The 55,830-nt window shown below is 67.3% G+C and carries 53 protein-coding genes, 1 tRNA gene and 1 pseudogene (1 of these 55 only partly in view); 39 read left to right on the top strand and 16 right to left on the bottom strand.

Translation table 11 applies throughout. From position 1 onward, the window contains the following. Nucleotides 1-188, top strand: partial view of a heparan-alpha-glucosaminide N-acetyltransferase gene (locus BLR99_RS02690; protein ID WP_011796030.1) — the final stretch only. Its footprint begins 607 nt before the window's first position; 188 of the gene's 795 nt are visible here — the last part of the coding sequence; the start codon falls outside the window, past its left edge; its stop codon occupies nt 186-188. Nucleotides 189-272: 84 nt separating this feature from the next. Here the strand turns inward: BLR99_RS02690 and BLR99_RS02685 are convergent, their stop codons facing one another. The 5 genes from BLR99_RS02685 to BLR99_RS02665 all read right to left on the bottom strand — a co-directional run bounded on the left by BLR99_RS02685 (nt 273) and on the right by BLR99_RS02665 (nt 3,922). Next, complete coding sequence (locus BLR99_RS02685) at nt 273-1,058, bottom strand: foldase protein PrsA (RefSeq protein ID WP_017439091.1); 786 nt, start codon at nt 1,056-1,058, stop codon at nt 273-275. 76 nt (nt 1,059-1,134) lie between these two features. Next, nucleotides 1,135-1,401, bottom strand: coding sequence for a BolA family protein (locus tag BLR99_RS02680; RefSeq protein WP_011796028.1), 267 nt, complete (start codon nt 1,399-1,401; stop codon nt 1,135-1,137). Further along, on the bottom strand, nt 1,398-1,967 hold the full coding sequence (locus BLR99_RS02675; RefSeq protein ID WP_011796027.1) for a septation protein A: 570 nt from the start codon (nt 1,965-1,967) through the stop codon (nt 1,398-1,400). The genes BLR99_RS02680 and BLR99_RS02675 overlap by 4 nt, the downstream gene beginning before the upstream one ends. A 57-nt stretch (nt 1,968-2,024) precedes the next feature. Then, entirely contained in the window at nt 2,025-2,438 is a 414-nt protein-coding gene (gene msrB, locus BLR99_RS02670) for a peptide-methionine (R)-S-oxide reductase MsrB (RefSeq protein WP_011796026.1), read from the bottom strand. Continuing rightward, nucleotides 2,435-3,922: a protein adenylyltransferase SelO gene (locus BLR99_RS02665; RefSeq protein WP_074686790.1), complete on the bottom strand. Its 1,488-nt coding sequence runs from the start codon at nt 3,920-3,922 to the stop codon at nt 2,435-2,437. Before BLR99_RS02665 ends, msrB begins: the two co-directional genes overlap by 4 nt. Nucleotides 3,923-4,114: 192 nt before the next feature. Between BLR99_RS02665 and BLR99_RS02660 the strand changes: the two genes are divergently transcribed. The 11 genes and pseudogenes from BLR99_RS02660 to BLR99_RS02610 all read left to right on the top strand — a co-directional run bounded on the left by BLR99_RS02660 (nt 4,115) and on the right by BLR99_RS02610 (nt 16,423). After that, entirely contained in the window at nt 4,115-5,755 is a 1,641-nt protein-coding gene (locus tag BLR99_RS02660) for a 3-(methylthio)propionyl-CoA ligase (RefSeq protein WP_074686788.1), read from the top strand. A 148-nt stretch (nt 5,756-5,903) separates the two neighbouring features. Continuing rightward, on the top strand, nt 5,904-7,139 hold the full coding sequence (locus BLR99_RS02655; protein ID WP_046060198.1) for a branched-chain amino acid ABC transporter substrate-binding protein: 1,236 nt from the start codon (nt 5,904-5,906) through the stop codon (nt 7,137-7,139). 112 nt (nt 7,140-7,251) lie between these two features. Then, on the top strand, nt 7,252-8,205 hold the full coding sequence (locus tag BLR99_RS02650) for a branched-chain amino acid ABC transporter permease (protein WP_011796020.1): 954 nt from the start codon (nt 7,252-7,254) through the stop codon (nt 8,203-8,205). A gap of 4 nt (nt 8,206-8,209) precedes the next feature. Further along, nucleotides 8,210-9,532: a branched-chain amino acid ABC transporter permease gene (locus BLR99_RS02645; RefSeq protein ID WP_011796019.1), complete on the top strand. Its 1,323-nt coding sequence runs from the start codon at nt 8,210-8,212 to the stop codon at nt 9,530-9,532. After that, the gene (locus tag BLR99_RS02640; RefSeq protein WP_011796018.1) at nt 9,529-10,323 is read left to right on the top strand and encodes an ABC transporter ATP-binding protein; all 795 of its coding nucleotides are present in this window, start codon (nt 9,529-9,531) and stop codon (nt 10,321-10,323) included. The genes BLR99_RS02645 and BLR99_RS02640 overlap by 4 nt, the downstream gene beginning before the upstream one ends. A gap of 1 nt (nt 10,324) precedes the next feature. Further along, complete coding sequence (locus BLR99_RS02635; RefSeq protein WP_017438179.1) at nt 10,325-11,020, top strand: ABC transporter ATP-binding protein; 696 nt, start codon at nt 10,325-10,327, stop codon at nt 11,018-11,020. A 145-nt stretch (nt 11,021-11,165) separates the two neighbouring features. Next, a pseudogene (locus BLR99_RS02630) lies at nt 11,166-12,394 on the top strand (SpoIIE family protein phosphatase). Nucleotides 12,395-12,427: 33 nt separating this feature from the next. Further along, nucleotides 12,428-13,000: a SiaB family protein kinase gene (locus tag BLR99_RS02625; protein WP_011796015.1), complete on the top strand. Its 573-nt coding sequence runs from the start codon at nt 12,428-12,430 to the stop codon at nt 12,998-13,000. Nucleotides 13,001-13,031: 31 nt separating this feature from the next. Further along, complete coding sequence (locus BLR99_RS02620; RefSeq protein WP_046060195.1) at nt 13,032-13,421, top strand: DUF1987 domain-containing protein; 390 nt, start codon at nt 13,032-13,034, stop codon at nt 13,419-13,421. Between the two features lie 3 nt (nt 13,422-13,424). Beyond that, on the top strand, nt 13,425-14,177 hold the full coding sequence (locus tag BLR99_RS02615) for a GGDEF domain-containing protein (protein WP_046060194.1): 753 nt from the start codon (nt 13,425-13,427) through the stop codon (nt 14,175-14,177). Continuing rightward, nucleotides 14,174-16,423, top strand: a complete 2,250-nt coding sequence (locus BLR99_RS02610; RefSeq protein ID WP_377792838.1) for a putative bifunctional diguanylate cyclase/phosphodiesterase — start codon at nt 14,174-14,176, stop codon at nt 16,421-16,423. The genes BLR99_RS02615 and BLR99_RS02610 overlap by 4 nt, the downstream gene beginning before the upstream one ends. On the opposite strand, the gene BLR99_RS02605 is transcribed toward BLR99_RS02610, so the two are convergent. Then, nucleotides 16,396-17,742: a glycoside hydrolase family 5 protein gene (locus tag BLR99_RS02605; protein WP_048857740.1), complete on the bottom strand. Its 1,347-nt coding sequence runs from the start codon at nt 17,740-17,742 to the stop codon at nt 16,396-16,398. The two genes, BLR99_RS02610 and BLR99_RS02605, sit on opposite strands and share 28 nt — an antisense overlap. Before the next feature lie 340 nt (nt 17,743-18,082). Here BLR99_RS02605 and BLR99_RS02600 point away from each other — a divergent pair, with 340 nt between their 5' ends. From BLR99_RS02600 to BLR99_RS02585, 4 genes are all read left to right on the top strand, one after another. Beyond that, complete coding sequence (locus BLR99_RS02600) at nt 18,083-20,182, top strand: 3-hydroxyacyl-CoA dehydrogenase NAD-binding domain-containing protein (RefSeq protein WP_046060192.1); 2,100 nt, start codon at nt 18,083-18,085, stop codon at nt 20,180-20,182. A gap of 43 nt (nt 20,183-20,225) precedes the next feature. Next, nucleotides 20,226-21,401 carry an acetyl-CoA C-acyltransferase gene (locus tag BLR99_RS02595; protein ID WP_011795966.1) on the top strand — a complete coding sequence of 392 codons (1,176 nt, stop codon included), beginning with the start codon at nt 20,226-20,228 and terminating at the stop codon, nt 21,399-21,401. A 7-nt stretch (nt 21,402-21,408) separates the two neighbouring features. Further along, nucleotides 21,409-21,885, top strand: a complete 477-nt coding sequence (locus tag BLR99_RS02590; protein WP_046060191.1) for a PaaI family thioesterase — start codon at nt 21,409-21,411, stop codon at nt 21,883-21,885. 104 nt (nt 21,886-21,989) lie between these two features. Continuing rightward, the gene (locus BLR99_RS02585) at nt 21,990-23,885 is read left to right on the top strand and encodes an acyl-CoA dehydrogenase (RefSeq protein WP_046060190.1); all 1,896 of its coding nucleotides are present in this window, start codon (nt 21,990-21,992) and stop codon (nt 23,883-23,885) included. Between the two features lie 75 nt (nt 23,886-23,960). Here BLR99_RS02585 and xopG read toward each other — a convergent pair whose 3' ends face one another. Next, entirely contained in the window at nt 23,961-24,611 is a 651-nt protein-coding gene (gene xopG / locus BLR99_RS02580; protein WP_074686786.1) for a XopG/HopH/AvrPtoH family type III secretion system effector, read from the bottom strand. Between the two features lie 307 nt (nt 24,612-24,918). On the opposite strand from xopG, the gene BLR99_RS02575 reads away from it, so the two are divergent. The 6 genes from BLR99_RS02575 (at nt 24,919) to BLR99_RS02550 (ending at nt 29,647) form a co-directional block, all read left to right on the top strand. Then, nucleotides 24,919-25,710 (top strand): SDR family oxidoreductase, encoded by a 792-nt coding sequence (locus tag BLR99_RS02575; RefSeq protein WP_017438536.1) that lies wholly within the window; start codon nt 24,919-24,921, stop codon nt 25,708-25,710. Between the two features lie 100 nt (nt 25,711-25,810). Next, a complete protein-coding gene (locus BLR99_RS02570) occupies nt 25,811-26,227 on the top strand; it encodes a PaaI family thioesterase (protein ID WP_017438537.1) in 417 nt (138 codons plus the stop codon). 46 nt (nt 26,228-26,273) lie between these two features. Next, on the top strand, nt 26,274-27,290 hold the full coding sequence (locus tag BLR99_RS02565) for an NADP-dependent oxidoreductase (protein ID WP_017438538.1): 1,017 nt from the start codon (nt 26,274-26,276) through the stop codon (nt 27,288-27,290). After that, nucleotides 27,290-27,760 carry a GNAT family N-acetyltransferase gene (locus BLR99_RS02560; RefSeq protein ID WP_017438539.1) on the top strand — a complete coding sequence of 157 codons (471 nt, stop codon included), beginning with the start codon at nt 27,290-27,292 and terminating at the stop codon, nt 27,758-27,760. The genes BLR99_RS02565 and BLR99_RS02560 overlap by 1 nt, the downstream gene beginning before the upstream one ends. A gap of 34 nt (nt 27,761-27,794) precedes the next feature. Next, nucleotides 27,795-28,751, top strand: coding sequence for a glutathione S-transferase family protein (locus tag BLR99_RS02555; protein ID WP_017438540.1), 957 nt, complete (start codon nt 27,795-27,797; stop codon nt 28,749-28,751). Then, complete coding sequence (locus BLR99_RS02550) at nt 28,748-29,647, top strand: SDR family oxidoreductase (RefSeq protein ID WP_074686784.1); 900 nt, start codon at nt 28,748-28,750, stop codon at nt 29,645-29,647. Before BLR99_RS02555 ends, BLR99_RS02550 begins: the two co-directional genes overlap by 4 nt. A gap of 93 nt (nt 29,648-29,740) precedes the next feature. On the opposite strand, the gene BLR99_RS02545 is transcribed toward BLR99_RS02550, so the two are convergent. The 4 genes from BLR99_RS02545 to yedA all read right to left on the bottom strand — a co-directional run bounded on the left by BLR99_RS02545 (nt 29,741) and on the right by yedA (nt 33,417). After that, nucleotides 29,741-30,499: a 3-hydroxyacyl-CoA dehydrogenase gene (locus BLR99_RS02545; RefSeq protein WP_011795956.1), complete on the bottom strand. Its 759-nt coding sequence runs from the start codon at nt 30,497-30,499 to the stop codon at nt 29,741-29,743. 139 nt (nt 30,500-30,638) lie between these two features. Beyond that, nucleotides 30,639-31,694, bottom strand: a complete 1,056-nt coding sequence (locus BLR99_RS02540; RefSeq protein WP_017439036.1) for a Fe(3+) ABC transporter substrate-binding protein — start codon at nt 31,692-31,694, stop codon at nt 30,639-30,641. 260 nt (nt 31,695-31,954) lie between these two features. Next, nucleotides 31,955-32,260 carry an SWIB/MDM2 domain-containing protein gene (locus tag BLR99_RS02535; RefSeq protein WP_011795954.1) on the bottom strand — a complete coding sequence of 102 codons (306 nt, stop codon included), beginning with the start codon at nt 32,258-32,260 and terminating at the stop codon, nt 31,955-31,957. A 176-nt stretch (nt 32,261-32,436) separates the two neighbouring features. Beyond that, on the bottom strand, nt 32,437-33,417 hold the full coding sequence (yedA, locus tag BLR99_RS02530) for a drug/metabolite exporter YedA (RefSeq protein WP_046060189.1): 981 nt from the start codon (nt 33,415-33,417) through the stop codon (nt 32,437-32,439). Between the two features lie 93 nt (nt 33,418-33,510). On the opposite strand from yedA, the gene BLR99_RS02525 reads away from it, so the two are divergent. After that, nucleotides 33,511-34,002, top strand: a complete 492-nt coding sequence (locus BLR99_RS02525; protein ID WP_017439037.1) for an Lrp/AsnC family transcriptional regulator — start codon at nt 33,511-33,513, stop codon at nt 34,000-34,002. Between the two features lie 21 nt (nt 34,003-34,023). Here BLR99_RS02525 and BLR99_RS02520 read toward each other — a convergent pair whose 3' ends face one another. Beyond that, nucleotides 34,024-34,980, bottom strand: a complete 957-nt coding sequence (locus tag BLR99_RS02520) for a DMT family transporter (protein WP_011795951.1) — start codon at nt 34,978-34,980, stop codon at nt 34,024-34,026. 63 nt (nt 34,981-35,043) lie between these two features. On the opposite strand from BLR99_RS02520, the gene BLR99_RS02515 reads away from it, so the two are divergent. The 11 genes from BLR99_RS02515 to BLR99_RS02465 all read left to right on the top strand — a co-directional run bounded on the left by BLR99_RS02515 (nt 35,044) and on the right by BLR99_RS02465 (nt 45,338). Then, nucleotides 35,044-35,472 carry a gamma-glutamylcyclotransferase family protein gene (locus BLR99_RS02515; RefSeq protein WP_017438095.1) on the top strand — a complete coding sequence of 143 codons (429 nt, stop codon included), beginning with the start codon at nt 35,044-35,046 and terminating at the stop codon, nt 35,470-35,472. A 250-nt stretch (nt 35,473-35,722) separates the two neighbouring features. Next, nucleotides 35,723-37,042, top strand: a complete 1,320-nt coding sequence (gene aceA, locus BLR99_RS02510) for an isocitrate lyase (protein ID WP_011795949.1) — start codon at nt 35,723-35,725, stop codon at nt 37,040-37,042. Between the two features lie 277 nt (nt 37,043-37,319). Continuing rightward, nucleotides 37,320-39,239 carry a threonine--tRNA ligase gene (gene thrS / locus BLR99_RS02505; protein WP_017438093.1) on the top strand — a complete coding sequence of 640 codons (1,920 nt, stop codon included), beginning with the start codon at nt 37,320-37,322 and terminating at the stop codon, nt 39,237-39,239. 87 nt (nt 39,240-39,326) lie between these two features. Then, nucleotides 39,327-39,914 (top strand): translation initiation factor IF-3, encoded by a 588-nt coding sequence (gene infC, locus BLR99_RS02500; protein WP_074686782.1) that lies wholly within the window; start codon nt 39,327-39,329, stop codon nt 39,912-39,914. A gap of 170 nt (nt 39,915-40,084) precedes the next feature. Then, on the top strand, nt 40,085-40,288 hold the full coding sequence (gene rpmI, locus BLR99_RS02495) for a 50S ribosomal protein L35 (RefSeq protein WP_011795946.1): 204 nt from the start codon (nt 40,085-40,087) through the stop codon (nt 40,286-40,288). Nucleotides 40,289-40,312: 24 nt separating this feature from the next. After that, nucleotides 40,313-40,675 (top strand): 50S ribosomal protein L20, encoded by a 363-nt coding sequence (gene rplT, locus BLR99_RS02490; RefSeq protein WP_011795945.1) that lies wholly within the window; start codon nt 40,313-40,315, stop codon nt 40,673-40,675. 115 nt (nt 40,676-40,790) lie between these two features. Then, nucleotides 40,791-41,846, top strand: coding sequence for a phenylalanine--tRNA ligase subunit alpha (pheS, locus tag BLR99_RS02485; RefSeq protein WP_074686780.1), 1,056 nt, complete (start codon nt 40,791-40,793; stop codon nt 41,844-41,846). Between the two features lie 73 nt (nt 41,847-41,919). Continuing rightward, entirely contained in the window at nt 41,920-44,358 is a 2,439-nt protein-coding gene (gene pheT, locus BLR99_RS02480) for a phenylalanine--tRNA ligase subunit beta (RefSeq protein WP_017438092.1), read from the top strand. Then, nucleotides 44,358-44,723 carry an integration host factor subunit alpha gene (locus BLR99_RS02475; RefSeq protein WP_017438091.1) on the top strand — a complete coding sequence of 122 codons (366 nt, stop codon included), beginning with the start codon at nt 44,358-44,360 and terminating at the stop codon, nt 44,721-44,723. Before pheT ends, BLR99_RS02475 begins: the two co-directional genes overlap by 1 nt. Before the next feature lie 117 nt (nt 44,724-44,840). Further along, entirely contained in the window at nt 44,841-45,233 is a 393-nt protein-coding gene (locus BLR99_RS02470) for a MerR family transcriptional regulator (protein ID WP_017438090.1), read from the top strand. A 28-nt stretch (nt 45,234-45,261) separates the two neighbouring features. After that, nucleotides 45,262-45,338, top strand: a tRNA-Pro gene (locus BLR99_RS02465). A 253-nt stretch (nt 45,339-45,591) separates the two neighbouring features. Here BLR99_RS02465 and BLR99_RS02460 read toward each other — a convergent pair. Beyond that, complete coding sequence (locus BLR99_RS02460; protein ID WP_011795940.1) at nt 45,592-45,750, bottom strand: DUF3309 family protein; 159 nt, start codon at nt 45,748-45,750, stop codon at nt 45,592-45,594. Nucleotides 45,751-45,975: 225 nt separating this feature from the next. Here BLR99_RS02460 and BLR99_RS23335 point away from each other — a divergent pair, with 225 nt between their 5' ends. Both BLR99_RS23335 and BLR99_RS02450 read left to right on the top strand, forming a co-directional pair. Beyond that, nucleotides 45,976-46,764, top strand: a complete 789-nt coding sequence (locus tag BLR99_RS23335; protein ID WP_228193803.1) for a hypothetical protein — start codon at nt 45,976-45,978, stop codon at nt 46,762-46,764. Nucleotides 46,765-46,863: 99 nt separating this feature from the next. Next, nucleotides 46,864-47,427, top strand: coding sequence for a sugar O-acetyltransferase (locus tag BLR99_RS02450; protein WP_011795938.1), 564 nt, complete (start codon nt 46,864-46,866; stop codon nt 47,425-47,427). Nucleotides 47,428-47,477: 50 nt separating this feature from the next. Here BLR99_RS02450 and BLR99_RS02445 read toward each other — a convergent pair whose 3' ends face one another. Beyond that, on the bottom strand, nt 47,478-49,313 hold the full coding sequence (locus BLR99_RS02445; protein ID WP_046060279.1) for an ABC transporter ATP-binding protein: 1,836 nt from the start codon (nt 49,311-49,313) through the stop codon (nt 47,478-47,480). A 245-nt stretch (nt 49,314-49,558) separates the two neighbouring features. On the opposite strand from BLR99_RS02445, the gene BLR99_RS02440 reads away from it, so the two are divergent. The 3 genes from BLR99_RS02440 (at nt 49,559) to BLR99_RS02430 (ending at nt 54,516) form a co-directional block, all read left to right on the top strand. Further along, nucleotides 49,559-50,833 (top strand): SLC13 family permease, encoded by a 1,275-nt coding sequence (locus BLR99_RS02440; RefSeq protein ID WP_011795936.1) that lies wholly within the window; start codon nt 49,559-49,561, stop codon nt 50,831-50,833. 203 nt (nt 50,834-51,036) lie between these two features. Then, nucleotides 51,037-54,168 carry a bifunctional diguanylate cyclase/phosphodiesterase gene (locus tag BLR99_RS02435; protein WP_046060188.1) on the top strand — a complete coding sequence of 1,044 codons (3,132 nt, stop codon included), beginning with the start codon at nt 51,037-51,039 and terminating at the stop codon, nt 54,166-54,168. A 12-nt stretch (nt 54,169-54,180) separates the two neighbouring features. Next, a complete protein-coding gene (locus BLR99_RS02430) occupies nt 54,181-54,516 on the top strand; it encodes a YnfA family protein (protein ID WP_011795934.1) in 336 nt (111 codons plus the stop codon). Nucleotides 54,517-54,566: 50 nt separating this feature from the next. On the opposite strand, the gene xopAP is transcribed toward BLR99_RS02430, so the two are convergent. Both xopAP and BLR99_RS02420 read right to left on the bottom strand, forming a co-directional pair. Next, nucleotides 54,567-55,484, bottom strand: coding sequence for a XopAP family type III secretion system effector (gene xopAP, locus BLR99_RS02425; RefSeq protein ID WP_233423770.1), 918 nt, complete (start codon nt 55,482-55,484; stop codon nt 54,567-54,569). A 32-nt stretch (nt 55,485-55,516) separates the two neighbouring features. After that, the coding region (locus BLR99_RS02420; protein ID WP_139160126.1) for an integrase core domain-containing protein at nt 55,517-55,830 on the bottom strand (314 nt) is incomplete at its 5' end.

Below are 55,830 nucleotides of genomic sequence, written 5' to 3'. Positions count from 1 at the left end.
TGATGTGGTGGGGGCTGGCCGCAGGGCAGTGGGTACTGCGCCACCACCCGGGCTGGCTGGCGCTGCCGCTTCACCGGCGCGTTCGCCCCCTGGCGGTGCTGGGGCGCTGGAGCCTGAGCTACTACATGCTGCACCAGCCGGTGCTCATCGGCGCCTTGCTGGCCGCGGGGTGGATGCTGGGCCGCTGACGGGGCCGGAGGGCTGCGCATGAAAAAACGCGGCCTTGGCCGCGTTTTTCGATGGAACCGACGAGCACTGCAGCCCGTCGCCGATCACTCGACCTTGGCCTTGGCGCGCAGGTCTTCCTGGAACTTGGCCAGCTTCTGCTGCTGCAGCTGCTGGGCGATCTGCGCCTTGACTTCGTCCAGCTTGGGCAGCTTGGCTTCGCGCACGTCGTCCAGGCGGATGACGTGCCAGCCGAACTGCGTCTTGACCGGGGTCTGCGTCATCTTGCCCTTGTCGAGCTTCACGAGGGCCTCGGTGAACTCGGACACGTAGCTGCTCGGGGTGGCCCAGTCGAGATCACCGCCGCGTGCGCCGGATCCGGGATCCTTGGACTGCTTCTTGGCGATGTCCTCGAACTTCGCGCCCTTCTTGATGGACGCGATGATGGACTTGGCCTGGTCTTCGGTTTCCACCAGGATGTGGCTGGCCTTGTATTCCTTGCCGGTGTTCGCGGCGACGAACTTGTCGTACTCGGCCTGGATATCGGCGTCGGTGACGGGGTTGGCCTTCTGGTAGTCGGCGAACAGCTCGCGGATCAGGATGGTCTGGCGGGCCAGTTCCATCTGGTCCTTCACGTTCTGCGAGCCTTCCAGTCCGCGCTTCTGCGCTTCCTGCAGGAAGATTTCGCGGGCGATCACTTCTTCCTTGATCTGGCCTTCGATTTCGGGGGTGATCGGCCGGCCGGAGCGTTCGACCTGCTGCTTCAGGACTTCGACACGTTCCTTGGGCACGGCCTTGCCGTTCACGACGGCGATGTTCTGCGCGATGGCGGGCAGGGCGGACGTGCCCAGCACGGCAGCGGCCACGAGGCCGGACAAGAGCTTTTTCTTCATTGGGAAATCCACAAAAAGGAAAAGGGCCGGCTGCACGGTGTGCGCCACGGTGGCCCTGGACGTGGGAATCAGACGATCAGAGAACTTCAATCGCGATGGCGTGCGCACCCTGGTCTATGAACTCCTGCAGCGCATCATACACAAGGCGGTGGCGTGCAACGCGGCTGCGCGCCGTAAACAAAGGTGACGAGATGCGTACCCGGAAATGCGTTCCGGCGCCCGTGCCGTTGGCCCCGGCATGGCCCGCGTGGGCCGCGCTCTCGTCGAGCACCTCGAGCAGGCTGGGGGCGAGGGTTTCGCGCAGCTTGCGCTCCATGGCCTGCGCCGTGATGCCGGCGCTCATGGCTTCGCATCCTCCGGCGCCGTGCGCGCGTCGTCCTGCGGTTCCTTCATGTAGCGGCTCAGGTAGAGCGCCTGGCCGATCACGAAGACGGCCATCAGCCCGATGCCGCCGAAGAGCTTGAAGTTCACCCAGGTGTCGGTGCTGAACGCGTGCGCCACCCACAGGTTGATGGCGCCCATCGCCGCGAAGAATGCCGTCCAGCTCCAGTTCATGGCGCGCCAGGCGGCGTCGGGCAGTTCCATCTGGCCGCCCATGAGCGTGCGGATGAGGTTCTTGCGGAAGAACAGCTGGCCGACCAGCAGCGCGCCACCCATGAGCCAGTAGAGGACGGTGGGCTTCCACTTGATGAAGGTTTCGCTGTGGGAGAGCAGCGTGGCGCCGCCGAACACCACGATCACGCCGAGGCTGACCCACTGCATCGGTTCGATCCGGCCGTGCCGTATGCGCAGGTAGGCGATCTGGGCCACGGTGGCGGCGATCGCCACGGCCGTGGCCGTGTAGATGCCCCAGACCTTGAAGGCCACGAAGAACAGGATGATGGGGAAGAAGTCGATCAGCAGTTTCATAGATGGGGCAGGGCGGTTTCCGGTCTCGTCATGCGTGGGCCGCGCGCCGTCGCTGCGTCAGGCGCCGCCCGGCTCGAAGTCCAGCGAGGCGGAGTTCATGCAGTAGCGCAGCCCGGTGGGCGCGGGCCCGTCCTCGAACACATGGCCGAGATGGGCCCCGCATTGTGCACACACCGTCTCGGTGCGGACCATGCCGTGGCTGCGGTCCACGATTTCGCGGATGGCGCCGGGCACCGCCAGGGAGAAGCTGGGCCAGCCGCAGCCGGCGTCGAACTTGGTGTCCGAATCGAACAGCTTCGCGCCGCAGCAGACGCAATGGTAGCTGCCGTCGGCCCAGTGGGCTTCGTACTTTCCGGTGAAGGGCCGCTCGGTGGCGGCGTGCCGCGTCACCTGCCAGGCGGCGGGTTCGGCGCCCTTGTCCTGCAGCAGTGCCTGCCACTCGGCATCGGTCTTCTGGATGGGGTAGGTCATGATGAACAGCTGATTTCGATGGAAGAGGCCCAGTCGGGCGGGAAGCCCGCCCACTCGGCATGCGCGGGATGTTCGTCGAAAGGCCGGGCCAGCACGGCCTGCAGCGCGTGCAGGGGCGCGAAATCCCCCGACTTCGCCGCCCGGATGGTCTGCTCTCCCAGGTGGTTGCGCAGCACGAAGCGGGGATTGGTGCGCTCCATGAGACCCGCGGCCTGATCGCTCCCGCTCCCGAGGCGCTGCCGGTAGCGCGCGGACCAGGCTTCCCATCCGGCCCGGTCGATGAACAGGTCGCGCACCGGCGTGAAATCGCCGCTGGCCACCGCCTGCGAGAGCCGGTGCCAGAAGATGGTGTAGTCCACGCCGTCAGCCGCCAGCAGTCCGAGCAGGTCATCCACCAGCGCGGCGTCTCCTTCGGCGGCCGACACCAGTCCGAGCTTGGCGCGCATGCGGGCCATGTACTCCGCGGGAAAGGCCGTGCGGTAGGGTTCGAGCGCGGTCTGGGCGAGTTCCGTGTCGCCGATCAGCGGCATCAGTGCCTGGCCCAGGCAGAACAGGTTCCAGTAGGCGACCTGGGGCTGGCGGTTGAAGGCGTAGCGGCCCTGGCTGTCGCTGTGGTTGCAGATGTGCCCCGGCACGAAGGCATCGAGGAACTGGAAGGGGCCGTAGTCGATGGTGAGCCCGAGGATGCTCATGTTGTCGGTGTTCATCACCCCGTGGCAGAAACCCACGGCCTGCCACTGCGCCAGCAGGGCAGCGGTCCGGGCGCCCACGGCCTGCAGCAGCGCGGCGTAGGGGTTGGCGCCGGGAGCGCCGCCGGCATCGCGGCAGCCGGGGTAGTAGCGGTCGATCACGTAGTCCGCCAGGGCGCGCAGCTCGCGCACCTGGTCGCGCGCCGCGAAGTGCTCGAAGTGGCCGAACCGCACGAAGCTGGGCGCCACGCGCGTCACGACGGCAGCCGTCTCGATCTCCTCGCGCACCACGGGCGCGGGCGAGGCCGTCAGGGCCAGCGCGCGCGTGGTGGGGATGCCGAGCGCGTGCATGGCCTCGCTGCAGAGGAACTCGCGGATGGAGGAACGCAGCACGGCGCGGCCGTCGCCCATGCGCGAATAGGGGGTGCGGCCGCTGCCTTTGAGCTGGACTTCGTAGCCGGTGTCGGTCTCGCCGAGCAGGATGGCGCGGCCGTCGCCCAGTTGCCCGGCCCAGACGCCGAACTGGTGGCCGCTGTACACGCTGGCCAGCGGGCGCATGCCGCGCAGCAGTGCATTGCCTGACAGCACCTGCACGGCCGCATCGCTGCCCAGCCAGTCCGGCTCCAGCCCGATGAGCCGGGCGGTGGCCTCGCTGCCCGCCACCCACCGGGGACCAGGCAGCGGCGTAGGTACCAGTTCGGTGAAGAAATCGGGCCCGAGGGCGGCGAAACCATCCCGCCAGGTCAGGCCCGAGCGGGCCTCGGCCGTCGGGGCGGAGGGGGCGGAGGTCGTCATTCCCGCCATTGTCTCCCACCCTCTTTGCCTGGGCGGGCCACAGGGGCTTGCGTGCAACAACCGGCACCTTCCCGTCGCCTGTCAACCTGGCGACAAGGGCCGCCGGACGCGGGGTTGCCCTGGGGGCGCGGCACCGTACAGCAGGGTTAGGATCCGGTGATCACCACATCCACGGGATTGAAGGAGACAAACATGCTGGGCCTGATGCAGAGCCAACCCCTGTTGATTTCGACGCTCGTCGAGTTCGCGGAACGCCACCATGGTGATGCGCAGATCGTCTCGCGGCGCGTGGAGGGCGACATCCACCGCTACACATACCGGGACATGGCAGCCCGTGCGCGCCACCTCGCCAACACGCTGGATGCGGAGGGCCTCGCCGCCAGCGCCCGCGTCGCCAGCCTGGCATGGAACGGCTACCGCCACCTGGAGATGTATTACGGGGTGAGCGGTTCGGGCCGCGTGCTGCACACGATCAATCCGCGGCTGCATCCCGACCAGGTCGCCTGGATCGTGAACCATGCGGAAGACGAAGTGCTGTGCTTCGACCTCACGTTCCTGCCCATCGTGCAGGCGGTGCACGCGAAATGCCCCTCGGTCCGGCGCTGGGTGGCGCTTTGCGATGCCGACCGGTTGCCGGAGGGCACGGGTATTCCGCAGCTCACGAGCTACGAGAGCTGGATCGGCGCGGCCTCCAGCGACTACGCCTGGCCGGAGTTCGACGAGAACTCCGCGTCCAGCCTCTGCTACACCAGCGGCACCACGGGCCACCCCAAGGGCGTGCTCTACAGCCACCGCTCCTCGGTCCTGCATGCCTACGCCGCGGCACTGCCGGACGTGATGGGCCTTTCGGCCAGCGATTCGGTGCTCCCCGTGGTGCCCATGTTCCACGTCAACGCCTGGGGCATCCCGTATTCGGCGCCGCTCACCGGGTGCAAGCTGGTCTTCCCCGGCCCCGCGCTGGATGGGAAGTCCGTCTATGACCTCATGGACGCCGAAGGCGTGACCTTCGCGGCCGGCGTACCGACGGTCTGGCAGATGCTGCTGCAGCACGTCAGATCCATCGGCGCGCGTTTCGGCAAGCTCCGGCGCACGGTGATCGGCGGCTCCGCGTGCCCGCCCGCGATGATCGAGGCCTTCCAGAACGAGTACGGCGTGCGCGTGCTGCATGCCTGGGGCATGACCGAGATGAGCCCCCTGGGCACGCTCTGCTCGCTCAAGAACAAGCACCTGGACCTGCCGGAGCAGGAGCGCATGAAGATCCTGCTCAAGCAGGGCCGCGCCATCTACGGCGTCGACATGAAAATCGTCGATGGCGAAGGGCGCGAGCTGCCCTGGGACGGCAAGACCTACGGCGACCTGCTGGTCAAGGGGCCCTGGATCGTGGACCGCTACTACCGCTCCGACGAGAGCCCCCTGGTGCCCGACGCGCAGGGCCGCGGCTGGTTCCCGACGGGCGACGTGGCGACCATCGACCCCGACGGCTACATGCAGATCACGGACCGCAGCAAGGACGTGATCAAGTCCGGTGGCGAATGGATCAGCTCCATCGACATCGAGAACATCGCCATGGCGCATCCAGCCGTGGCCATGGCGGCCTGCGTGGGCATGCCGCATCCGAAGTGGGACGAGCGACCCATCGTGGCCGTCGTGCGGCGCCAGGGCGCGGAACTCACGCGCGAGGAACTGTTGGCCTTCTACGAGGGGAAGACCGCGAAATGGCAGATTCCGGACGATGTCGTGTTCCTCGATGCGATCCCCATCGGCGCGACCGGGAAGATGCTCAAGGCGAAGCTGCGCGACCAGTTGCAGGGCTACCGCCTGCCCGGGCTCTGAGCGCGGCAGGTGCGGCGCGCGGCGCGGGCGGCGCGCCGCCGCGAGTCGCATCCGGGATAGACGCTAGGGTGAATCCCTGAACACCGCCGCGGAGCTCGCCTGTACGCTGCGGCGTGTTCGGTGACCCCAATACGCAAGGAGACAGGCGATGAGATTTGCTATCAAACTGGTGGCTGTATCTGCAATGTTGGCGACCGCAGGCGGTGCCTTTGCCCAGAAGGGCGAAACCGTCAAGATCGCCTGGCTCGATCCACTTTCGGGCCTGATGGCCGCGGTGGGCACCAACCAACTCAAGAGCTTCCAGTTCCTCGCAGAGGAATTCAGCAAGAAGAACGCCTCGGGCGTGAAGTTCGAGGTCATCGGCATCGACAACAAGCTCAGCCCCCAGGAAACCACCAGCGCGCTGCGCTCCGCGATGGACCAGGGCGCGCGCTACGTGGTGCAGGGCAACGGCTCCGGACCCGCGCTCGCCATCATCGACGCGCTGGAAAAGCACAATGCGCGCAATCCCGGCAAGGAGGTGCTCTACCTCAACTACGCCGCGGTCGATCCGGACCTCACCAACAGCAAGTGCAGCTACTGGCACTTCCGCCTCGACGCCGACACGTCGATGAAGATGGAGGCCATGACCACCTTCATGAAGGACCAGCCCGCCATCAAGAAGGTCTATCTCATCAACCAGAACTACGCGCACGGCCAGCAGGTCTCCAAGTACGCCAAGGAGAACCTGGCCCGCAAGCGGCCCGACGTGCAGATCGTGGGCGACGACCTGCACCCCCTGGCCCAGGTGCGCGATTTCGCGCCCTACATCGCCAAGATCAAGCAGTCGGGCGCCGACACGGTGATCACCGGCAACTGGGGCTCCGACCTCGCGCTGCTGATCAAGGCGGCGAACGACGCGGGCCTGAACAATGTCAACTTCTACACCTACTACGGCGGCGTGACCGGCTCGCCCACCGCCATGGGCGCGGCCGCGGCAGGGCGCGTGTACATGGTCTCGTACAACCACCTGAACCTGCCCGGCGACATCGGCCGCGTGGTGGCCGACTACAAGAAGAAGTTCAACGACGACATGTACACGGGGGCCGTCTACCACGCCTTCGCGATGCTGGACGCGGGCTTCGTGAAGGCCAAGAGCACCGACCCCGTGAAGGTGGCCAGCGTGCTGGAGGGCATGAAGTTCAACAGCTTCAACGGCGAGGTGGAAATGCGCAAGTCCGACCACCAGCTTCAGCAGGGCCTCTTCGTCTCCAAGTGGGAGAAGGCGGGCGGCAAGTACCCCTACGATGCGGAAAATACGGGCTACACCTTCGTGCCCGTGAAGTACTACGAGCCCTACGTGGCGAGCACGCCCACTTCGTGCCAGATGAAGCGGCCTTCCTGACCGCCCTGGCGGGCCCCCACACCGGCCGGACCCGGGGCGCACGCCGCCCCGGGTGCTTCCCCACGGTCCTCCCGTCCAGCCCCTCCCGCAAGCGCCTCGCGGCCTGATCCCGATGAACCTCGAGTTTTTCGTCATCTCCCTGCTCAATGGATTGAGCTACGGGCTCCTGCTGTTCATGCTGAGTTCCGGGCTGACGCTGATCTTCAGCATGATGGGTGTGCTCAATTTCGCCCACACCAGCTTCTACATGCTCGGCGCCTATTTCGCCTACTCCATTTCGGGCGTGGTGGGCTTCTGGCCCGCGCTCGTCATCGCGCCGCTGGCCGTGGGGGCACTGGGCGCGGCGTTCGAGCGCTACGCGCTGCGGCGGGTTCACAAGTTCGGGCACGTGCCCGAATTGCTCGTCACCTTCGGCCTGTCGTACCTCATTCTGGAGGTCGTGCAGCTCGTCTGGGGACGCTCCACCGTGCCCTACGGCCTGCCGTCCCAGCTGCAGGGGCCGCTTTTCACGCTCTACGGCACGCAGTTTCCCAAGTCGCGCTCCTTCGTGATGCTGGTGGCGCTGCTGATGCTGCTGTCCGTCTGGCTGGTCCTGACCCGCACGCGCATCGGCCTCGTCATCCAGGCGGCGCTCAAGCAACCCGAGATGGTGGAAGCGCTCGGCCACAACGTGCCCCGGGTCTTCATGCTGGTGTTCGGCGGCGGCTGCGCCCTGGCCGGGCTGGCGGGCGTCATCGGCGGCAACACCTACGTCACCGAGCCAGCGATGGCCGCCTCGGTGGGCTCCATCATCTTCGTGGTCGTCGTGGTGGGGGGCATGGGCTCGCTCGCGGGGGCCTTCCTGGCTTCGCTCATCATCGGCCTGGTGCAGACCTTCGCCGTCGCCCTGGACTACTCCCTGGCGGACGCGCTGCGCACGGCGGGCATGGCCGTCACGGAGCAGACCTTCGGCTACCCCTTGCTCAAGCTCACCATCTCGCAGGTCGCGCCGATCCTGCCGTACCTTTTCCTCGTGCTGATCCTGATCTTCCGTCCCAAGGGACTGCTCGGAACGCGGGAGGACTGACACCATGGCCATGCATCCAACTTCCGGGGTCTATCGTTTCCGGCCGCTCGACATCGGCCGCGCCGTGGTCTGGGGCCTGTTCGCGCTGGCGCTGATCGTGGCGCCGATGCTGTTCACCAGCAGCCTGGCGCTCACCATGCTCTCGCAGATCGGCTACCTCATCATCATCTGCCTGTCCTACAACATCCTGCTGGGGCAGGGCGGCATGCTGAGTTTCGGGCATGCCGTCTATACCGGCCTGGGCTCCTTCATGGCCGTGCACGCCATGAACTGGGCCGGCAAGGGCGCGCTGCCCGTGCCGCTGGTCCTCATCCCGCTGGTAGGCGGCCTGGCCGGCATGTTCTTCGCGGTGCTGCTGGGCTTCGTCACCACGAAGAAGTCCGGTACCACGTTCGCGATGATCACGCTGGGCATCGGCGAGCTCGTGGCCTCCATGGCGCTGATGTTCCCCGAGGTGTTCGGGGGCGAGGGCGGCATCACGACCGACCGCGTCTACGGCAAGGGGTTCTTCGGCATCACCTTCGGCCCGGCCATCCAGGTGTACTACCTGATCGCCGCCTACTGCTTCGTCTGCACGGCGCTCATGTTCGCCTTCACCGGCACGCCGCTCGGCCGCATGCTGAACGCGGTGCGCGACAACCCGGAGCGCGTGGAGTTCATCGGCTACAACACCCAGCGCGTGCGCTATTACGCCTTCATCATCTCCGGCTTCTTCGCCGGCATCGGCGGCGCGCTGGCGGCGATCAATTTCGAGATCGTCACCGCGGCCGACAGCGTGAGCGTGATGCGCTCGGGCTCCTACCTGCTGTTCACCTTCCTCGGCGGCGCCACCTTCTTCTTCGGGCCCATCATCGGCGCGGTGCTGCTGGTCTTCGCCTCCGTGCTGCTGTCGGAACTCTCCAAGGCCTGGCTGCTGTACCTGGGCCTGGTGTTCCTGTTCATGGTCATGTACGCCCCCGGTGGCATCGCCAGCCTGATCATGATGAACCTGCGCGTTGCGCGCCATGGGCGGCTCAAGCCGTTGTTGCCGGGCTACCTCGCGCTCGCCTGCTCCGCGCTCATCGCGGTCGCGGGCGCCGCCGCGATGATCGAGATGACCTACCACCTGCAGCTCAACGCGGCGCTCGGGCCGCAGATCGGATTCCTGGGCATGACCCTCGATGCGCGCAGTACCGCGACCTGGATCGGCGCCGGCATCGTGTTCGCCGTGGGGCTGGGCCTGTTCGAGGTGTGCCGCAGGCGCTTCGCCCTGGCCTGGGGAGCCACCCAGGAGGGCATCGAACGAGACCTGCGGTCGGGCCTTTCCGGCCGGGGAGACCGCGCATGACGGCCGTGAACCACCATCCTGCAGCCCCTGCGCTGGAACTGCGCGACCTGCGCAAGCGCTTCGGCAAGACGGAGATCATCCGCGGCGCCAACCTGTCGGTGCGGGCCGGCGAGCGCGTGGCCATCATCGGCCCGAACGGTGCGGGCAAATCCACCTTGTTCAACCTGATCAGCGGGCGCTTCGGTCCCACCAGCGGCGAGGTGCTGCTCAACGGCCAGCGCATCGACGGCAGGGCGCCGTACGAGATCAACCGCATGGGCCTGTCGCGCAGCTTCCAGATCACCAACATCTTCCCGAAGCTGAGCGTGTTCGAGAACCTGCGCTGTGGCGTGCTCTGGAGCCTGGGCTACCGCTACAGCTTCTGGCGCTTCCTTTCCCGGCTCCACGACGCGAACGCCCGGGCGGAGGAACTGCTGGGGCAGATCCACCTGGAATCCAAGCGCGACACCCTGGCCATGAACCTGACCTATGCGGAGCAGCGCGCGCTGGAGATCGGCATCACCATCGCCGGCGGTGCCAGCGTCATCCTGCTGGACGAGCCCACGGCGGGCATGAGCAAGAGCGAGACCACGCGCTTCATCCAGCTGATCCGCGAAGTCACCCAGGGGCGCACGCTGCTGACGGTGGAGCACGACATGGGCGTGGTCTTCGGCCTGGCCGACCGCATCGCGGTGGTGGTGTACGGGGAGGTGATCGCCTTCGACACTCCGGAGGCCGTGCGCGCCAATCCGCGCGTGCAGGAGGCCTATCTGGGATCGGTGATCGCCGCAGAGCAGGCGGAGGGCCACTGACATGCTGCACATCGACAATCTGCACGCCTATTACGGCAAGAGCCACGTGCTGCACGGAGTGGGTTTCGACGTGGCCCCCGGCGAGATCGTGGCCCTGCTGGGGCGCAACGGCTCGGGCCGCTCCACCACGGCCAAGGCCATCATGGGCCTGGTGCACTGGGAGGGCACGCTCGAGTGGAAGGGGCAGGGGCTCACGGGCCGCAAGCCCTACGAGATCGCGCACCTGGGCCTGGGCTACGTGCCCGAGAGCCGCGACGTGTTTCCCAACCTGACCGTGCACCAGAACCTGCTGCTGGGCCAGAAGGGCCGGGGCAAAGGCAGCCGCTGGGGCTTCGACGACATGTACGCGATGTTCCCGCGCCTCAAGGAGCGGCAGCACACCGAGGCCGGGGTGATGTCCGGCGGCGAGCAGCAGATGCTCACGCTCTGCCGCACGCTCATGGGCGATCCGGACCTCATCATCATCGACGAGCCCACCGAGGGGCTGGCCCCGAAGATCGTCGAGCTGGTGGGCGAATACCTCACGAAGATCCGCGAGCGCGGCGTGTCGGTACTGCTCATCGAGCAAAAACTCACCATCGCGATGCGGATCTCCGACCGGGCACTCGTCATGGGCCACGGCAGCATCGTCTTCGACGGCACGCCCGAAGGCTTGCGCGCGGATACGGCAGTGCGGCGGGAGTGGCTGGAGGTGTGAGCCCCTGATCCGCCCGGTAGCGCCACGGGTCGGGAACGGGCGTGTCATGTCCGAAAGCCAATTGTCATCGGCCAGGCGATAGTTGTCATCAAACGGAAATGTTGTGTCATTAACATTTACTGACATCATTTCCGGCGCCGCAGGCATGTCCGAATCCCGTGCGTATCTGACCCAATTCCGCCCCCGTTTCCGCCCTCCCAGCGCCGCGGACCTGTGCACGCCCGTGCCGTGCATGACCGCCGGCCAGACGAACGAGGACGTCATGGAGGCGTTCAGCCGCCACCGGGATCTCGCCGCGCTGCCCGTGGTGGAAGACGGGCGGCCCATCGGCCTCATCAACCGCAACATCTTTCGCAGATGAGCAAGCAGTTCCGCATGGAACTGTACGGCCGCAAGAGCTGCATCGCCTTCATGGACAAGGAACCCCTCGTCGTGGACGTGGCGATGGACATCGACACGCTCACCCGCCGGGCGGTGGAGTATGGCGAGAAGGCGCTGTCCGACGGCTTCATCATCACCCGCGAGGGCGCGTTCGCCGGCGTGGGCAACGGGCTGCAGCTGATGCGCGTGGTGGCGGACATGCAGGCGTCCCGCAACCGGCAGATCATGCACAGCATCGAGTACGCCAGCGTGATACAGCAGTCCACGCTGCGCACTTCGCGGGAGACGCTGGCGCGCGCCTGTCCGCAGGCCGCCCTGGTGTGGGAGCCGCGCGACGTGGTCGGGGGCGATTTCTACCAGTTCAGCCTCGCGGACGACGGATGGTTCGGGGCCGTGGCGGACTGCACCGGCCATGGCGTGCCCGGCGCGTTCATGACGCTCATCGCGTCCACCAGCCTGGGCCAGGCGATCGAGCGGCACGGACCGCGCGATCCTGCGTGCCTGCTGGCCAGCGTGAACCAGAGCATCAAGCAGGTCCTGGGCCAGGTGGACGGCAAGGACGAGACGCCGGGTTCCGACGACGGCATGGACGCCGCCTTTTTCTGGTACGAGCCCGCCGCCGAGCGGCTGGTGTTCTCCGGCGCCCGGCTCTCGCTCCATGTGCTGCGGCCCGGCGCCGACGCGGTGGAAACCGCCGAAGGCCAGCGCAAGGGCGTGGGCTACGTGGACAGCGGGATGGATTACGCATGGCAGAACCAGACGCTGCACCTGCCGGCAGGCAGCCTCGTATTCGTCACCACGGACGGGCTGATCGATCAGGTGGGCGGCCCGCGCGCCATCGCACTGGGCAAGCGCCGGATTCGCGATCTGTTGCTGGGCCACCGGGACGGCCGGCCGGAGGACATCAACCGTGCCATGCGGGACGCCCTGAACCAATGGCAGGGAGAACACGAACGGCGCGACGACGTGACGTTCCTGTGCTTCCGAGCCTGAAGCCGCCCCCTTCATCCACGACGTCCCGCAGCAATGCCTTTCCCCATGATTTCCAGCAAGTACGGCCCCTTCTTCAGCGTCGCCCGGGAACACCAGGTGATCTTCTATTACGTCGGCTACTTCTCCCAGCACATCGTGGCGGCCATGGCGGACGCCGTGAAGCTGCAGCTGGAGGTGGCCGGCATCGCCGGGCCCACGCGGCGCAAGCTGTTCTCGTCCTTCATCGAGATGGCGCAGAACATCATTCACTACTCCTCCGACACCCTGACGCCGCCCAGCCAGACGGAAGGGGAGCTGCGCCACGGTTCGGTCTGCATCCGCCGGGAAACCGACGGCCGATTCCTGCTGCTGTGCGCGAATCCCATCGAGGCGGCCGCGGCCGACGAGCTGCGCGCCAAGCTCGAACACCTGTGCAGCATGACGCTCGACGAGATCAAGCAGGCCTACCGCCAGACCCTGCGCGAGGAAACGCCCTCGGGCAGCAAGGGCGCCGGCATGGGATTCCTGACGGTGGCCCGCGATGCCAGCGCGCCACTCGAATTCGACTTCGAAGCCGCGCAGGGCGCGGCAGGCACGCCGGTCTTCTACCTGAAGGCTGCGATCTGAGCCGCGGCGCCAGCCCCAAGCAGAGAACACCATGGACAATCTTTACATCGCACCGACCCCCAGTTCCCCCGAGGTGGACTTCCAGTTCGACAGGCACACCCTCCACCTGCGCGGCGAGTCCTATCCCGAGAACGCCGCGGCGTTCTATGGCGACGTCATCGCGCGCCTGCGTGAATACCTGTCGCAGCAGCGGGAACAGCGCATTGAAGTGCACATTGCGCTGGCCTACTTCAACAGCTCCAGCACGAAGATGCTGTTCAATCTCATCGACGCGCTGAACGACGCGGCGGAAGAGGGCAACACCGTCGCGCTCCACTGGTACTACGATGAGGAGGACGACACCATCCTCGAATTCGGCCAGGAATTGAGCGACGATTTTCCCGAGCTCGAATTCACCTGCCACCCGGTAATGCCGTCCTGACCGATGGACGCCATGGCCACGCCACCCGATCTCTTCGAATCCGAGAATCGCGCACTGCTGTCCGCCCGCGCCGCTTATGAGGCATGCCATACGCCCGGGCACGGCGAGGGATGCCGGCAGGCGCTGGGGGATCTGCTCGCCGCCTATGAGCGGCTCCTGCGCGAAACACGGCGCCTCGTGCGCCGCAGCGACCGGGCCGAACTGGAGATGAACCAGCTCAACCAGCAGCTGACGGAGCTGGCGGAGCAATTGCACTACCGCGCCACCCACGATCCGCTGACCGGCGTGCTCAACCGGGCGGCCATCATCGAGCAGGTCAACGGCCGGTTCGAGACCGGCAGCGTCGCGCTCATCGTGCTGGACATCGACCATTTCAAGAAGGTGAACGACAGCTTCGGCCATCCCGTCGGCGACAGCGTCATCCGCGGCGTGGTGGATCGGCTCAAGTCCGTGGTGCCCGGTTCGGCGCAGATCGGCCGGGTCGGCGGGGAGGAGTTCACGGTGCTGCTGCCCGAGGAGGACGCGATGGCCTGCGAACGCGTGGCCGAGGCCGCCCGCCGGGCCATCGAGCGCTTCGATTTCGGCCTGCCCGACGGCAGCCGCGTGACCGCCAGCTTCGGAGTGAGCTGGCTGCCGGGCGGCTGTGTGTTCGACGATGCCTACGGGCTGGCCGACGAGGCGCTCTACGGTGCCAAGCGCGCGGGTCGCAATCGCGTGTTGCGCGCGGCCCCGGCGGCGCACGCGCCGAATCCATGAGCATCCAGGTCGGGATGGACGGCCCCGTCGCCGAGCCCGAATGCCAGCCCGCCGCCGCGCCGTGCGCGGACCCGGCGTGGCAGGTACTGGTGGTGGACGGCGATCCTGGCGTGCACGGCGTGGTGCAGGACACGCTGGAAGGCGTGGAACTGCTGGGCCGCCCCCTGGGCTGCCTCCATGCGTACACCCGTTCGCAGGCGCGTGCCATGCTGCTGGGCGCATCCGGCATCGCGGTGGTGCTGCTCGGCGCTACTGAGGACGGAGACGCCGGCGATGCCGAAATGCTGGATTTCATCCGCCACACCGCCGGCCTGGGCAATACCCGCATCGTGCTGTGTACCGCGCAGGCGGGCCATGCGCCGGACGAGGACACGCTGCTGCGCTACGACATCAACGATTTCCGCGCGAAATCCGAATGGGCGCAGGGGCGGCTGTTGCCCGTGGTCCTCTCCGCCATCCGCTCCTACGAACAGCGCTGCTCCATCGACGCCAGCCGCCGCAGCCTCGAACTCATCGTGCGTTCCAGCGCGGCGCTGCTGGAAGAGCCCGATCTGCAGGCTTTCGCAACCGGCGTACTGACCCAGCTCGGCGCCTTGCTGGACGGCGGGGCGCGGGGCATGGCATGTATGCTGCACGGTGCCGCAGCCGACAGCTGCCGGGTGGTGGCGGCGACGGGCCGGTTCGCCGGATGCATCGGCCGGGATATCGATGCGCTGCCCGACGTCCGCTGCCGGCAATTGCTGGCCCGGGCGCTCAAGTTCAGCCACAACGTCCATGGGGAAGAGGGCGGCATCGCGCTGTACTTCGGCAACCGGAGCGAGCGCGGCATGGCCGTCTTCGTGGACACGCCGCATCCCCACAACGCACTGGATCGCCAACTGCTGGATGTCTTTTCCATCAACATGCGGACCCTGCTGCTCAACCGGGACCTGCTGGACCGGCTGCGCCGCTTCGCCTACTACGACCCGCTGGTCCGCCTGCCCAACCGCGCGCATTTCGTCGAGAAGGTGGACGACTGCGTGCGGCGCGGCGGCGCGCAGGACCATGTCCTGGCGCTGATCGACATCGACGACTTCAGCGCGGCGAACGACGTGATGGGCCATGCCTTCGGCTACCGGCTGCTGGAGGCCGTGGCCCGCCGCCTGGCCGACGCGCTGCCCTCCGGCGTGCTGCTGGCGCGCGTGGGCTCGGACACCTTCGGCGTGCTCGGCGAAGCCCGCCAGGTGGCGTTGCCGCAATTGCTGCAGTGCGTGCGGCCGCCGCCGGTCGTGGACGGCGTGCCGCAGAAAGTGTCGCTCACCTGCGGCTACGTCCACTTGCCCTCGGATGCCCAGAAGGGCGCGGACCTCGTCAAGGATGCGACCATCGCCCTCAAGCGGGCCAAACGGGACCACCGCGGCCAGCACCTGCAGTACCTCGAACACATGGGCCGGGAGGCCCGCGACCGCGCGATGCTGCTGTCCGACCTGCGCGCGGCGATCGACGATGCCCGGCTGTTCCTGGTCTATCAGCCGCAACTGCATCTGGGCACCGGCGCCCTCGTGGGCATGGAGGCCCTGCTGCGCTGGCGCCTGCCCGACGGGCGGTTCGTCTCTCCGGATGACTTCATTCCGATCGCGGAGCACTCGGGCCTCATCGCGCCGCTCGGACAATGGGTGCTCTCCACGGCCTGCCAGACCCTGTGTGCCCTGGCCCGCGAAGGCCTGACGCCGCCGCGCATTTCCGTGAACGTGTCGGTGGTCCAGTTGCAGGACCCCGCGTTCCCGGATGCGGTGCGGGCGGCGCTGGCGGCCAGCGGCCTGCGCGGCAGCCAGCTGGAGCTGGAAATCACGGAGTCCGTCGCTGTGGTGCCCACCCAGTTGCTGCAGTCCACGCTGGCCTCGCTGCGCGCCGACGGCGTCAGCATCGCCATCGACGACTTCGGCACCGGCTACTCGTCCCTGAGCTACCTGGAGCGCCTGCCCCTGGACCGCATCAAGATCGACCGCAGCTTCGTGCGCCGCCCCACCGGAGCGCAGGGCGCGCGCATCGCCGAGATGATCCTGAGGCTCGGGCACCAGTTGGGCCTGCGCGTGATGGCCGAGGGCATCGAGGACGCCGCCACGTGGGACGCGCTGCTGCGCATGGGATGCGACGAAGGGCAGGGCTACCATATCGCCGTACCCATGGACCTGCAGCAACTGCGGGCCTGGCTGGCGGCACGGCCCGCCGCGCAGCGTCAGTTCGGTCGCAGCGGCGGCAGGTAGGTCGCCAGGCGTTCCTTGAAGAAGGGCTGCACCGCCGCGATGTTGCCCTTGACCGCGATGGTGTCCGCGCCGGTGTCCCGGCTCATGCCCAGCGGGTCTCCGTCAGGCCAGCCGGGGCCGAAGCACCACTGCGTGCTGGGCACGTTGTTTCTTTGCAGGAGCTGCAGCATGCGCCGCGTCGCCACCTCGGCGCTCGCATTGTTTTCCGGATAGCCGTGCTCGCCCAGGAAGCCGCGCTTGCCGTTGTCCTGCAGCCATTGCAGGAAATTCGCCACCATCTTCTCGCCGGTGTCCGGCGCCACGGTCTCCTGCGGGTTCTTCCAGGCACCGCCGCCTTGCCCGTTGTTGTCCAGGTAGTTGTGGGCCTCGTACACGATGAGCCCGTACGGGTCGGGGATGGTCGCCAGGGCGTCCGAGTATTTCTTCCACTCGCTGGCGGTCGCGAATTCGTTGCCGCAGATGAAGACGAAGTGCTTGCGGTCGTGGTCGAAGATGCGCGCGGCCGTGCGCGTCGCGGTCCGCTGCCAGAGCGCCCGCATGTCCAGCGCGCTGCCATTGGCGTTCTTTTCCTTGCCGGTGTAGGGCTCGTTCATCAATCCCCAGCCGAAGATCGCCGGATGCTCGCGGAACCGCTGCACGAGGCGCAGCCACAGGTCCGGCAGGCCGTCCTCGGTGTAGAGCTTGCAGCCCTGCGTGCCGATCACGCGGTATTCGTAGAGCTTGAGCAACTGGTCGCGGCCGTCGAAATATCCCACGTAGTTGAAGGCCCCCTGCGTGTAGGTACCGCTCCACACCGCGGGGTCGGCCGGGTCGGCCACCGCGCGGCCATCCGGCCCCACGAGCTGGCCCGACTGGATGCGGAAACCCTGGCGCGCCGCCACCCGCGTGGGCAGGCGCATGTAGTCGTGCAGTTCCAGGATCGCGCGCTTGCCCTGCGCCGCCAGGCGATCCAGCACCGTGCCCACCTGCTTCGTGTACGTCTCGTCCAGGGGCATGCCCTGGCCTGTGCTGAAGCGCTGCGCCGTGGTCGGCAGGCGAAACAGCGGGCAGTCGCCTGCCGCGGCGATGTGCTTGTCGGAAATGTCGCGGTAGTGCGTGCCGATCTGCGCGTTCTCCACGAAACTGTTCGAGCCGAGGCCCGACAGGTTCATGCCCGCCAGGGGCAGCGATGCGGTGGCGGCGTGTCCCGCCGACCAGCCGGCCGTGGCGGCCCAGGCGGCGGCACCCAGTCCGCCCTGGAGCACGGAGCGGCGGGGGATGGCCGCCGCGGACGATGCGGTTGGAGCCTGCCGGGATGCCTGGTGTGGTGGAATGGGCATGGAAAAACCTTTCAATGGAGGATGATGGGGGAGGGAACAGCGGATCCAGGGCGTCTGTGCTGCGTTGGCAGGACGCGCCCGGCGCGCCCCTGGAACACGGCGCGGATCGGCGTCCGGCAGGGGGCCTTCCCGCGCGAACGCCACCTTAGCGGCGGACCCGTGACACGGCTGTAACCGGCTGTTGGCCGTGGCCTCTGCGCCACCCCTGCATGCGGCGCGCCGTCCCTCCCCGGCCATGCCTTCTGTCCCAGCCGGGACAACCCTGGCTGGCATCCTCGCCCGGACTCTCTAGAATCAAAAAGCACGACCGTTCTTTTCCATACCAACCAAGGGACAAGCAATGACCGCTGAATACCAAGTCCACGGCGATGTAGCCGTGATCACCCTGGCCAACCCGCCCGTGAACGGGCTGGGCCATGCCACGCGCAAGGGCATCACCGACGGGCTGGCCCGCGCGAATGCCGATGCGGCCGTGAAGGCCATCGTCGTCACGGGGGCCGGCGGCGCGTTCTCCGGCGGGGCGGACATCAAGGAATTCGGCACGGACAAGGCGATGCAGGAGCCCAACCTGCACTCGGTGATCCGCGCGGTGGAAGGTTCGGCCAAGCCGGTCGTGGCCGCCATCCACACCGTGTGCATGGGCGGCGGCCTGGAGCTGGCCCTGGGCTGCCACTACCGCGTCGCCGCCCCTGGCTGCAGCATGGCGCTGCCCGAAGTGAAGCTGGGCCTGCTGCCCGGCGCGGGCGGCACCCAGCGCCTGCCGCGCGTCGTCGGCGTGGAAGCCGCGCTCAACATGATCGTGAGCGGCGAGCCCGTGAAGAGCGAGCTGATCGGCGGCATGCCCGGCCAGAAGCTGTTCGACAGGATGGCCGCCTCGGCCGAATCGCTCGCCGAAGAGGCCCTGGCCTTCGCGCGCAGCGTGGCCGACACCCGCCCGTTGCCGCTGGTGCGCAACCTGCCGGCCAAGCACCCGCAGGGCGATGCCTACTTCCAGTTCGCCCGCAACATGGTCAAGGGCATGGCGAAGAACTTCCCCGCGCCGCTCAAGTGCGTGGACGCCGTGGAGGCCGCCACCAAGCGCAAGTTCGAGGACGGCCTGGCCTACGAGCGCGAGCTGTTCGTCAACCTCATGTGGACGCCCGAATCGCGCGCGCTGCGCCACCTGTTCCTGGCCGAGCGCGCCGCGAGCAAGATCCCCGACGTGCCCTCGGACACCCCGAAGCGGGAGATCAGCAAGGTGGGCGTGATCGGCGCCGGCACCATGGGCGGCGGCATCAGCATGAACTTCCTGAACGCCGGCATTCCCGTCACCATCCTGGAAACCAAGCAGGAAGCGCTGGACCGGGGCCTGGCCACCATCCGCAAGAACTACGAGGCCCAGGTCGCCAAGGGCAAGCTCAAGCAGGACAAGTACGAGCAACGCATGGCCCTGCTCACGCCCACGCTGAACTATGACGATCTGAAGGACGTGGACCTCGTCATCGAGGCCGTGTTCGAAGAGATGGGCGTCAAGGAAACCGTGTTCAGGAAGCTCGACGAGGTCGCCAAGCCCGGCGCCATCCTCGCGTCCAACACCTCCACGCTCGACGTGGACCGGATCGCCGCCTTCACGAAGCGCCCGCAGGACGTGGTCGGCATGCACTTCTTCAGTCCCGCCAACGTGATGAAGCTGCTGGAGGTGGTGCGCGGCAAGCAGACCGCCAAGGACGTGCTCGCCACCGTGATGGCGCTCGCCAAGAAGATCAAGAAGACGGCCGTGGTCTCCGGCGTGTGCGACGGCTTCATCGGCAACCGGATGATCGAGCGCTACAGCCAGCAGGCCGGCTTCCTGCTCGACGAAGGCGCCACGCCCCAGCAGGTGGACAAGGCCATCGAGAAGTTCGGCTTCGCCATGGGGCCGTTCCGCATGGGCGACCTCGCCGGCAACGACATCGGCTGGGCGATCCGCAAGCGCCGCGCCGTCGAGCGCCCGGACATGAAGTACAGCCGCACGGCCGACAAGCTCTGCGAACTGGGCCGCTACGGTCAGAAAACGGGCGCCGGCTGGTACGACTACAAGCCGGGCAAGCGCGATGCCATCCCGAGCGAGCTGGTGAACAAGATGATCGAGGACCACCGCAAGGAACTCGGCATTACGCCGCGCAAGATCAGCGACGAGGAGATCGTGCAGCGCCTGGTCTATGCCCTGGTCAATGAAGGCGCGAAGATCCTGGAAGAGGGCATCGCGAGCAAGTCCGGCGACATCGACATGGTGTACCTCACGGGCTATGGCTTTCCCATCCACCGCGGCGGCCCGATGCACTACGCGAGCGAAGTGGGCCTCTTCAACGTCGCGCAGTCGATGCAGCGCTTCGCGCAGAACCCGCTGGACGATGCCGCCGCATGGGAGCCCGCGCCGCTGCTCTCCCGCCTCGCAGCCGAGGGCAAGGCCTTCGCCTGACCCGCGCCGTCCGCATGTTTGCAAAGAACCAGGGAATCCGCACATGACCTCCGCAGTGATCGTTTCCACCGCCCGCACGCCGCTCGCCAAGAGCTGGAAGGGCTCCTTCAACATGACCCACGGCGCCACGCTCGGTGGCCATGCGGTGCAGCACGCCGTGCAGCGCGCCGGCATCGACGGCGCTGAAGTCGACGACGTCATCATGGGCTGCGCCAACCCCGAAGGCGCGACCGGCGCGAACATCGCGCGCCAGATCGCCCTGCGCGCCGGCCTGCCCGTCACCACCTCGGGCATGACCGTCAACCGCTTCTGCTCCTCGGGCCTGCAGACCATCGCGCTGGCTGCGCAGCGCATCATCGCGGGCGAGGCCGACGTGTTCGTCGCCGGCGGCGTCGAGAGCATCTCCTGCGTGCAGCAGGAGATGAACCTGCACATGCTGCGCGACCTCGAACTGGCCAAGGCCAAGCCCGAGATCTACTGGAGCATGCTGGAAACCGCCGAACAGGTCGCCAAGCGCTACCACATCAGCCGCGACGCCATGGACGAATACGGCGCCGCCAGCCAGCAGAAGGCCTGCGCCGCACAGGCCGCCGGCAAGTTCGACGACGAGATCGCGCCCATCACCGTCACGGCCGGCGTGGCCGACAAGACCCTCGGCCTGATCACCAAGCAGGTCACGGTGAGCAAGGATGAAGGCACGCGCGAAGGCACGACCAAGGAAGGCATCAGCGGCATCAAGCCCGCGCTGCCCGGCGGTGTGATTTCCGCCGGCAACGCGAGCCAATTCTCCGATGGCGCGGGTGCCTGCGTCATCACGAGCGAAGACTATGCGAGCCGCAAGGGCCTTAAGCCCCTGGGCCGCTTCCTCGGCTTCGCCGTCGCAGGCTGCGAGCCGGACGAGATGGGCATCGGCCCCGTCTTCGCCGTGCCCAAGGTGCTCAAGAAGCTGGGCCTGACGGTGCAGGACATCGACCTCTGGGAGTTGAACGAAGCCTTTGCCGTGCAGGTGCTGTACTGCCGCGACAAGCTCGGCATTCCGGCCGACCGCCTGAACGTGAACGGCGGCGCCATCGCCCTCGGCCATCCCTACGGCGTGAGCGGCCAGCGCCTCACGGGCCATGCGCTCATCGAAGGCCGCCGCCGCGGCGCCAAGCGCGTCTGCGTCACGATGTGCATCGGCGGCGGCATGGGTGCCGCCGGCGTGTTCGAAGTGTTCTGAGCGCGCCATGTCCCGCAGCCTGGAAGAGGGCGCGGCAACGCCCCGCAGCGAGTCCGAATGGCTGGCCTATGGCCGCGACGTGCTGGCCCGGCAGCCCTTCAGCCAGCTGCTGGGGGCCGAGCTGGCCGCCTTCTCTCCGTCGCGCTGCGAACTGCGCCTGCCCGTCACGCCGCAGCTGCTCCAGCAGCACGGCTTCGTGCATGGCGGCGTGGTGAGCTACCTGGCCGACAACGCGCTCACCTATGCGGGTGGCGCGGCGCTGCAGGTCCCGGTGGTCACCTCCGAGCTCAAGATCAACTACCTGCGGCCGGCCCGCGGCGAATGGCTGGTCGCACGGGCGGAGACGCTGCACTCCGGGCGCACCCAGGCCGTGTGCCGGTGCGAGGTCTATGCGGTCGCGGACGGCCTCGAGAAGCTCTGCGCCGCGGCCCAGGGCACCATCGCGGCGCTGCCCGCCGCGCCCGGCGGGCCGTCCGCCGGCTGACACGGTCCTGCCGGTCCCGGCTGGCGGGTGATGACATCTTTTTGTTCCAGGCTGCGCGCCCGGCGGGCGCGGGGGCGCAGCCATCCAACTGCGGAAATGCATCCATGCCACTGCGCTCCACCCTCGACTTCCTGCTCCACGACTGGCTCGATGCCACCGCGCTTACGCAGCGGGAGCGATTCGCCGACCATTCGCGCGAAACCTTCGATGCCGTGCTCGACACCTGCGAGCGCATTGCCCGGGAGAAATACGCCCCGTTCAACCGCCTCGTGGACACCGAAGAGCCGCGCATGGAAGACGGACGCGTCGTGCTGCCCCGCGCCACGCACGAAGCCCGCAGGGCCTATGCCGAGTCCGGCATGCTGAGCGCGGCCCAGGATTACGCCATCGGCGGCATGCAGCTGCCCTACACCCTCGAGGCCGCGGCCAACAGCTTCTTCGCGGAAGCGTCGATCAGCATCGGCTCCAACCTGCTCACCGTCGGCAACGCCAACCTGCTCATGGTGCACGGCACCGAGGCGCAGCGTGAAGTCTTCGCCCTCAACGAATTCAACGGGCGCTGGTCCGGCACCATGTGCCTCTCCGAGCCCCAGGCAGGCTCCTCGCTCTCCGACATCGCCACGCGCGCCGTGCCCGACGGGGACGATTTCGAGTCCGATCCGCTCGGCCCGCGCTACCGCCTGGCCGGCAACAAGATGTGGATTTCCTCCGGCGACCACGAGATGACCGAGAACATCGTCCACCTCGTGCTGGCCAAGATCCCCGGGCCGGACGGCCGCCCGGTGCCCGGCGTGAAGGGCATTTCGCTCTTCATCGTGCCCAAGCACCTGGTGGACCGCTCCGGGCAGCTCACCGGCGAGCGCAACGATGTGACCCTGGCGGGCCTCAACCACAAGCTCGGCTGGCGTGGCACCACCAACACGCTGCTCAATTTCGGAGAGGGCACGTACCCCGTGCGGGCCGGGCAGGGGCCGGGCGGGCTGGACGGCCGTGGCGCGGGCGCCATCGGCTTCCGGGTGGGCGGGCCGGGCGACGGCCTGAAGTGCATGTTCCACATGATGAACGAGGCCCGCATCGGCATCGGCATGGCCGCCACCATGCTCGGCCTGGCCGGCTACCGCGCGAGCCTGCAGTACGCCAGGGACCGCACCCAGGGCCGGCCGATCGTGCCGCGCTCGGCAGCGGGCGACGGCAAGGCCGGCAAGGACGCCTCCGCGCCGCCCGTGCGCCTCATCGAGCATGCCGACATCCGGCGCATGCTGCTGGCGCAGAAGAGCTACGGCGAAGGCGCCCTGGCCCTCAACCTCTACTGCGCGCGCCTCGTGGACGAGCAGCATACCGGCAGTCCCGAAGCCGCCGACGAGGCGCGGCTCCTGCTGGAAGTGCTCACGCCCATCGCCAAGAGCTGGCCCAGCGAATGGTGCCTGGAGGCCAACTCCCTGGCCATCCAGATCCACGGCGGCTATGGCTACACGCGCGACTTCCCGGTGGAGCAGTACTGGCGCGACAACCGCCTCAACATGATCCACGAAGGCACGCACGGCATCCAGGCGATGGACCTGCTGGGACGCAAGGTGGTCATGGAGGCAGGCCGCGGCCTGCAGCTGCTTGCCGGGCGCGTGAACGCCACCATCCAGCGCGCCATGGAGCGGCCCGAACTCGCGGCGCATGCCAATGAGCTGGCCCGCGCACTGGCCGAAGTCGGCGCGGCCACCAAGGCGGCCTGGGCCACCGGCGAGCCCGCCGAGGCGCTGGCCAACGCCGTGCCCTACATGCAGGCGGCCGGGCACATGGTGATGGCGTGGATATGGCTGGACATCGCGGTCGCCGTGCTCGCCCGCGATGCCGCGTCTGCGCCGTCCCTGGCGGCCGACGACACGGGCCGGCTGGGCGCCATGCGCTATTTCTTCCGCTATGAACTGCCGAAGATCGGCGCCTGGCTGAACGTCGTCCGCACCCGCGACATGACGTGCGCGGAGATGCCCGAAGATGGATTCTGATCGCTGCAGCCGGCCGCGCGCGATGATGGAGTTTGCGCCTCCCCATGGATCATGGGAAGGGCTTTGTCTGCTCCGTCAGTCGCTTCGGTAACCTGAATAATGGTAGCTCTTTCTTTTCGGCAAGCCGTGTTCTGCCCTGACTGAGTTTTCAGAAGGTTCACCGGTTGCCGAATATTTATACTTGCCGAGCCCGACCGCTCGCAACTCTTCTTTGCCGGCAGATGATTCAGGGTCGGCGGGACTGCCGGAATTTCCTTTCCAGGTGCCAGCCATCATGTGTTTGGCATGCACGAGTTCATGGGCCAGAAGGCTCACCTTGTCCGTATGACTGGCGCACGGGCCCGTGGGGTCTCCATCCGAGTCCAGTCCCATACTGGTCTGATGCGCTGTCCAGGATATCAGCACGCTCGAGCCTTCATTGGGGCCGTTGCGGGTCTTGATGGCATACCGCTCCTCAGCAATTTCATTGATCTCGCTGAAACTGGTTGCGTTGGGGTCCCTTTCCAACTGATGGCGGGACAGCACGCCTTGCGCGCGCGGCCCTGCTCTGGTGGGCTCCATTTCGTGGATGGTGAGCTTGTGGTTCTGCCTGTCGCCGATCTCCGCCAGTTCCCTGAGCAGTTGGCCGCCTGAAGGGCGGGACTGAATGGCATGCAGATGGACGTTCACTTCAGCGGTGAACCTTTGCAGTTCGCGTTCTTCGTTTCGGATGCTCTGGGCGTAAATATTCTGTAATTTCTAGGGGCATATGTCAGCCTGAAAGTCTGGTTAAACGAATTGTCGATATGCCCGGGGACGGACGGCTGAGCTGCGACGATGGATTGAATGGCAGGCGAAGCGATCTTCTTGATTGCGGTGCACGGTGCGATGGTTTCTGGATGCGGAGCGGATTTTCCACCGCGCCACCGGTCTTCGCGCCGCCATTGGGCACGGGCGCCGACAATCACTCTCGCGACAATCCCATCCATTCGGCCCTCCCATAATGGTCCGGGCACGTCACCCGCATCCCGTTCACTCCAGGAGACACACACCCATGACCCGCACGGTCCAGCAACTTTTCGATCTTTCCGGCAAGACCGCCCTCGTCACCGGCGGCTCGCGCGGCCTCGGGCTGCAACTTGCCCAGGCGCTGGGCGAAGCGGGCGCGAAGATCATGCTGACATCCCGCAAGGCGGCCGATCTGGAAGAGTCCGCCGCCACGCTGCAGGCCGCCGGCATCGACGCGCGCTGGATCGCCGCCGACTGCGGGCAGGAGGCCGACATCCAGCGCCTCGCGCAGGAAACGCTGCAGCGCATGGGCGATATCGATATCCTCGTGAACAACGCGGGCGCCAGCTGGGGCGCTCCTGCCGAAGAACATCCCACCGCGGCGTGGGACAAGGTCATGAACCTCAACGTGCGCGGCTACTTCCTGCTGTCGCAGGCCATTGCCAAGCACAGCATGATCCCGCGCAAGAGCGGCCGCATCATCAACGTGGCCTCCATCGCCGGGCTGGGCGGCAACCCCATCCAGATGAAAACCATTGCCTACAACACCTCCAAGGGCGCCGTGATCAACTTCACGCGTGCGCTGGCGGCGGAGTGGGGCGTCCACGGTATCAATGTCAACGCCATCTGCCCGGGCTTCTTCAAGACCAAGATGGCCTCCGTGCTCATCGAGACCCTGGGCGAGCAGAAAATGGCCGAGCACGCGCCGCTGCGCCGCCTGGGCGACGAGGAAGACCTCAAGGGGCTGTGCCTGCTCTACGCCTCGGACGCCGGCAAGCACATCACCGGCCAGTGGATGGCCGTCGATGGCGGCGTCAGCGTGGTGACCGGGGGCTGAAGGGCGCATCACGCACCGCACCGCCGCGCGCCTGCTTCGCTGCGGCGGCTGCGTTCGCTATGCTGGCAGCTTCCCAGATCCCCTGATGGAGTGTCCCCCCGTGTTGAGCTTCGGCGCCGAAATTCCCTTTGTCAGCCACCTCGGCTTCACCCTGCACCATATGCAGGGCGGAGAATCCGAGCTGCATTACACAGCGCAGCCGGACCACCTGAATTCCTTCGGCGTCACCCACGGCGGCGCCACCATGACCCTGATGGATGTCGCCATGGCCACGGCGGCCCGCAGCGACGTGCCGCCCGACATCGGCGTGGTCACCATCGAGATGAAGACCAGTTTCATGCAGGCCGCCCGCGGGCCGCTGGTGGCGCGGGGCCGGCTCCTGCACCGCACGACCGCGCTCGCCTTCACGGAAGCCAGCATCCACGACGCCGAAGGGCGCCTCTGCAGCCATGCCACCGGCACCTTCAAATACATGAAGCGGCCCGCACAGCCCGCGGCATCGGTTCCTACCGACTGACCCGTTTCCCTGCGTATTTCCCGTTTTACCGAAAAAGGAAAACTCCATGCCACGCAACCAGCAGATCCTCCTGGACAGCCGCCCGCAGGGCGAAGCCACCACCGGCAACTTCAAGCTCGTCGCCACCGACACGCCCGCGCTGCAGGACGGCCAGGTGCTCGTGCGCCACCATTACCTGAGCCTGGACCCGTACATGCGCGGCCGCATGAACGACAGCAAGAGCTACGCCGCGTCCCAGCCCCTGGGCGAGGTCATGATCGGCGGCACCGTCGGCGAAGTGGCGGAAAGCCGCCACCCCAAGTTCGCCGTGGGCGACAAGGTCGTCGGCATGGGCGGCTGGCAGGAGTGGAGCGTGGTGGACGGCAACGCGCCCGGCATGCTGCGCAAGGTGGACACCACCCACGTGCCGCTGTCGCACTACCTCGGAGCGGTGGGCATGCCCGGCGTGACCGCCTGGTACGGCCTCGTGAAGATCATCGAGCCCAAGGCCGGCGAAACCATGGTGGTCAGCGCGGCCTCCGGCGCCGTGGGCAGCGCGTTCGGTGCCCTCGCCAAGGCGCGCGGCTGCCGCGTGGTGGGCATCGCCGGCGGCCCCGACAAGTGCCGCTACGTGACCGAGGAACTGGGCTTCGACGCCTGCATCGACCATCGCGAGCACGGCGACCTCAAGAGCATGTCCCAGGCGCTGAAGCAGGCCTGCCCCCAGGGCATCGACGGCTACTTCGAGAATGTCGGCGGCTACATCCTCGACGCCGTGCTGCTGCGCGCCAACGCCTTCGCGCGGGTGGCCGTGTGCGGCATGATCGCCGGCTACGACGGCCAGCCCCTGCCGCTGCAGAACCCGGCCCTCATCCTCATCAACCGCATGAAGGTGCAGGGTTTCATCGTCAGCGAGCACATGGAGATCTGGCCCGAGGCCCTCAAGGAGCTGGGCGGGCTCGTCGGCTCCGGCAAGCTGCGTCCGCGCGAGACGATCGCGGAGGGCATCGCCGCCGCGCCGGAAGCCTTCCTCGGCCTGCTCAAGGGCAAGAACTTCGGCAAGCAGCTGGTCAAGCTGGTCTGATGGCCGCGCCGCTGCTCTGGCACTGGTCCCGCTTCGACGATCTCGGCGTGCATGCGTTGCACGACGCGCTCGCCCTGCGCTGCCGCGTGTTCATCCTGGAGCAGGGGCCCTACCAGGACCCCGACGAAGCCGACAAATGCGCCTGGCACCTGCTCGGGCGTGACGCTGCAGGGCGCCTGCAGGCCTACCTGCGCGTGGTCGATCCCGGGGTGAAGTACGCCGAGCCGGCCATCGGCCGCGTGGTCACGGCGCCCGAGGCCCGCGGCACAGGGGCCGGCCGCCTGATCGTGCACGAAGGCCTCGCGCGCTGCGCGGCCGCATGGCCGGGCTGGGCGGTGCGCATCAGCGCGCAGGCCCACCTGCAGCGCTTCTATGGCGAGGCCGGGTTCACCACGGTCTCGCCCGAATACCTGGAGGACGGCATCCCCCACGTCGAGATGCTGTGGACGCCGACCTCCGCTCCGGCGTAACCTGCGCCTGCCCGGAAACCCACCAGGAGAAGCCATGGCCTCGTCCCTGCCCGAACCCATCCTGCACCACTATCCCTCGTCGCCGTTCTCGGAAAAGATCCGGCTCGCCCTCGGCTTCAAGCAGCTGGCCTGGAAGTCGGTGATCGTCCCGAGCATCGCGCCCAAGCCCGACGTGGTGGCGCTCACGGGCGGATACCGCCGCACGCCGTTCCTGCAGATCGGCGCCGACATCTATTGCGACACGGCCCTGATCTGCGACGTGCTGGAACACCTGCAGCCCGAGCCGGTGCTGTATCCCCTGGCCCTCAAGGGCGTGTCCCGTGTTTTCGCCCAGTGGTCGGATACGACCCTGTTCTGGGCCGCCATGGCCTACAACCTCCAGCCGCGGGGCGCGGCCGAGCTGTTCGCCAACCTCCCGCCCACGGCCGCGCAGGCCTTCGGCGCCGACCGCAAGGCCATGAGCGCCGGCATGAACCGCCTGCGCCCCCAGGACGCCACGGCCGCCTACCGCTCCTACCTGCGGCGCATCGCCCACATGGTCGAGGAGCACGACTACCTCTTCGGCGCGGAGCCGTGCGTGGCCGACTTCGCCGCCTACCACCCGCTGTGGTTCACCCGGCAGTGCGTGCCGGTGATGGCCGACATCTTCAAGGCCACCCCCGCCGTGCTGGAGTGGATGGACCGCATCGCCGCCATCGGCCATGGACGCATGGAGAAATTCGGCGCCCAGGATGCCATCACGGTGGCCGCCGGGGCCGAGCCGCTGCCGCTCGTGGACGACGTCTTCCAGGACGAGCACGGCATACCGCTGGGCGCTCGCGTGTCGATCGCCGCGGAGAGCTTCGGCACCGAACCGACCGAAGGCCACCTCGTCGCCGCCACCCGCACGCGCTACACGCTCGCACGCACCGACCCGCGCGCGGGCACGCTCCACGTGCATTTCCCGCGCATCGGCTACACGCTCACTTCCACGGAGACAACCACACCATGATCGAAGACTTCCAGGGCAAGACCGCCGTGCTCACCGGCGCGGGATCGGGATTCGGACTCGAATGCGCCCGCATCGGCGCGCGGCGCGGCATGCGCCTCGTGCTGGTCGATGTGCAGCAGGACGCGCTGGACCAGGCCGAGGCCGAGGTCCGGGCCGCCGGTGCCGACGTGCTGGCCAGGCGCGTGGACGTGGCCGACGCCGGGCAGATGGAACGCCTCGCGTCCGACGTCCGGGACCGTTTCGGCGCACCGCATTTCGTCTTCAACAATGCCGGCGTGGGAGCCGGGGGCCTGGTCTGGGAGAACACCGTCGCCGACTGGAACTGGGTGCTCGGCGTGAACCTCATGGGCGTGGTGCATGGCGTGCGCCTCTTCACGCCCATGATGCTCGATGCCGCGCGGCAGGATCCCGCCTGGCGCGGCCACATCGTCAACACCGCCAGCATGGCCGGCCTGCTCACGCCCCCGAACATGGGCATCTACAACGTGAGCAAGCACGCCGTGGTGAGCCTCACCGAAACCCTGTACCAGGACCTGGTCACGGACCAGGTCGGCGCCAGCGTGCTCTGCCCGTATTTCGTCCCCACAGGCATCGGCCGCAGCGAGCGCAACCGGCCCGATGCGGTGGCCGCGCCCCCCACGCGCAGCCAGCTCATCGGCCAGGCCATGACCGACAAGGCCGTGGGCAGCGGCAAGGTCACGGCCGCCGAGGTGGCGCAGATGGTGTTCGACGGCATCTCCGCCAACCGCTTCTACCTCTTCAGCCACCCCCAGGCGCTGGGCAACGTGCAAAGCCGCATGGAAAGCATCGTGGGCGTCCGCAACCCGCCGGACCCGTTCCTCGAGCGCCCCGACATCGGCCGGCGCCTGCGCGAGCAGTTGCGCGCGCCGGCCTGACTCCCGCACCCGGTGTTGCCCTGGCGGTTGCCGGGGCATGGGGAACGGGCAACCACGGTCAGACGGCGCGCAGCGGGACCCCGCGCAGCCCCTTCAGCGCGGTGCGAGCCGGATGGCGCCGTCCAGCCGGATCACCTCGCCGTTGAGCATGTCGTTCTCGAAGATGTGGCGGGCCAGGCGGGCATAGTCTTCCGGCGTGCCGAGGCGGCTCGGGAAGGGCACCCCCGCCGCCAGCGCGTCCTGCACCTCCTGCGGCATGCCGAACAGCATCGGCGTGCCGAAGATGCCGGGCGCGATCGTCATGTTGCGGATGCCGTTGCGCGCCAGGTCGCGCGCGATGGGCAGCGTCATCCCCACGATGCCGCCCTTCGACGCGGAATAGGCCGCCTGGCCGATCTGGCCGTCATAGGCCGCCACGCTGGCCGTGGAAATCAGCACGCCGCGCTCGCCGGTGGGCTCGGGCTCGTTGCGGGCCATGGCCTCGGCCGCGAGGCGGATCATGTTGAAACTGCCGATCAGGTTCACCGTCACCGTCTTGGCGAACAGCGCCAGCCCATGGGCGCCGTTCTTGCCCACGGTCTTCTCGGCGGGGGCGATGCCGGCGCAGTTGACCAGGCCCATCAGCTTGCCTTGCGCGACGGCCTGCGCCACCACCGCCTGGCCGTCGGCCTCGCTCGTCACGTCGCAGCGCACGAAGGTGCCGCCGATATCGCGCGCCACGGCTTCGCCCTTGTCCGCCTGCATGTCCGCGATGACCACGCGCCCGCCCGCGGCGGCGAGCATGCGCGCCGTGCCTTCGCCCAGGCCCGATGCGCCGCCGGTGACGATGAAAACCTTGCCCTGAATGTCCATGGAACTGTCTCCTGATGATATGACGTTGACGTAAACGTCAATTATGGTCGAAGAAATGCAGCCTGCGGACGAACGAAAGCCCGGCGGACCGGGCTTTCCTTGCATGCCCGTTCAGGGCAATGGGGGAGGCGCCGCAGGCTTACTTGAAGCCCACGCGGTCCAGCATCTGCTGCACCTTGGGCATGTGCTCGCCCACCGCGCTGATCGGGATCGTCTCGCTCTTGAAGGGCTGGCCTCCCGTCATTTCGCGCAGCGCGGGGTTCTCGGACACCACGCCCCTGGCGGCCGGCCACTCGTTGTTGCCGTTCGCGAAGTAGTTCTGCGCGGTGGGGCTCGCGAGGTACTCGAGGAATTTGACCGCGTTGGCCTGGTTCTTCGAGTAACGCGCCACCGCGCCACCTGCGATGTTCATGTGCGTGCCCCAGGATTGCTGGTTCGGGAACACCACGGCCACCTTGCTGGCCACGTCCTTGTCCTCCGGCTTGTCGGACCGCATGATGCGGGCCAGGTAGTAGCTGTTGGTGACCGCGATCTCGCATTCGCCGGACGCCACGGCGCGGATCTGGTCGGTGTCGCCGCCCTTCGGAGGCCGCGCGAGGTTGGCCACCACGCCCTTGAGCCAGGCTTCGGCCTTCTGCTCGCCCAGGTGCTCGGTCACCGCGCCGAACAGGCTCAGGTTGTAGGGATGCGAGCCCGAGCGGATGCAGATCTTGCCCTTGTTCTTCGGGTCGCCGAGTTCCTCGTAGGTGTCGACGTCGTCCTTGTTCACCTTGGCCTTGTTGTAGACGATGACCCGGGCACGCGTGGAGAGGCCGAACCACGGAATGCCGCCGTCCGCCGCTGGGCGGGCGCGCAGGTTGGCAGGGATGGCGTCTTCGAGCACCTTCGACTTGATGGGCAGGAACAGGCCGTCCATTTCGCCGCGGTAGAGGCGCGCTGCATCCACCAGCAGGATCACGTCGGCGGGTGAGGCGGAGCCCTCGGCCTTGAGGCGCGCCATGATGCCGGCGTCGTCCGCGTCCACGCGGTTGATCTTGATGCCGGTGGCCTTCGTGAACCCCGTGTAGAGCGCCTCGTCGGTGGCGTAGTGGCGCGCAGAGTACAGGTTCACGACCTGGTCCTGTGCGGATGCAGGGCCTGCAGTGGCCAGCAGGCCGGCGGACACGAGGAGCAGGTTCAGGAAGCGGATGCGCATGCGGACAGTCTCTTTCTTTGACGGGTGGCGGGCCGGCGGTTCGCCAGGACGAGCCTGGATGATATGGCAGACGCGAATCATTCTCGTTAAAAGCCGGAGCCGGACCATGGCATTCGCGACCGCTTGACCTCCGCATCAGCGCGCCCAAAGAAAAAGCCGGCAATGCCGGCTTCTTCGAAGTTGCGCCATCCGGCACATGCAACGGGTGCATGCGGGGTGGCGCAGGGCGGCGGGCCCTCAGCAGGCCGCCGCGGGGCGCATCACTTGACGTGCTTGCCGATCAGGCCGGCCATCTCGAACATCGAGACCTGCGGCTTGCCGAACACTTCCTTCAGCTTCGCGTCGGCGTTGATCATGCGCTTGTTGGCGGCGTCCTGGAGGTTGTTGGCCTTGATGTAGGCCCACAGCTTGCTGATGATCTCCGTGCGGGGCAGCGGGTCCGAGCCGACCACGGCGGCCAGTGCCGGGCTGGGCGTCAGGGCCTTCATGAAGGCGGCGTTGGGCGTGCGCTTCTTGGCGGGCGCCGCGGCCTTGTCGGCAGCCGGAGCTTTCTTTGCAGTTGCCATGTTGGTTTTTCCTTGTTGGGAGTGAAATAGCGGTGACCCAGCGAAAACCTGCTGTTCACTGGTTTGGCGAATGCTAATGGCAAAAAAACGCCTTTCCAAGGGAAGCGCACGTTTTTTTGCCTCCAGTTGTAGCGACCCGACCGTCGGAGGCCGCGTACGTTTCGAGGTGCGGAAAATCAAGTCCTGCGATACGTCCTCCAGGGCCTGCGGCGGTGCCCCCCCTCCATCTGACGGTTCGGTGCGCGGCGCTGGCCCAGCAGGATCATGCCCACGGCCAGCAGGATCACGGCGCAGGCCCAGCCCTCGCGGGCGGAAATCGCTTCGCCCGCGACCACGCTGCCCAGGGCCAGCGCCACCGCAGGGTTCACGAAGGCATAGCTGGACGCCAGCGCCGGGCTGGCATGTGCGAGCAGGTACAGGTATGCGCTGAAGGCGACGAGGGAGCCGAACACCACCAGATAAACCCAGGCGGCGAGCGCGGCGGCGCCGGGCGGCCAGACGGGACGTTCCCCCAGGGCGAAGGAGATCGCCATGAGCACGGCCCCGCCGCACAGCATCTCGCTGGCAAAACCTATCGGCCCGGGCGCCAGCGGCAGGCGCGTGGTGGAAAGCACCGAACCCAGCGACCAGCAGGCCGTGGCCACCAATGCGCACACCACGCTGGCCGGGGCCGCGGAAAAACTCTCCCCACGCATCAGCAGCGCCACACCCAGTGCACCGATACACACCCCGGCCAGTTCCCATGCGCCCGGGCGGCGGCCCCAGAACAGTCCCCAGCCGGTGACCATCAGCGGCACGGAGGCGACGCACGTGGCGATCAGCCCCGAGCCTACGTGGAGGCTGGCCGTCGCGATGAGGCCCATCCCGGCCCCGAGCATCAGGCCGCCCACGATGAACGCATTGCGCCATTGACGCGCGGAAGGAAGCAGGGCGGTGAGTCCTGCCCCACGGCCCCGCCAGGCCATGAACAGCGCCAGCAGTGCGCCCGCCAGCAGGAACCGGGAACCCATCTGGAAGAACGGCGGGAAGCTCTCCAGAGCCACCCGGATCGCCAGGTAGGTGGAGCCCCACACCAAGTAGCAGCACAACAGGGCCAGCACGATGCCCGCGGGCAGGCGGGCCGTGGGGGAAAACGGAGGAGCGGCAGTGGTCGGCATGGCCCTTATCGTATGAAAGCTGTCGAGTGGCCGACAGGGCAATTCAACGGTTGATACGCTGCTTTGCCGGCGTTTTCATGGCTAAATGCGAGAGTGACCGAAAAGACCGAAATCGACGGCTACGATGCCCGCATCCTCGCGCTCCTTCAGCAGGACGGCCGCATCACCATGGCCGAACTGGGGCGACAGGTCCACCTCAGCCAGCCTGCCGTGACCGAGCGGGTGCGCAAGCTCGAGGCCGCCGGCATCATCCGCGGCTACGGCGCCAGGGTGGACCATGCCGCCCTGGGCTACGGCATCCGCGCCATCATCCGCGTGGGGCGCGCGGAGTACGCGCGCGTCGTGCGGCTCATCGAGCAGACGCCCGAGGTGGTCAACGCCTACAACGTGACCGGCGACGACAGCTGGATCCTGGAGATCGCGGTCATCGATGTCAGCCACCTCGACGCGGTCGTGACCGCGTTCTGCCTGCTGGCCGAAACCTCCACCTGCATCGTGCTCAATGCCCCGCGGGAAAACGCCCCGGTGCTGCCGGCCCGCCGCGACAGCATCCGGCCGCCCATCCGCAAGGTCACGGGCCGCTGAGGCCGCGCAGCGGCCCGCCGCTCAAGCCTGCGGGCCCTGTGCTCCGGGTGCCGGCGCCTTCCGGCGCCCGGGCAGCGTGGCCAGCACCACGCTCGCCACCGCGATCCCGAAAGCCACCAGTTGCAGCGGCGTGAACCGCTCGCCCAGCACCACCACGCCGACCAGCGCCGCGCTCACCGGCAGCATCACGGTGAAGACACCGCCCTGGGCGGCGGGCACGACCTTCAGTCCCGTCATCCACAGCCAGACGGTCCATACGCTGGCGGCCAGTGCGTAGAACACCAGCAGCAGCCACATGCCGGGCTCGAGCGACGAGAAATCGAACTGCAGCGCGGCGTACAGCCCCAACGGCGTGGCCAGCAGGAATCCCCACAGATTGATCAGCGCCGTGATGCGGCGCGGACCGAGCGTGCCCGTGAGCTTCTTGCCGATCACGGAATAGGCGGCCTCGCAGATCACCGCGCCGATCAACAGCAATTGCCCGAGCCAGACGAGGTGGCGGGGCTGGGCGACGCCCTGCGCGCCGGTACCGGCGTGCGCACCGCCTCCCGGCTGGGCTACGGAAAACAGCGCGATGCCCACTACCGCGAGGCCCACGGCGGCCCAGGTCCGGCGCGGCACCCGCTCCTTCAGGAAGAACCAGCTCATCACGGCGACCGCCGCCGGAATGCCTGCCATGGTGACGCCGGCAGTGACCGCGCTGGTCAGCCCGACGCCCGAGATCATGCACAGCGTGAACAGGAAATTGCCCAGGAACGATTCCAGGAACAGCAGCCGGCGCACCTGCGGGGACATGGGCGGCTCGTCGGCCGGCTTGCGCAGCCACGACAGCATGCCCAGCCCGCCGATCCCGAACCGCATCCATGCCAGCAGGAACACCGGCAGCGCCTGGGACAGGGGCTTGGAGAATGCGACGTAGCTGCCCACCAGGGTCATGCTGAGGGCAAGGCAGAGATAGGCGACGGGGCGGCTGGGCATGCGGCGATCGCGGCCCGGATCGATAGACTGAAGGGCCGACGCTGATTTCTAGGACCACGCATCATGCCTCAGCCGCCGCGCTCCGATTCCGCACGCCACGTATTCGTCTACGGCACCCTGCGCCGCGGAGGGAGCAACGACATCACCCGGCTCGATCCGCCGCCCGTGCCCGTGGGCACGGCCGCGGTCCCCGGCGTGCTCTACGACCTCGGTGCCTACCCGGGCATCGCGCTGACCGGTCCCGCGTCGGAAGGGGAAGGGCGGGTGCCCGTACTGGGGGAGGTCTATGCGATCACCTCTGCGCTGGAACGCTGCCTGGACCGGATCGAGGAGGTCTGGCCCGAACCGTCCGGCGAATACGTCAAGCGCGAGGTGATGGTCTGCCTCAAGGAGAGCGGGGCAGAGCTTTCGTGCCTGGTGTACGAGATCTCGCCGGCGTTCCTGCGGGGCGCGCCGCGGCTGCTGCACGGTGACTGGATGGCATCACGCTGAAATTTCGCCCGTGAAATGCTTATGCCGCATTGTGAAAAAACGAAATGCTGCGGCGCCGCATAATTTCTCAATACGAGAAATTGCGTTTCTTAATGCGAAACTAATGCGATAAGTCATTGATTTTGAAGGTTAAAATTTTATGTCTTATATAAGACATAAGAGCTTGCGCGGGTCTTCTACAAGACCTAAAGTTGTCTCCAAGGACGGCACACACCGCCTTCGTGTTTTCACCCACTTCCTGGAGATGACCATGCCCCAAACCTTCAATGAGCAACTGAGCCGTGAACAGCAAATCGCCGCCCTGGAAAAAGACTGGGCGCAGAACCCCCGCTGGAAGGGGATCAAGCGCGGCTACGGCGCCGCCGATGTCGTGCGGCTCCGCGGCTCCTTCCAGGTCGAACACACGCTGGCGCGCCGCGGCGCCGAAAAGCTGTGGAACCTCGTCCACAACGAACCCTACGTGAACTGCCTCGGCGCGCTGACCGGCGGCCAGGCCATGCAGCAGGTCAAGGCCGGCATCAAGGCGATCTACCTGTCCGGCTGGCAGGTGGCCGCCGACAACAACGAGTACGCCGCGATGTACCCCGACCAGTCGCTGTACCCCGTGGACTCGGTGCCGAAGGTCGTGGAGCGCATCAACAACAGCTTCACCCGTGCCGACGAGATCCAGTGGGCCAAGGGCGTGAACCCCGGCGACGCGGGCTTCATCGACTACCACGCCCCGATCGTGGCCGATGCCGAGGCCGGCTTCGGCGGCGTGCTCAACGCCTATGAACTCATGAAGGCCATGATCCGCGCCGGCGCCGCGGGCGTGCACTTCGAAGACCAGCTCGCCTCGGTCAAGAAGTGCGGCCACATGGGCGGCAAGGTGCTGGTACCCACGCAGGAAGCCGTGCAGAAGCTCATCGCCGCGCGCATGGCTGCCGACGTGTACGGCGTGCCCACCCTGGTCATCGCCCGCACCGACGCCGAGGCCGCGGACCTCATCACCAGCGATTACGACGAGAACGACAAGCCCTTCCTGACCGGCGAGCGCACCGCCGAAGGCTTCTACAAAACCCGCAAGGGCATCGACCAGGCCATCAGCCGTGCCGTGGCCTACGCCGACTACGCGGATCTCGTCTGGTGCGAAACCGGCACGCCGGACCTGGAGTTCGCCCGCAAGTTCGCCGAGGCCGTGCATGCCAAGCACCCGGGCAAGCTGCTCGCGTATAACTGCTCGCCGTCGTTCAACTGGAAGAAGAACCTCGACGACGCGACCATCGCCAAGTTCCAGCGCGAACTGGGCGCCATGGGCTACAAGTACCAGTTCATCACGCTGGCCGGCATCCACAGCATGTGGTTCAACATGTTCGACCTGGCGCAGGACTACGTGAAGCGCGGCATGTCCGCCTATGTGGAAAAGGTGCAGGAGCCCGAATTCGCGGCCCGCGAGCGCGGCTATACCTTCGTGTCGCACCAGCAGGAGGTGGGCACGGGCTACTTCGACGAGGTGACCACCGTGATCCAGGGCGGAAAGTCCAGCGTGACCGCGCTGACCGGCTCCACCGAGGAAGAGCAGTTCCACTGACGGGCCCGGTGACCGGCCGCCGCGGGCGGGCCCTTGCGGCCCGCCCGCGGGCACGGGTTAGAATGCCTGCATCAACCACTTGCAAGGGCGAGAAAGGCATGACGGTTATGACACCGCGAACTACGGAGACCTCCTCCAGCAGCCGCTAGGCTGCATGTTCGCGCCTGCACGTCACTCACTGTTGCCTGCACCCCCGAAAAAGCGCGGACATCGTTCCGCGTTTTTTTTCGCCTTCGCTTTTCTCGCGCATCCTCCCGTCGAACCAAGGCCCCATCACATGATCCGGATCACGCTTCCCGACAACTCCCAACGCGAATACGCCGGCCCCGTCTCCGTGGCCGACGTGGCCCAGTCCATCGGGCCGGGGCTCGCCAAGATGACCGTGGCCGGCAAGGTCGATGGCCGCCTGGTGGATGCCAGCGACGTGATCGACCACGACGCGCGCCTGCAGATCATCACTCCCCGGGACCAGGAGGGCGTGGAAATCATCCGCCACTCCTGCGCCCACCTGGTGGGCCATGCCGTCAAGCAGCTGTACCCGACGGCGAAGATGGTAATCGGCCCGGTGATCGAAGAGGGCTTCTATTACGACATCGCCTATGAGCGCCCGTTCACGCCCGAAGACCTCGCGGCGATCGAGCAGCGCATGAAGGAGCTCATCGCGCAGGACTACGACGTCGTCAAGAAGATGACGCCGCGCGACGAGGTGATCCAGGTCTTCCGCGAGCGCGGCGAGGAATACAAGCTGCGCCTCGTGGAAGACATGCCCGACGAGAAGGCCATGGGCCTGTACTACCACCAGGAATACGTGGACATGTGCCGCGGCCCGCACGTGCCGAACACCCGCTTCCTGAAGGTGTTCAAGCTCACGCGCGTCTCCGGCGCCTACTGGCGCGGCGATGCCAGGAACGAGCAGCTGCAGCGCATCTACGGCACCGCCTGGGCCGACAAGAAGGACCTGGAGGCGTACGTCAAGCGCATCGAGGAAGCCGAAAAGCGCGACCACCGTCGCCTCGGCCGCGAGCTCGACCTGTTCCACATCGACGAGCACTCCCCCGGCACGGTCTTCTGGCATCCGAAGGGCTGGACGATCTGGCAGGGCGTGGAGCAGTACATGCGCCAGGTGTACCGCGACAACGGCTACCAGGAGGTCAAGGGCCCGCAGATCCTCGACAAGCACCTCTGGGAGAAAACGGGCCACTGGGACAAGTACCGCGAGAACATGTTCACGACCGAGAGCGAGAAGCACGACTACGCCCTCAAGCCGATGAACTGCCCCGGCCACATCCTGATCTTCAACCAGGGCGTGAAGAGCTACCGCGACCTGCCGCTGCGCTACGGCGAGTTCGGCCAGTGCCACCGCAACGAGCCCACGGGCGGCCTGCACGGCATCATGCGCGTGCGCGCCTTCACGCAGGACGACGGACACATCTTCTGCACCGAAGACCAGATCCAGCAGGAGTGCATCAACTTCACGGCCCTGCTGCAGAAGGTGTACAAGGATTTCGGCTTCACCGACATCATCTACAAGGTGGCGACGCGCCCTGAAAAGCGCATCGGCTCGGAAGAAAGCTGGGACAAGGCCGAGAATGCCCTCATCGAGAGCCTGAAGGCCTCGGGCTGCGATTACCAGATCGCGGTGGGCGACGGCGCGTTCTACGGCCCGAAGCTCGAGTACACGCTGCGCGATGCGATCGGTCGCCACTGGCAGTGCGGCACGATCCAGGTGGACCCGTCCATGCCGGAGCGCCTGGGGGCGGAATATGTAGGAGAAGATGGCCAGCGCCACCGCCCCATCGTGCTGCACCGCGCCATCGTCGGAAGCCTGGAGCGTTTCATCGGCATCCTGATCGAGCAGCACGCCGGTGCACTGCCCGTCTGGCTGGCCCCGGTGCAGGTGGCGGTGCTCAACATTACCGGCGCGCAGGACGATTACTGTCGCGAAATTGCCGCAAAGCTCCAAAAAGCGCTGCCGAATCAAGGCCTTAGGGTGGAGCTGGATCTGCGCAACGAGAAGATTACGTATAAAATACGAGAGCATTCGTTGCAAAAGCTGCCCTATATCCTCGTCGTGGGCGACAAGGAAAAGGCGGCTGGAGCCGTTGCCGTGCGGGCGCGGGGTAACCGTGATCTGGGTGTGATGCCGCTGGAGGCCTTCATTTCCCTGATCGGGCAGGACATCGCCGACAAGGTCTGATGGATTGCCGGGTACGCCGCAGGATGCCCGCCATGCCGCGGCGTATCGCCACATTTTTCGTGGCTTGTTGATTGAAGGAATACAGCCATCGCTACTGAATTTCGTGACCGTCGCCAGCGCGAGGAGCGCAAGCACCGCCTGAACCGTGAAATCATGGCTCCCGAGGTTCGCCTCTCCGGGCCGGACAACGAGCCGCTCGGGGTGGTCAGCCTCATGGAAGCCCTCCGCATGGCGGGCGAGCTGGATGTGGACCTGGTGGAGATTGCCGCTACGGCCAACCCTCCCGTGTGCCGCCTTGTGGACTATGGAAAGTTCAAGTACCAAGAGCAGAAGCGCGCGGCCGAGGCCAAGGCCAAGCAGACGGTCATCGAAATCAAGGAAGTGAAGTTCCGTCCCGGTACGGACGACGGCGACTACAACATCAAGCTGCGCAACATCCGCCGTTTCCTCGCCGAAGGCGACAAGTGCAAGATCACGCTGCGCTTCCGCGGGCGTGAAATCACCCACCAGGAAATCGGCCTCGCGCTGCTCAACCGCATCCGCGACGACCTCGGTGACACCATCGTGGTCGAGCAGTTCCCGAAGCTCGAAGGGCGCCAGATGATCATGATGATCGCGCCCGGCAAGCGCAAGCCCGCCGCGAAGGCGGTGGCGGAAGGGGCGCCGGCCACCTGAGTGGCGGGCCAGGAGTGTCTCCGGATGCATGCGAGTGCATCCGGGCATGGCATGGGTCTCGTACCCTGCCGCGGCCGTCCATGGCGGCCGCAAAAGAAGTGGCTCGGGGCCTGCAAGTTTGCAGATGGGTCTGCAAACGCCTCGCGAGCACGACAAAAAGGAGCATTGAAATGCCCAAAATGAAGACCAAGAGCAGCGCGAAAAAGCGTTTCCGCGTTCGTCCCGGTGGCACCGTCAAGCGCGGTCAAGCCTTCAAGCGTCACATCCTGACCAAGAAGACCACCAAGAACAAGCGTCACCTGCGCGGTGCCGTGTCCGTGCATGAGACCAACATGGGTCACATGGCACAGATGCTGCCCTTTGCCGGCCTCTGATTCAGACGAACAAGGAGTACACACATGCCTCGCGTCAAACGTGGTGTAACGGCACGCGCCCGTCACAAGAAAGTTCTGGCCCTCTCCAAGGGTTTCCGCGGCCGCCGCGGCAACGTCTTCCGCATCGCCAAGCAGGCGGTGATGAAGGCAGGCCAATACGCCTACCGTGACCGCCGTACCAAGAAGCGCGTGTTCCGCCAACTGTGGATCGCCCGTATCAATGCCGCTTCCCGCGAACTGGGCCTGACCTACAGCCAGTTCACGAACGGCCTGAAGAAGGCTGCCATCGAGATCGACCGCAAGATGCTGGCCGACCTCGCGGTGCACGACAAGGCTGCCTTCGGCAGCATCGTGGAACAAGTCAAGGCCAAGCTGGCCGCCGCTTGATCTCACGATCGGCAGCTATCCTCCCCGGGTAGCCTGCCTGCGCAACAACAGCAAGGGCTAGGGCTTGAAAAGGCGCTAGCCCTTGTTTATTTCTCCAAGACGACAAAGAGTTGGTATGAACGAGCTGGATTCCCTGGTAGATGCCGCCCGCAGGATGTTCGCGGACGCGGCCACGCCCACCGACCTGGAAAACGCCAAGGCCCAGTTCCTGGGCAAGGCCGGGCGGGTGACCGAACTCCTCAAGGGCCTGGCCCAGCTGCCCGTCGAGGAGAAGAAGTCCCGGGGTGCCGCGGTGAACGTGGCCAAGCAGGCCATCGAGCAGGCCCTGAACGAACGCCGCCAGGCCCTGGCCGACGCCGAACTGCAGGCGCAACTGCAGGCCGAGGCGCTCGACGTCACGCTGCCCGGCCGCCAGCGGGGGCAGGGTGGCCTGCATCCTGTCTCGCTTACCCTGGAGCGCATCGAGGGCATCTTCGGATCCATGGGTTTCGACGTGGCGGACGGCCCGGAAATCGAATCCGACTGGTTCAACTTCACGGCATTGAACACGCCCGAGGACCATCCGGCGCGCTCGATGCACGACACCTTCTACGTGGAGGGCGGCACCGCGTCCGCACCGCTGCTGCTGCTGCGCACGCATACCAGCCCGATGCAGATCCGCCATGCCGTCCAGCACGTGAAGAAGCACCGCGCGTTGCTGGATGCCGGCCAGCCCATGCCCGAGATCCGCGTGATCGCGCCGGGCCGTACCTACCGGGTGGACAGCGACGCCACGCACTCGCCGATGTTCCACCAGTGCGAAGGGCTCTGGATCGGCGAGAACGTCAGCTTCAAGGACCTGAAGGTCGTGTTCACCGCCTTCTGCCGCACCTTCTTCGAAAGCGATGACCTGGTGCTGCGGTTCCGCCCGAGCTTCTTCCCGTTCACCGAGCCGAGCGCCGAGATCGACATCCAGTTCCAGGACGGCCCGCTGGCAGGCCGCTGGCTGGAAGTGGCGGGATCCGGGCAGGTTCATCCCAACGTGGTGCGCAACATGGGGCTCGATCCCGAGAAGTACATCGGCTTCGCGTTCGGCATGGGCCCCGACCGGCTGACGATGCTGCGCTACGGCGTCAACGACCTGCGCCTGTTCTTCGACGGGGACATCCGCTTCCTCTCGCAGTTCCAGTAATCGCCGAACCCCTTTTCGACTTCGCCGCGCGGGCCCGGCCCCCGCGGCGCCGGCCGTTCCTTTTGAACCGACTATGCAATTTCCTGAATCCTGGCTGCGCGAATTCTGCAACCCGCCCCTGTCCACGGCAGAGCTGGCCGAAACCCTCACCATGGCAGGCCTGGAGGTGGAGGACCTGTCCCCCGTCGCGCCCCCGTTCCATGGCGTGGTGGTGGGCGAGATCAAGGAGGCGGTGCAGCATCCCAATGCCGACCGGCTGCGGGTATGCCAGGTCGATGTCGGCCAGCCCGCGCTGCTGAACATCGTCTGCGGCGCGGCCAACGCGCGCGTGGGCATCAAGGTGCCCTGCGCCACGGTGGGCGCCGAATTGCCCCCGGGCGAGGATGGCAAACCCTTCGCCATCAAGGTGGGCAAGCTCCGCGGCGTGGAGAGCCAGGGCATGCTCTGCTCCGCGCGCGAACTCAAACTCTCGGAAGACCATGAAGGTCTGTTCGAGCTGCCGGCGGATGCGCCGGTGGGGCAGGACATCCGCCAGTACCTCGCGCTCGACGACACGCTGTTCACGCTCAAGCTCACGCCCAACCTGGCCCACGCCCTGAGCGTGTACGGCATCGCGCGCGAAGTCTCGGCGCTGACGGGCGCGCCGCTGCGCGAGCCCGCGTTCACTGCGGCTCCGGTGGGCAGCGCCGACGTGCTGCCCGTGAAGATCGGCGCACCGGACCTGTGCGGGCGTTTCTCCGGCCGCGTGGTGCGCCACATCAACGCGAAGGCGTCCACGCCGCGCTGGATGCTGGACCGGCTCGCGCGCTGCGGCCAGCGCGGCGTGTCGCCGCTGGTGGACATCTCCAACTATGTGATGTTCGAACTCGGCCGGCCTTCGCACATCTTCGATCTGGAGAAGATCCATGGCGGGCTGGACGTGCGCTGGGGCCGCGAAGGCGAGTCGCTGAAGCTGCTCAATGGTGCCACGGTCGATGTCGATGGCCAGGTCGGCGTGATCGCCGACGAACGGCAGGTGGAATCGCTGGCCGGCATCATGGGCGGGGACGCCACCGCGGTGTCGGACGACACGCGCCACATCTACATCGAGGCGGCCTTCTGGTGGCCCAAGGCGGTGGCAGGCCGGTCGCGCCGCTTCAACTTCTCCACCGATGCGGGCCACCGCTTCGAACGCGGCGTGGACCCTCGGTTGACGGTGGAGCACATCGAGCGCATCACGCAACTGGTGCTGGAGATCTGCGGTACGCCCGAGACGGTCTGCGGCCCGATCGATGACCAGGCGCCTAACCTGCCGCAGGCCCGGCCGGTGACGCTGCGGGTCGAGCGCGCCGCGAAGGTGATCGGCATGCCGCTCACGCTGGCGCAGTGCGCCGATGCGTTGCGCAAGCTCGGATTGCAGCCGGAAGAGGGCGACGGCCGCCTCACGGTCACGCCGCCGTCCTATCGTTTCGACATCGCGATCGAGGAAGACCTGATCGAGGAAGTGGTGCGCATCGTGGGTTACGGCCAGTTGCCCGAGACGCCGCCCCTCGCGCCGATCACGCCCAAGCTGCGGCGCGAGAACCGCCGCAGCGCATTCGCCGTGCGCCGGGAGCTGGCGGCCCTCGGCTACCAGGAAACCATCAATTTCAGCTTCGTGGAAGAGCAATGGGAGCGTGACCTCGCGGGCAATGCGGAGCCCATCCGGCTGCTGAATCCCATCGCCAGCCAGATGAGCGTCATGCGCTCGTCGCTGCTCGGATCGCTGCTGCAGGTGCTGAAGTTCAACCTCGACCGCAAGGCACCCCGGGTGCGCGTGTTCGAGCTGGGCCGGGTTTTCCTGCGCGATGCGGGCGTGGCCGGCTCCGACACCACGGTCGAAGGTTTCCACCAGCCTATGCGTGTCGCGGGCGCGGCCTACGGGGCAGGGGATGTGCTGCAGTGGAGCCGCAAGGACGATGCGGTGGACTTCTTCGACGTGAAGGGCGACGTGGAAGCGCTGCTCGCTCCGCGCAAGCCCGTGTTCGAGCCCGCCGAGCACCCGGCGATGCACCCCGGGCGTTGCGCGCGCGTGCTGCTGGAAGGGCGCGGCATCGGCTTCATCGGCGAACTCCATCCCAAGTGGCGCCAGCAGTGGGACTTCGCCCAGGCTCCGGTGCTGTTCGAACTCGAACTGGATGCGGTGCTGGCGCGCGATGTCCCGCGGTTCGCCGCGGTGGGCAAGCAGCAGGCCGTGGAGCGCGACATCGCCATCGTCGTGTCCGAGCAGACGACCCATGCGGACGTGATGCGCGTGATCGGCAGCGCGCTGCCCGCCACGCGCCTGCGCTCGGCGGTGCTCTTCGACGTCTTCCGGCCCAAGCGCGGCAAGGACGGCGAGCCCGTGGCCGGCTTTGCCGCCGGGGAGAAAAGCTTCGCGGTGCGGCTGGCGCTGGGCGACGGCGTGACGGCGCTCACCGATGCGGAGATCGACGAATCGCTCCAGGCAGTGTTGCGGCAGCTGGAGCAGCAATTGGGGGCGCGACTGCGGTGATGACCTTGACCCACACTTCCAAAGGCTCGGACATGATGGAGCTGGCCGTGGAGAGCCTGGAGACGCCTGCGCTGACCAAGGCGCAGCTCGCGGAACTGCTGTTCGACCAGATCGGCCTGAACAAGCGCGAGTCCAAGGACATGATCGATGCGTTCTTCGACCTGATCGCGCAGCGCCTGGTGGACGGGCAGGACGTCAAGATTTCCGGTTTCGGGAATTTCCAGATCCGCACCAAGGCACCACGCCCGGGGCGCAACCCTCGCACGGGGGAAGCCATTCCGATCCAGGCACGCCGGGTGGTCACCTTCCACGCCAGCACCAAGCTGAAGGAACAGATCCAGAGCGGCGGGTCGTCCGCTGCCTGACGAGGGCGGGGACGGGGCACGTGGCACCTTTCGGCCGGCACTTGCCCGAGCCGCTGGCGCGTTCCCCGGCCCTGCAGTACCCTTCCCGCCGTCCGCCTTTACCCTCTGCGCACTCCCATGGGCACGCCGCTTCCTTCCATTCCCGCGAAAAGGTACTTCACCATCGGCGAAGTCGCCGAGCTGTGCGGAGTCAAGCCCCACGTGCTGCGGTACTGGGAGCAGGAGTTCACACAACTGCGCCCCATGAAGCGCAGGGGCAACCGCAGGTATTACCAGCACCACGAGGTGCTGATGATCCGCCGCATCCGCGAACTCCTGTACGACCAGGGCTTCACGATCAGCGGGGCGCGCAACCGCCTGCAGGAAGTGGACAGCCACGGAGAAGGCGACGAGGGGGATGCGTTGTCGGCGACGGGGAGCGCGGGTGCCCTGGCGGAGCGCGGCGGCCTGTCCCTGGAGGGGGTGCGCAAAGAATTATTGGAAATTCGTGCATTTTTGTCCGACCACTGATTTTTTGCCTATATAATCTAAGTCTTGTCGGCGTGTAGCGCAGCCTGGTAGCGCACTTGCATGGGGTGCAAGGGGTCGCGAGTTCGAATCCCGCCACGCCGACCATTGATGTGAGAGGCCCAGCTTTGAAAGAAGCTGGGCCTTTTTTCTTTGGCGGCTCGCTGCATGTCGCGCTTCAGGGTGGCTGGCTCCATCTTCATGCATCGTGGCCGCGTCCTGCCTGCGGCCCAGGCCGACCCGGGCATAGGGCGCTCCTCCGTGGCGCGGCAGCCCCGGCCTCTGCAAAAAAAGGCCCGGTGCAACGCACCGGGCCTTTTTGATTGCGGCCTCCTGCAGGGGCCCGGAGTGCCTCGGGCTGTCAGATACGTCCCATCAGCAGCAGGATGAGCAGGATCACCACGACCAGGCCCACGCCGCCGCTGGGCCCGTAGCCCCAGGAGCGGCTGTGGCCCCAGGTCGGCAGCACACCGATCAGGATGAGGATCAGGATGATGAGCAGGATGAGGGAGATCGACATGGTGTTGCCCTTCCGTATGTGGTGGAGAGATGGTGTGAGGCATTGTTGAAGGGGGCAGGGGGGCGGGCGGCAGGTCGGAAGCGCTCACGGGCGTAGGAGGGAATCGACGCCACCACGGAAGACGGCGCCCTTTCGCATCCATGGGGCCGGCTTCGCTGCGCCCGCGCCCGCGATGCGCCGGGCCTCGCATACTGGCGCGCAATCCAGACTCATTGCCGCCATCCCATGAACGCACGCACCGGCGCTCTTTCCTCTCCCTTACCGGCCCTGCGCCAGCCGCTGTCTCAGGCGCCATCGCCGCAGCCACCGCCGCCCGAATCGCGCAAGGGCCCGGACACTCCAGTGGGGCTGTCGGCGCGCAAGCGCAGCGCATCCAGCGCCGGGCTCGAGGCACTGCCACCGCGCGGCGAATTGCGCGCAAGCCCTTCCAGCACGGGGGCCAGTTCGCCGGTCAAGCGACAGCGCACGTCGTATGACTCGGCAGATGCGCCGGCTGCGGCGACGCCCCCCCATGGGGACAAGGCTGCCGAAAGCGCAACGGCTTTGTCGCCTGAGCAGGTTCGTACCGCGGCGGCATCGACGCTGCATGCAACGCCGCCCTCGCATGGCGGGGCTGGCGAGGTGCCCGAAACCCACAAGCCGTCCAGCAGCGAATCCCATGGGCACACGGACATGGACACGGACATGCCACCCAAAGCGGACGGTGGCGTGCCGCATGCTGGCGGGCCGGCGTTCTCCATGCCTCACGTCCCGCCGACGCCGTCCCATCCGCATTTCGGCCATGGGGACGACGATGCGGAAGACGGCGAAGATGAACCGCCCCGTGCAGACGGATCCACACGCAAGGCCATCACGGCGCAGGAACAGCAGATGGCGAACCAGAATGCGCTCACCGAAGCATCCGTGCGCGCACAGATGCAGGCCTCGCTCAACGAATTCTCCATCAAGAGTGTCGAGGGCCTGGCCAAAGCGATCAAGTCGATGGCCAAGGCGGTGGCCGATCTGGTCACCTGACCCAGGCCGTCAGTTGGTAACGCGAGGCACTGGTGCCGCGGTCCGCGATCAGGCCTATTTCCGACAGGCGGGGCCCTCCAGGGCCGGCCACAATGCGCCATGGCGACCGAAAAACAGAAAATGCTGGCCGGCGAGCTCTACCATGCCGGAGATCCTGAACTGCAGGCCGACATGGCGGCCGCGCGCCGCTGGATGGCCCGGTACAACGACATGGCGGCCCACGCGGGCCTGGATGCTCGCGGGCGGCACATGCTCCTGGTGGAGGGCCTGGGTTCCGTCGGCGAAGGCACGGCGGTGCGGCCGCCGTTCCATTGCGACTACGGTTTCAACATCCACCTGGGATCGGGCGTATTCCTGAATTTCAATTGCGTGATCCTCGACGTGGTGGAAGTGCGCATCGGCGACGGAACACAGATCGGGCCCGGCGTGCAGATCTACGCGGCAGACCACCCCCGGGACGCAGCCACCCGCGCCACCGGGCTCGAGTCGGGCCGTCCGGTGCGCATCGGCCGAGACGTCTGGATCGGCGGAGGGGCGATCCTGCTGCCTGGCGTGACGGTGGGAGATGGTGCGGTGATCGGTGCAGGCAGCGTCGTCACGCGCGATGTGGCGGCCGGGGCCACCGTGGGTGGCAATCCCGCGCGGCCGCTGCGCTCCCGCTGAGAGGGGCGCCACGAAGCCGCGGGCCGGCGTATGCGCCTTGCGGCCGGCGGTCAGGTGCCGTCCGGCTCTCCCAGGAATCCGCCACTCTGGTGCGCCCACAGCCGGGCGTACACGCCGCCATGGGCCAGCAGCTCGGCATGCGTGCCCTGCTCGACGATGCGACCCGCGTCGAGCACGATGAGCCGGTCCAGCGCCGCGATGGTGGAGAGCCGGTGGGCAATGGCGATGACGGTCTTGCCGCGCATCAGGGTGTCCAGGCTTTGCTGGATGGCGGCTTCCACTTCCGAATCCAGCGCACTGGTGGCTTCGTCCAGCAGCAGGATGGGCGCGTCCTTCAGCATGACCCGGGCGATGGCCACGCGCTGGCGCTGGCCGCCCGACAGCTTCACGCCGCGCTCGCCCACCTGGGCGTCGTAGCCGCTGCGGCCCTGCAGGTCGGTGAGCTGCTCGATGAAGGCGGCGGCTTTCGCGCGTTCGGCAGCCTCGTGCATCTGCGCGTCCGTGGCATCGGGGCGGCCGTAGAGGATGTTGTCGCGCATCGAGCGGTGCAGCAGGGAGGTGTCCTGCGTGACCATGCCGATGGACTGGCGAAGACTGTCCTGGGTCACGTGGGCGATGTCCTGGCCATCGATCAGTACGCGGCCGGCCTGCACGTCGTGGAAGCGCAGCAGCAGGTTCACCAGCGTGGACTTGCCCGCGCCGGAGCGTCCGATCAGGCCGATGCGTTCGCCGGGCCGGATGGTCAGGTGCAGGTCGTCGATCACCGGACGGTCCGGCTGGTAGCCGAAGGTGACGCCCTCGAACGTCACCTCGCCGCGCGTCACCGCCAGGGGGCGGGCGTCCGGTGCGTCCACGACGGTGCGGGGGCGGGTGAGGGTGTTGATGCCGTCCTGGATGGTGCCGACGCTCTCGAACAGCGTGGTCACTTCCCACATGACCCAGTGCGCATGGCCCGATACCCGCAGCGCCATGGCCGTGACGGCCGCCACCGCGCCCGCGCCCACCTGGCCCATGGACCAGAGCCACAGCGCCGTGCCGCAGGCTCCCAGGATCATGGCCACGACCAGCACGTGGTTGACGATCTCGAAGGTGCTCACGAGACGCATCTGCGCATAGCCCGTGTGCTTGAACGCGTCCATGGCCGCGCGGGCGAATTCCGCTTCGCGCCGGGTGTGGGAGAACAGCTTGACCGTGGCGATGTTGGTGTAGGCGTCGGTGATGCGGCCGGTCATCACGGAACGGGCATCGGCCTGCGCCTTGCCCACCTTGCCCAGCCGGGGCACGAAGTACCAGCAGGCGGCGGCGTAGCACAGCACCCACAGCGCGAAAGGCACGAGCAGCCGGGCGTCGAAGCCGGCGGCCAGCGCAAGGATGGTGACCAGATAGACGCCCATACCGATCACCACATCGGTGGTCGTGAAGATCATGTCGCGCACGGCCAGCGCCGTCTGCATGATCTTGGTGGTGATGCGGCCGGCGAATTCGTCCGCATAGAAGGACATGCTCTGGCCGAGCATGAGGCGGTGGAAGTTCCAGCGCAGCCGCAGCGGGAAATTGATGGCGAGCACCTGGTGCTTCACGCTCGTCTGCAGGACCACGAGGCCGATGCTGGCCACCATGAGGCCCGCGATCAGCCACAGCGCCCCCCGGTGCCCCGTCCAGAGGCTGTCGGGCGCCGTGCCGGACAACCAGTCCACCAGGTGGCCGAGGACCGAGAACAGGAGCGCCTCATAGACGGCGATGGCCGCCGACAGCCCCGCCATCGCCATCACATGGCCTCGCAGGCCTTGCGTGCAGGCCCACACGAAAGCCATGAAGCCCTTGGGTGGCAGGGTGGGTTCGGTGGAGGGGTAGGGGGGGACGCGGTTTTCGAAGTACTGGAACACGGGCAGGCTCACTCCTGGTCAGGCCGCAATGGTAGGTGGGCTGCGCGCCACACATGCGGGAGGGGTCAATCGGCGCCGTGTAGGCCAAGGTCGCGTTCTGGGCTGCAGGGGCCATTCCCGGCGATGGCCACTGCCGCGTTCCCTAGAATCCGCGTCCGGCAGGCGGCACCGCCCCTGCGAGAGAGAACCATACAACAGCGCGCGCCGGGGCTGTCCTGGCCGCGCACAGAAAGGAACCGCTTTCCATGCTGACAATCGCCCATCCCGGGTGGACCTGGGGCGTGATCGCCGTCGCCACCGCCGCCGTCATCCTGCGGCCCGCGCGCATTCCCGAGGCCGTGTGGGCCGTGGGCGGTGCCCTCGTGCTCGCCGTGTCCGGCATGCTGCCCTGGGCGGAGGCATGGAAGGGTGTGCTGCGTGGGCACGACGTGTATCTGTTCCTGGCAGGCATGATGCTGCTGTCGGAAATGGCACGCCGCGAAGGGGTGTTCGACTGGCTGGCCGTCGAGGCGGCACGCCGGGCGCGAGGCTCCGGCGAGCGCCTCTTCGCATGGGTTTTCGGGGTCGGCACGCTCGTGACCGCGACGCTGTCCAACGATGCCACGGCCGTCGTCCTCACGCCGGCCGTGATCGCCGTGGCTCGGACCGTGGGGGCGGCCCCGTTGCCCTACCTGCTGATCTGCGCCTTCGTGGCCAACGCGGCCAGCTTTCTGCTGCCGATTTCCAATCCGGCCAACCTGGTTCTTTGGGGCGGTGGGCGGATGCCGTCGCTGCCCCATTGGCTGGCGCTGTTCGGCCTGCCGTCCGTCGCGGCGATCGGCTGCACCTACTGGGTACTGAAATGGCGTGTCCGGCAGGACATCGCCCGGCCCGTGGCCGCCGAGGTGCCCGCCCGCCCGCTCGGCGCCGGCGGTCGCCTGGCGGCTGCAGGACTCGCCGTGTCGGCGGTGGTGCTCGTGGGGTGCGCCTGGTGGCGGATTCCGCTGGGAGCTCCGACGCTGGGGGCGGCGCTGCTCACACTGGTACTGCTGCGCGCGGGCTGCGGGCACCAGGTGGGGCCGGTGCTGAAGTCGGTGTCCTGGGGTGTACTGCCGCTGGTGGCCGGGCTGTTCGTCTTCGTGCAAGCGCTGGAAGTCACCGGGGTGGTGGGGCACCTGGCCCGCATGCTGGCCGGGGCCGCGGCGGCCGCGCCCCTGGCTGCGGGTCCGGCGCTCGGGGCGCTGCTGGGTTTCGGCGCCAACCTGGTGAACAACCTGCCCGCCGGCCTGCTGGCCGGTGCCGCGCTGGAGGCTGCCCATGCCGCAGAGCCGCTGCGTGCCGCCGCGCTCATCGGTGTCGATCTCGGCCCCAATCTCTCCATCACCGGCTCGCTCGCGACCCTCCTGTGGCTGGCGGCGTTGCGGCGTGAAGGCATCGAGGTGAGCGCGGTGCAGTTCCTGAAGTTCGGCACCTGGGTGATGCCTCCCGCGCTCGCGGCGGCGCTCCTGGTGCTGATGGGCATGTCGGCTGCCGGCCTGTGACGTCTCCTGCCCCGCCGAGGAACCTCCTGCGCACGGCAGGTGCTGATGAAAGCTATGGAGGTAGGGCGCATGATTGTTACAAAAAAGCCTAAACGGCTCCAGCTCGCAAAAACGGCGTGCCGTTGAAGCTATCCTCAGACGTTTCATTCCACCCCGCTGTGCCGCATTCACGCGTTCCACGCGTGTTCCGTTCTCTGCCGCCCATGCCTTCGCCCTTCGCTTCGCGCCTGCCCGTACGGTTCCCGTGGCTGGGCATTTCCGCGGCGCTGCTGGCCCTGGGCGTGGGGGCCGGAATCTGGCAATGGCAGCGGATATCCGTGGACGCTGTTGCCCAGGAGCGTTTCGAGCGCGAAGCCGCTGCGGCCACCACCGCGCTGGAGAACCACGTGGGTCGCTACCTCGGGCTGCTCACGGGCGTGCGCGGGCTCTTCGTTGCGAACCCTCGCCTGACCCGTGCCGAGTTCGACAACGCGCTGCGCGAACTCCGGCTCTGGCCCCAGTACGCGGGCATCGTCAACCTGGCGTTCACGCGCTACGTGCTGCATGCCGACAAGGCCGCGTTCGAAGCGTCGGTGCGGGCCGACTCCTCTTTGGCCGCCGACGGCATGCCGCAGTTCGCCATCCGCCCGGAGGGCGATCGCCCGGACTACTACGTCGCGGACTACGTGTGGCCGCGGTCGGGCAACATGGGGGTGCTGGGACTGGACATGGGTGCCGTGCCGGCCACCATGGAATCCGTGCGCTACAGCCGCGACAGCGGCAGCGCCATCGCATCCGCACCCTACGACATGCGGCAGGCCGCCGAGCATCCGGCCGCGTTCAGCCTGCGCCTGCCGGTGTTCACCGATGCGGCGGGGGACGGTCAGCGCTATGTCGGTTCCGTGGCGGCCGCGATACGGTTCCATGACCTCGTCAGCGCGCTGGGCGGGGAAGGACGCCTCGCAGGGCTGGCATTGGCGGTGCAGGACGTCGGTTCGGTGCGCGGAACTCCGCCTCTCGGCGTCACCACGATGCTGGAGCTGCCCGCCACGGCGTCCGGTCCGCATCGCTACGAGCGCGAATTGCAGATCTACGACCGGCGGTGGAAGCTGACTTTCGTTTCTGAAGGCAGCTTCCTGTCGCCCGCCGAGCGTGCGGTGCCCTGGTTGGCCGCAGCGGGCGGCACGATGGCGGCATTGCTGCTGCTGCTCCTGGCGGCATCCTGGCGCTGGCGCGCCGCTGCCCGGAAGGATCCTTTCCAGACCCTGTTCGACCAGGCGGCCGTGGGAGTGGCCCAGGTGGATACCGCCACCCGGCGCTTCGTGCGAGCGAATGCGCGTTTCTGCGAGATCCTGGGCTACGCGCCGCAAGAGCTGCTGGCACTCACGGTGCGCGACGTCACCCATCAGGACGACCAGGCCGAGAGCGAGGCCGCGATCGACCGCATCGCCACGGGCGTGCAGCAGGAGTACCGCTACGAGAAGCGCTATCGCCGCAAGGACGGAGAGATGGTCTGGGCGGAACTGCGCATCGCGACGATGCGCCATGGACGCGGGCAACCGGCCCAGCATATCGCCGTGGTGCAGGACATCAGCGATCGCAAGCGGATGGAAGCGGCGCAGCACGACAGCGAAGCGCGGCTGCGGCAGATCCTGTACCGGTTGCCGGTCGGCGTGTGCCTTGTCGCTCGCGATGGAACACTGAGCTTCCGCAACGAACGCTTCGAACAGATCTGCCGCCATGCCGACGCGGCGCCCGCCACGGTGCGCGAGTGGTGGCATAGGGTCATCCCGGATGCCCCGCGCCGCGAGCAGGCCGTGGCCGATTGGGAAGCGGCCTGCGCCGCCGCGCTGGCTGGCGACGGCACGCTCGCGTCTCGGGAATACGCCATCACCTGCGGCGACGGCTCCGTGCGCACGGTGGACATGGCAGGGGTGCTGCTGGACGGCGCCTGCCTCATCACGATGGTGGACCTGAGCCAGCACAAGGCCGCGGAGGAGGAGATCCACTATCTGGCCTACTACGATCCCCTGACCCAGCTTCCCAATCGGCGGCTGCTGGTGGACCGGTTGCAGCAGGCGCTGGCCGCCAGCGTACGGCGCGGCCGGTGCGGCGCGGTGCTCATGCTGGATCTGGACAATTTCAAGACGCTCAACGAAACCCAGGGGCACGAGCGTGGCGACATGCTCCTGCGCCAGGTGGCGCAGCGCCTGCGCGGCTGCGTGCAGAACGAGGACACGGTCGCGCGCCACGGGGGCGACGAGTTCGTCGTGGTGCTCGAAGACCTGGGGCAGAGTCCGCAGGGCGCCGCCGCCCGGGCGGAGGATATGGGACAAAAGATCCTGGCCGCGATGCGCCATCCGTTCACGCTGGAGGGCGAACCCCACCATACGACGCTGAGCATGGGGGTGACCGTGTTCCAGGGAGCGCGTGAGACGGTGGACGAGCTGCTGCAGCGCACGGATCTGGCCATGTACCAGGCCAAGGCCAGCGGCCGCAATGCGCTGCGGTTCTACGATCCGCAAATGCAGGCTTCGGTGGCGGCGCGCGCTGCGCTGGAAACGGACCTGCGGGAAGGCCTGGGCCGTGGCGACTTCGAACTGTTCTACCAGCCCCAGGTGAACCACGGCCGCATCGTCGGCGCCGAGGCATTGCTGCGCTGGCGCCATCCGGCACGCGGCTTCGTTTCGCCCGGCGAGTTCATTCCCCTGGCGGAAGAAACAGGCCTCATCCTTCCCCTCGGGGAATGGGTGCTGCGCACGGCCTGCGAGCGGCTGGCCCAATGGTCGCGCCACCCGGTGCTGTCCCGCATCAGCCTGTCGGTGAATGTGAGCGCACGGCAGTTCCACCAGGGTGGTTTCGTCGGGCAGGTGCTCGCGGCGCTGGCAGGCACGAGCGCGGAGGGTCGCCGGCTGAAACTCGAAATGACCGAAAGCCTGCTGCAGCAGGACCTGGAGGACACCATCCAGAAAATGCAGCAGCTGCGGGCCTATGGCGTGGGCTTCTCGCTGGACGACTTCGGCACCGGCTATTCATCGCTGGCCTATCTCAAGCGCCTGCCGCTGGACGAACTCAAGATCGACCAGAGTTTCGTGCGCGATGTGCTCACGGACCCGAACGACGCGTCCATCGCCCGGACCATCGTGGCCCTGGGGACCAGCCTGGGACTGCGGGTCATCGCCGAGGGCGTGGAGACGGAAGCGCAGCGTGCCTTCCTGGAGCGCAACCATTGCCACGCCTGGCAAGGGTATCTGTTGAGCCGTCCCGTGGGGGCGGACGACTTCGAGCAACTGGTTCTTTCCTTCCCGCAGCAGGACGCGCCCGGCGCGTCCGCTGCGTCCCCGGTACCGGGCTGAGACGGCACGCGCATGGTGGAACTCAAGACCTTCCTCCTGTACGCCGTGACGGCCCTGGCGGAGATCGCCGGCTGCTACCTGCCGTGGCTGTGGCTGCGCCAGGACCGCAGCGCCTGGCTCCTGGTGCCGGGGGCCGCGTGCCTGGCCCTGTTCGCCTGGCTGCTGACCCTGCATCCGGCAGCAGCCGGACGCGTCTATGCCGCCTATGGCGGGGTGTATGTCGCCGTTGCGCTGGGGTGGCTCTGGGCGGTGGACGGCATCCGGCCCGACCGCTGGGATCTCGCCGGCGCGGCGGTGACCCTGGCGGGCATGGCCATCATCGCTTTCGCGCCCCGCGGCGCGGCCTGAGACCGGGCATTCCGGCCCGCCGGGCTGCGGCCGTCGCCGCGGGCTGCGCCTCAACGGAAGAGCGACCGCAATTCGCTGCGGGACATGCCGCCGCCGATGGCCTCCTGCCAGGGCGACAGGTCGTGATTCACAGCGGGATTCCAGCGGCTGGCGGGCCTGTCGGTGCAGGTGGCGATCATGCCGTGGGCGAGGTCCGTGCGCTGCACGCGGCTGCCCTGCGGGTGCGGCCACGCCGGATGGTGCATGTGCAGCGGCATGGACTGGATGGGGTCCTGTTCCCGCACGAACTGGCGCAGCGCGAACCGCATTCCGGGATTGCTGCCCAGGCGCAATTCCAGCGCCTCCTGGAATCTCTCCTCGATCCCGTCCGGTGCGATCCGGGGCGGATTGAACACACAGGTACTCACCTGGCCGTCGATTTCCTTGTGCCGCAGGAAATTGGCGATGTCCACTCCCGCGAGAATGGCGACCGCCGCACCCAGGCTGTGCCCCGTCACCGACACAGACAGCATCCGCCCCGTTTTTCGGGCCTCGGCTGCGCTGGTGGTCAGCAGCGAGCGCAGGGTACGACCCTGCGCCCGGGACGCCCGTGCCTCTTCATGCCAGCGGCCCTGCCAGCCCATGCCCACCGCCCCGAGCGCCGGCAGGTGATCGCCGAACGGATTGCGGTGCGGCCGCGTCCAATGGCTGCTGAAATCGCAGAGCAGATCCTTGCAGTCGTCCATGCGCGTGCCGGAAAAGGCCAGGACCAGCACTTCGGCCTTCTGCGTGGCGCCTTTCCAGCACCGCAGCGCAGGCGTCGACCACGCGGAGTCGAAGCCCAGCCCTCCCACGGACGGGATACGGCTGGCATCTTCGGTATAGGCATGGCCTGAAAAGACACGCATGCATTCGAGCACTTCGCGCCGCATGCGCTCCAGGGCCGCGGGGGAGATGTAAACACGGCCATTGGAGCCCTCGGCCGGCACCGTCGGCAGATCGACGCAGGCCAGTGCCTGGCCTAGATGTTGAGTCTCACGAGGTTGTTCACACCCGGAATGCGTGTGATGGGAGGCTGATGGCCGAGCGCGGAGTGTGGCCGGCACCAGTTGTAGCCGTCAATGAAGGGCTGCAGGGCAGCCGTGCGTTGGGCTGAGCTTTCGTAGGGTCTGGCATAGGCCCACTCCCGCAGGCTGGTCTGTACGAATCGCTCGGCCTTGCCGTTGGTCTTGGGCGTATAGGGCCGCGTGCGGATGTGGCGGATGCCCAATTCCTCGCAGGCCGCGCGGAAGGCGTTTTTGTAGCCAGAGCCGTTGTCGGTCATGACGCGCTCGA

The sequence above is a fragment of the Paracidovorax citrulli genome (assembly GCF_900100305.1).
Taxonomy (GTDB): domain Bacteria; phylum Pseudomonadota; class Gammaproteobacteria; order Burkholderiales; family Burkholderiaceae_C; genus Paracidovorax; species Paracidovorax citrulli.
This window is presented reverse-complemented; position numbering and strand designations above follow the sequence as displayed.

Excerpts from the sequence above, each read along its gene's own strand:
- thrS (WP_017438093.1), top strand. The coding sequence starts at position 37,320 with ATGATCCGGATCACGCTTCCCGACAACTCCCAACGCGAATACGCCGGC.
- BLR99_RS02625 (WP_011796015.1), top strand. The coding sequence starts at position 12,428 with ATGCCTTTCCCCATGATTTCCAGCAAGTACGGCCCCTTCTTCAGCGTC.
- BLR99_RS02655 (WP_046060198.1), top strand. The coding sequence starts at position 5,904 with ATGAGATTTGCTATCAAACTGGTGGCTGTATCTGCAATGTTGGCGACC.
- BLR99_RS02615 (WP_046060194.1), top strand. The coding sequence starts at position 13,425 with ATGGACGCCATGGCCACGCCACCCGATCTCTTCGAATCCGAGAATCGC.
- BLR99_RS02475 (WP_017438091.1), top strand. The coding sequence starts at position 44,358 with ATGACCTTGACCCACACTTCCAAAGGCTCGGACATGATGGAGCTGGCC.
- BLR99_RS02515 (WP_017438095.1), top strand. The coding sequence starts at position 35,044 with ATGCCTCAGCCGCCGCGCTCCGATTCCGCACGCCACGTATTCGTCTAC.
- rpmI (WP_011795946.1), top strand. The coding sequence starts at position 40,085 with ATGCCCAAAATGAAGACCAAGAGCAGCGCGAAAAAGCGTTTCCGCGTT.
- yedA (WP_046060189.1), bottom strand. The coding sequence starts at position 33,417 with ATGCCGACCACTGCCGCTCCTCCGTTTTCCCCCACGGCCCGCCTGCCC.
- BLR99_RS02460 (WP_011795940.1), bottom strand. The coding sequence starts at position 45,750 with ATGTCGATCTCCCTCATCCTGCTCATCATCCTGATCCTCATCCTGATC.
- BLR99_RS02540 (WP_017439036.1), bottom strand. The coding sequence starts at position 31,694 with ATGCGCATCCGCTTCCTGAACCTGCTCCTCGTGTCCGCCGGCCTGCTG.
- BLR99_RS02680 (WP_011796028.1), bottom strand. The coding sequence starts at position 1,401 with ATGAGCGCCGGCATCACGGCGCAGGCCATGGAGCGCAAGCTGCGCGAA.
- msrB (WP_011796026.1), bottom strand. The coding sequence starts at position 2,438 with ATGACCTACCCCATCCAGAAGACCGATGCCGAGTGGCAGGCACTGCTG.
- aceA (WP_011795949.1), top strand. The coding sequence starts at position 35,723 with ATGCCCCAAACCTTCAATGAGCAACTGAGCCGTGAACAGCAAATCGCC.
- BLR99_RS02535 (WP_011795954.1), bottom strand. The coding sequence starts at position 32,260 with ATGGCAACTGCAAAGAAAGCTCCGGCTGCCGACAAGGCCGCGGCGCCC.
- pheS (WP_074686780.1), top strand. The coding sequence starts at position 40,791 with ATGAACGAGCTGGATTCCCTGGTAGATGCCGCCCGCAGGATGTTCGCG.
- BLR99_RS02550 (WP_074686784.1), top strand. The coding sequence starts at position 28,748 with ATGATCGAAGACTTCCAGGGCAAGACCGCCGTGCTCACCGGCGCGGGA.
- BLR99_RS02565 (WP_017438538.1), top strand. The coding sequence starts at position 26,274 with ATGCCACGCAACCAGCAGATCCTCCTGGACAGCCGCCCGCAGGGCGAA.
- rplT (WP_011795945.1), top strand. The coding sequence starts at position 40,313 with ATGCCTCGCGTCAAACGTGGTGTAACGGCACGCGCCCGTCACAAGAAA.
- BLR99_RS02435 (WP_046060188.1), top strand. The coding sequence starts at position 51,037 with ATGCCTTCGCCCTTCGCTTCGCGCCTGCCCGTACGGTTCCCGTGGCTG.
- BLR99_RS02650 (WP_011796020.1), top strand. The coding sequence starts at position 7,252 with ATGAACCTCGAGTTTTTCGTCATCTCCCTGCTCAATGGATTGAGCTAC.
- BLR99_RS02520 (WP_011795951.1), bottom strand. The coding sequence starts at position 34,980 with ATGCCCAGCCGCCCCGTCGCCTATCTCTGCCTTGCCCTCAGCATGACC.
- BLR99_RS02430 (WP_011795934.1), top strand. The coding sequence starts at position 54,181 with ATGGTGGAACTCAAGACCTTCCTCCTGTACGCCGTGACGGCCCTGGCG.
- BLR99_RS02665 (WP_074686790.1), bottom strand. The coding sequence starts at position 3,922 with ATGACGACCTCCGCCCCCTCCGCCCCGACGGCCGAGGCCCGCTCGGGC.
- BLR99_RS02610 (WP_377792838.1), top strand. The coding sequence starts at position 14,174 with ATGAGCATCCAGGTCGGGATGGACGGCCCCGTCGCCGAGCCCGAATGC.
- BLR99_RS02450 (WP_011795938.1), top strand. The coding sequence starts at position 46,864 with ATGGCGACCGAAAAACAGAAAATGCTGGCCGGCGAGCTCTACCATGCC.
- BLR99_RS02635 (WP_017438179.1), top strand. The coding sequence starts at position 10,325 with ATGCTGCACATCGACAATCTGCACGCCTATTACGGCAAGAGCCACGTG.
- BLR99_RS02660 (WP_074686788.1), top strand. The coding sequence starts at position 4,115 with ATGCTGGGCCTGATGCAGAGCCAACCCCTGTTGATTTCGACGCTCGTC.
- BLR99_RS02560 (WP_017438539.1), top strand. The coding sequence starts at position 27,290 with ATGGCCGCGCCGCTGCTCTGGCACTGGTCCCGCTTCGACGATCTCGGC.
- BLR99_RS02685 (WP_017439091.1), bottom strand. The coding sequence starts at position 1,058 with ATGAAGAAAAAGCTCTTGTCCGGCCTCGTGGCCGCTGCCGTGCTGGGC.
- BLR99_RS02620 (WP_046060195.1), top strand. The coding sequence starts at position 13,032 with ATGGACAATCTTTACATCGCACCGACCCCCAGTTCCCCCGAGGTGGAC.
- BLR99_RS02575 (WP_017438536.1), top strand. The coding sequence starts at position 24,919 with ATGACCCGCACGGTCCAGCAACTTTTCGATCTTTCCGGCAAGACCGCC.
- BLR99_RS02440 (WP_011795936.1), top strand. The coding sequence starts at position 49,559 with ATGCTGACAATCGCCCATCCCGGGTGGACCTGGGGCGTGATCGCCGTC.
- pheT (WP_017438092.1), top strand. The coding sequence starts at position 41,920 with ATGCAATTTCCTGAATCCTGGCTGCGCGAATTCTGCAACCCGCCCCTG.
- BLR99_RS02595 (WP_011795966.1), top strand. The coding sequence starts at position 20,226 with ATGACCTCCGCAGTGATCGTTTCCACCGCCCGCACGCCGCTCGCCAAG.
- BLR99_RS02600 (WP_046060192.1), top strand. The coding sequence starts at position 18,083 with ATGACCGCTGAATACCAAGTCCACGGCGATGTAGCCGTGATCACCCTG.
- BLR99_RS02605 (WP_048857740.1), bottom strand. The coding sequence starts at position 17,742 with ATGCCCATTCCACCACACCAGGCATCCCGGCAGGCTCCAACCGCATCG.
- BLR99_RS02545 (WP_011795956.1), bottom strand. The coding sequence starts at position 30,499 with ATGGACATTCAGGGCAAGGTTTTCATCGTCACCGGCGGCGCATCGGGC.
- BLR99_RS02470 (WP_017438090.1), top strand. The coding sequence starts at position 44,841 with ATGGGCACGCCGCTTCCTTCCATTCCCGCGAAAAGGTACTTCACCATC.
- BLR99_RS23335 (WP_228193803.1), top strand. The coding sequence starts at position 45,976 with ATGAACGCACGCACCGGCGCTCTTTCCTCTCCCTTACCGGCCCTGCGC.
- BLR99_RS02675 (WP_011796027.1), bottom strand. The coding sequence starts at position 1,967 with ATGAAACTGCTGATCGACTTCTTCCCCATCATCCTGTTCTTCGTGGCC.
- BLR99_RS02645 (WP_011796019.1), top strand. The coding sequence starts at position 8,210 with ATGGCCATGCATCCAACTTCCGGGGTCTATCGTTTCCGGCCGCTCGAC.
- BLR99_RS02590 (WP_046060191.1), top strand. The coding sequence starts at position 21,409 with ATGTCCCGCAGCCTGGAAGAGGGCGCGGCAACGCCCCGCAGCGAGTCC.
- BLR99_RS02640 (WP_011796018.1), top strand. The coding sequence starts at position 9,529 with ATGACGGCCGTGAACCACCATCCTGCAGCCCCTGCGCTGGAACTGCGC.
- BLR99_RS02585 (WP_046060190.1), top strand. The coding sequence starts at position 21,990 with ATGCCACTGCGCTCCACCCTCGACTTCCTGCTCCACGACTGGCTCGAT.
- BLR99_RS02555 (WP_017438540.1), top strand. The coding sequence starts at position 27,795 with ATGGCCTCGTCCCTGCCCGAACCCATCCTGCACCACTATCCCTCGTCG.